We start from the raw sequence: 57,671 nt of genomic DNA, 5'->3' as shown, positions 1-57,671 counted from the left end.
TCTGTACCGCGAATCATTACTGTTTCACTCAAACCATCCCATTCCACATTTTCTCTGGGTATACCCAGCGCTCTTGAAATGTGTGCCACCGGAACCATTAATCGCCCGTTCTTGATGTAAGGTGCGGTATCCAGCGAGATCTGTTCGCTTCCCGCCATGTAATAACGCTGCCCAACCCGAAAAGATACTTGCTGGTCGTTCACTGGAATGGGTGCCGGCGTGTTGACAGTTTCCTGTACTTTTTCCTGCACTGCAACGCCTGGTATCGCAGTATTATCTGCTAAATTGATAAGTTGGTAGCTAAGCCGGCCACCACTCTGGTAAAGTGCCACGCCTTGTTGTCCGTTTCTGGCTACACCAATATAACGAACACCGTCACGCAGTTCCACCTCTGCACTGCTATTGCCATGGAATACAAAAACCTGTTTGCCCTGGTCTGCCAGTTTTTTAAACTGCTCTCCCAGCAGGTCAGCTTCCAGTTCATCACCGAACCCCTGGGGACCCCAAATGGGCTTCGGCAAGAACACCAGAATTTGTTCCGGCAAATTCCCCTTCAGGGTATTCATCAACCAGGGCCATTGCTGATAATTGGTTTTTCGCAGGCCATCCTGACTGTTATCCAGATAAATGACCATTTGCTGACCCGTCTGGTTGGCTGTGTGTCCGCCATTACCTCCAATAATACGATTGCCCGCCTGGCTCCGAAGTTCGCTGGTGACGTTCCCGGTCACATAGACAGACTGGTACCCATTTTGCAGTTGACGCAACAGTTGCTGTGAAACAGTGTTATCATCTCCGCCGCCATGCACCAGCCACTGGCCCTCTGCCTGTGCTGGAACTTTTCGCACTGGATCTGCCACCTGTCCACCTGCCTCCTCTGGAGTCAGTACCGGCAGTGTGAGTGGCGCCAAAAATTCGATACCGTCAAAGAGCAGGGTGCCCCGGGTTTTAAAGAAGGGGTCGGTTTCCACCACATAGATCCGCTCCAGCACCGCCGGAAAAGTCACTCCCTGAGGCAGGTTGCCTTCCAGTGTGTTCCAACCCATCCAGTCAATTCCCTGTTTAAAGTCAACAGTGTGGGTTTGCCCTGCAGCATCACGCACCTGTCCACGTATCCAGTGAGGCGCTGTTTCAGTGGCATTGACCCGCAGAGAAATGCGGCTGGTTTGCGCCGGAATCGAAATGCTCTGCCCAAAAACCACATAAGCTGCAGTGGTTTCAATGGCACCTGTAAGATCAAAATCAAGACGCAGGGCATTGGGGTTCACCGCACCGCCGCTCACCGTTGAAACGGAGCCTTTGACAGCAGCAGGATACCCCAGGAAAGCAGGCTGATACGTTTCCAGGGAAGCCGCCGCCTGACGTTGCATGCCAATGGACAAGGGAACTGCTGCCTGGTATCCATTGTAGCTTGCCCGTAATACAGTGGTCCCTTCCCGTTGTCCCGCCTGATAAACACCATTCGAAAGCGTGCCCAATCCCTGTTGATCAGTGATCTGCACACGACTCATGGACAGAGGTGCACGGAAACCATTGGGATCAATTCCTTCCACTGTCACCAACATGGAAGCTCCCGGATTTAATGTGTAACGGGGTACATGAATTTGCAGCCCTGCCACTTCCGACAGTGCCTGGATTGTTTGACTCACACTCTTTCCCTGAAAAGATGCTTCCAGAATCAAAGTGCCCGCAGCCTCTGCAATCAGCTGCTGATTTTCAACCCGTCCTTTGCCTTCCACCACTCGATAGGTGACCGCACCACTCTCAAGGGGATATGCCTGATAGTACGTGTCGTATCCCGACACTTGCAGGTTCATGGGCTGATTGACAAAGACGCTCTCCTGTCCGGCAGTGAACATCAGACCTGCCAATTCACCTTGGGGTGCTGTGGTATTTACTGCAAGTCCATTGATGATGCGTCGCTGATTACCGTCAGAAGGAGCATTGACAACCTTCACCGCCGATTCTCCCAGTTGACGAACTGCCATGGTGGTGGATCCCCCCCCATCCATGAGGATTGCCTGATCACTTCCCAGTTCAATCATCAATGCTGCCAGTTTCTGGCCATCAACACCGGTGTATGATCGATGGCGTCCATCAATGGTTACCATAATCAGTTCATTGCCAGCCCGGTTGATTCCCACTGCCGTTCGGGGATGATTTCCCGCAACCGGCTCTGAGAAGGCAACCGTCTGTCCGTTCCTGACCAGCACAGTACCGCCACCCACTGCCAGCTGGATATTCTGGAGATTCGGGGTTGTCTGATCATAAAAAGTGATCCGTTCTCCCTGGCGAATTCCCTGAAGCAACTGTTGTCCATTTTGTCCGGAGGCCAGCAGCACATAACCATTCTCAGGTATCGTTACCGACGGCAGCCCTCGACGAATTTCCGTTACCACGCCATCCGCAACCACCACTTCCACCAGATCCCGATACTCATCGCCCGCCCCCGGGGATTTTTCGCCCCAATTGCGATCCATCATGGTGATCATATGATAGTTCCAGGTGATTTTGTTGTATGCACTGATACTGAAAATTCCTCCGGCTTCAGTGGATACGTAGAGGTGATTATGCCAGTCGGTAAGGAAGGCCTGGCCTTCATTTGTGACAGCAAGGGTACTGTAGGGTTTCTCAAGTACAGGACTGCTGACAATACTGCCATCCCGCACCATGATTCCCATGGGTGAATCCGGGTTTGTCAGATAGAAAAAATCAGCATTTATCCCCGCCACCGGATTATCTGCCCGTTGAAGCATATTTGTTAGTGTTTCCCGCTGGCTGACACCACCGGCACTTTGAAGCAGGTCCAGTTTGGTGTATTGATCATTCAGATTCACCCGGATCACATTCACATGCTGCCACCCTTGCTCACCAAAACGCAGTATACGCTGGTAACTGGCTCCGCCTGCAATGTTTTCAGTGGTCTTCTCTTCAAAAATCCACGTCTGAGCTGCCACCGGTTCCACCAGTGCACCAATGGAAACCAGAGTGGCAAGCGCTACTCCAATCCATTTTTTCTTAAAGGAATAGTTGTTAATCATTAACGAATCCCTCCCATGAGCCTATGAATCTTTTTTCGATGTTAATTGAACTGATTGAATCATCTCATCCATCATAGACGAAAACAAGCACCGATTGGTTACAGATCCATGACATTTTCTGTATCATCAGCGAACAGGTCTTTTGCCTCATTCCATGGCGAAACCCGCCCAAGGCGGCTCCAGACTGCAGACAAAATACAATGAAGGTAAGGGATTTGGTAGGCGGCTCTCTGAAGGTTTATACTGAACTGTTGCCGACTTCTTTGAAACCTTCTCCCAGCACTTCGTGGATGGTGGTGACCATCATAAAGGCAGCGGGGTCAACTTCGTAAACCATTTTTTTCAACTTGGCTACTTCTGCCCGGTTGACGACGCACAGAAGCATGGTGCGGTGAGATCCTGTATACATTCCCTTGGCTTCCAAACCAGTGACACCCCGACTCAGTTCGCTGATGATGCGCTGACTGATCACCGCGGGTTTATCGGAGATGATGTAGAATGCCTTGGCGTAACTGAGGTCTTCCACAATAAAATCAGTCAGTTTTACCAAAATATACAAGGCAATAATGGAGTACAGGGCTGTTTCAACACGTCTCTCTACAAGTCCGGCCACACCGACAATCACGAGATCCAAGATCATCATCATTTTGGCGGTACTCAGTGAAGGAAAATAATGATTGAGTATTGCTCCTGCCAGGTCGGTTCCTCCCGTTGTGCCTCCCAGTCGAAACACCAGCCCCAAACCAACCCCCATGGCTACGCCTCCATAGACTGCCGCCAAAAGAATATCTGATGTCAACGTTACTGCAGATCCGAACCCCATTGAAAACAGGCGGAGAAACAAAGAGAGCATTAGAGTGGCATAAGCGGTTTTGGCTCCAAAGGCTTTGCCAAGAATCAAAATCCCCGTCAGGAAGAGTGGAATATTAATGACCAGATTTGTCAAGTCCATGGGTATTCCAGTCATCCGCTGAATAACCACCGCCAGACCAGTGACACCTCCCGGGGCAATGGTGTTGGGTTCCAGAAAAAAATGGAGCGCAAAGGCCATCAAAGCGCTTCCCAGTGCGATCCCCGCGTATTCCAGCAATACCGTTGTTTTTTTCATTGCTTCACCTGTCTTTCATTTCATCTTTTTGTATCCACAGTGCTTTCCATAGAAACACCGGCAACACAGACATGCGCCCCAGACGAGAAGGCTCTTGAAGTAAGCGGTATAACCATTCGATGCCGAGTTTCTGAAAGAAAACCGGGGCCCGCTTCACTTCTCCCGCATACACGTCCACACTGCCTCCTACCCCCATCATTAAACGGCTTGATACCCGGGATCGATTTTGATTGATCCAGATTTCCTGTCGGGGAAATCCCAGACAAACAAAAAGAACATCTGGTGAAGAATTTCGAATCATCTCCAGTACGCCTTTCTCTTCCGCATCCTGAAAGTATCCATGATGGCAGCCGGCCACCTTGATGCCAGGGTACTTTTGTTCAATGGTGTTCACCGCTTTTTCAGCACGTCCCGGTTGACCACCCAGCAGAAAAAACGAGAGCTGTTGCTGATGACAGCAGGCAAGCACTTTCTCCATGGTGTCAATTCCAGTGACACGTTCTTTCAGCCCCAGATTTTTCAGACGTGAAGCAATGATCAGGCCGATACCGTCGGGAATCACTAAATCAGCCGATTGCAGTGCCGCCATCAGTTCCGAATTTGTGGTTGCTGCCATCACCATCTCAGGGTTTGGCGTCATCAATGTACTGGTGGTTTTTTCTGAAAGCATTTCGGAGATTAATGATTCCATCTGTTGGTTGGTAACAGGATTGATGGGAACTCCCATAACCTTCACCGGCTTCATGACGGTTCCTCCTTTAAAAGGAAGTTTTGGATCAATGCAGCATTTTGTGCAGATTTTCGGCAGAGTTCATCCCGCTGTTTCATGAGATTTAACTTGTGTTGCTCCTGGTCTTTCAGAAATGCCAGAACTGTGTTGATTAGCTGGTCCTTATCGAGGGTTTCCACTTCTCCTGCGCAGGGCTGTTGTACCAGTTTCAAAAAACTGGTGATTTTTGCTTCATAAGAAAGCCCCACCATTGGCACACCTGCAATGGCCGCAAAAATAAGGGCGTGCAGACGCATTCCTATGATAAAGTCCATTTCTGAGATGGCCCGGATCATCGCTGAAGGTGTTTCATCCACTTTGATAACGGCTGCCTGTTGCGTCATTTGGTTCATAATTTCCTCTGAAACACGGGTATCTGCCGGGGGCTGCATGGGCAGAAAGCACACCTCATACCCGGAATGTGCCAGTAAATCTGCGCAAGCCGCCACCGCAGGCAGATAGATCGACTGATTTTTCCAGCTGCGAACAGATATTCCCACTTTTTTGGGTTCATGACTCTTATCGGATGCAACCCTGCCCTGAAGGAGAGGAAGTGTAAAGGCTGCATCTGCCGTGACGGTGATAGGGCGTTGAATCCCTAATGCCTGCATTAACTGACGTGATTCTTCATCCCTAACAGTGATTAGATCCACCTGATTAATCAGCTGTCTCACCAGCCATCGGTTCAGCGGTCTGGTGATGGGTCCGAATCCATTGCCATAAAACGCTACCTTTCGCCCAAATACCTTTGCTAAAAAAATAATTCCAAGATAATACATGAGACTGCGGCTGCTGGTCACATCCTGAAGTATGGAACCGCCGCCGCTCATCACCAGGTTCGCCTTTTTAATGGAACGAAACACTTCGACAAATCGATTTCGACTCACGGCCATAATGCCGTATCTATCTGCTGTTTCTGCCGCTTTGTAACTCAAAGCCGTCAACGTCACTTGGGGCATCTGTTGTCTGAACTGACCCACAATTGCCTCCAGAATGGCTTCATCGCCAATGTTATTAAAACCGTAATAACCGAAGATAAAGATGTTTTTCATGATATGATCCTTTCCCGAGACTCTCATTCCGTCTTCTCCATCAAACGCCATAATCGAACGCCCCACTGCTCCAGCAACCAAACAAATCCAATCATCAACGCCAGATAAATGACTGAGAAGCCAATGCCAGCTGCCAGAGAATAAGCTGTTCTGATAACGGAAATCAGCACCGGTGTGCGCAGGTGACTGAAGGTGTTCACAATGGAGGTCTGGCCAATCACCGCCGCAAGCCCTGCCAAAAATATCAGTGATTTGTAACGCAGGGAGGCCAGATAAGCTCCCAATAATAATGCGGGAAATGCAACGGTGAACTCTTTGGTGCGGGGTCTTACCAGCAAAGATTCTTCCAGAATATTACGGATAATCATTTCGATTTCCATGGGTTGAAGATTTCCTTCGTGTCCCGTGCGGGCAATATAAATATAGCCGGCCACCAACAGAAAACCCATGGCTGCCACATAAAACACTTTAATGTTTTCCATCAGAAGGGCCCTGATTTCCGTTGGACGAATACCCGGCTCTGACAACCGGTCTTCGCTGCGAAGGTATCCAAAATAGTGGAGAAATATAAGCCCATAAAATGCAATGGGGATCAACTGGCTGATTTTCACACCTCTAAAAATATCCATTTCCAGCAAATAACGCACATCCGAAAGCAAAGCCGCCACCAGCAAGGCACCTATGGAGGAAATCAAAGATACCTGCATCAGCAGCATCACACCTTCTTTCATGCTCTGAAGGTATGAGAAGCGCTTTTTTTGTTGGTGCCATTTCCACATCTGTCGACAACAGTGGTCCATTCCCAGTGATGGAAAAAAGATGGCTGCTGCCATGGCTGTCAGTTTTTCTCCCCATCCCGTTCGCCAGAATAACAGCACAATCAGCGGAACGATTCCCATCATGAACAGGATTACACCAACACGGTCTGACAGGGGAAACAGCTTTCGCAGTAATAAGACTGCGGCAGCAGCAACACCAAGTGCCATAAGGCTTTGCAATGCCAGTGATGGATGCGTTTGAGGAAAAGTAGAAGCTTTCCCCAAAGAAAGACCATGACGGGCAATACGAGTCTCAAAGCGCTGAAAAATCGCTGCATATTCCTCTGGATCCGTGACATAAACAGTAGTGCTTTCCTTAAAGGGCTTAAAGTAAATCATTCGGATGTTTCGTTCAGTCACTGCCCTGTACAATGTATTTTCAATTTCTTCAGCGCCGTCATAATGATAAAAACGATAGCGTTCCTGAACAAACGGCCACACATTAAAGACACGTACTGCTTGATATTCAAGGCTTTCAGTAAGAGTTTCTATACCCTCCTGTTCCAGATGTTCCCGTTGAAATGAGGTTTCCACCAATCCGGCACGAATGCCCTGTTGATTCATGAATGATGTCAGGAGTGACAGGCTCTCGTCCGCCGCTCCCGGCAACTGTTTTCCTCCAAAAAAAAGAATGTCCGGAATCATTCCATATGTGGTCAGATCATCCAGATAACCACGAAGGTAAGCTTCACCACCCCAGTCACCGTAACTGAAAGGACGGGGCATTACCTGAAGACCAGCCTGTTGTATGGTGCTGATTTTATCCTGATCAAATCCCAGTCCCAGGCGGGTCAGCTGAGATGAGTGCAGACGGCGCTCCCTGAAATAGTTCTGTCCTTCAAAATCAGTTAAATCAGCCGGAGGGTTATACACCGCATCTTCAATTGTGCCGTGAATGATTATCACTGATCCGTCATCTCCAGGCTGTAGCGAAAAACGATCTGCATCATACCGACTGTGTAGTCCGGCTGCTATTTGCTGGTAGAGCGGTTCTTCTTCTGTCATGATAATCACATCATAGTCACGGATGCCCACAGTCTCATGGTAGGCAGCCAATGCTGACGGTGTTGTTTTTTGCCAGTTCCATTCTTTCAGGATATCCTGCCCCACATCAACCCTCAGCGGCTTCAGTGCCTGCCTCAACAGGCCAAGACTTTCTTCCTCCAATACCGCATGGGTGGCCCCCAGCTGCCTGAAATAATCCAGCCACCAGGCGGTGCTGTACTCCGACTGCCGCGCCAGCTCATTCACTTCAAAATAATCCACATAAATATCCACCTGATTCAGCTGAGCTTCAGCTTTCACGCGACTCACCAACGACAAGCCGCCGGCAAGGATACTGACGATGATGCATACTATCAGAATTTTTTCGAATTTATTATGCATATGCAACCGCCTTTTCAAATGATTTCCTGCTGATTTTGCCCTGCAAAAAAGGCCTAAGAACAGCGGATCTTAAGCCTTAAAAATCAATTAACCCCAGACTGATCAGTAATGCCTGGTTAATCTGATCCATCATCTCATCATCAATTTGTCCAAGCCGTTGTTGAAGGCGCCGCTTGTCAAGGGTTCGAATTTGCTCCAGCAGAATGACTGAGTCTTTTGACAGACCATAATCAGGCGCTTTGACTTCAATGTGTGTGGGCAGCTTTGCCTTGTTGATCTGTGTGGTGATGGCGGCCACAATCACCGTTGGGCTGTACTTGTTTCCGATATCATTCTGAACGATGAGTACCGGTCTGACACCACCCTGTTCTGAACCAACGGCAGGACTCAGATCAGCATAATAGATCTCCCCACGCTTTACCATGATCCCTCTTTCCATTCGGGGCACAGCGATTCATACTCTTCCAGCAATGTGCGCTCAATGCATACACCGATTTCTGCCAGTGCCAGATTGATGGCGCCCATCTCTTCATAACCAATGCGCATGTTCTCATGCAATTGACACCGGTTTTTTTCGCAAAGAATCTGCTGGACCGCTTCCCGAATAAACTCATTGAGGTTCTTATTTTCAAGATGGCTGTATACATCCAGTTCCTGCAGCATATTTTCCGGCAAACGTATGGTCAGCTCTTTTTCGTGATTTTTCATCAGGCACCTCCGCAAGACATCTTCGTTGACGCTATTATACCCGAAGGGGTTTCAGCCTGTCAACCAACTGTCATTTCAAGGGATGGGTCCCATACCGCCACTGCCACACCCTGGCGGATATACACCCGGGGAACCCGCCGGCTGACCATGCAGGTAATTTCATAGTTGATGGTTCCCAGCTTTCTGGCAACATCATCCACCGTATCGCCTTTGTCTGACGTGGGTGCATACAATGTCACTTCATCACCCCGTTGGACATCAAGACCCGTCACATCAATCATGCATTGATCCATGCAAATGCGACCCACCACCGGCACTTTTTTTCCCTGTATCATCACTTCCGCTTTTCCGCCAAGTGATCTGGCAAAACCATCGGCATAGCCCACGGGAAGTGTGGCAATAACAGCCTGATCTGAAGGACGGTATGTCAATCCGTAACTGACCCCAGTGCCCGGCTCGATGGATTTTACATGAGCCACACGGGTTTTCAGTGCCATTAATCGTTTCAGTTTAATCCGGGAATGATCCACATCGGCTGAGGGATAAAGGCCGTAAATCATAATGCCGGCACGCACCATGTCCATGTGAGTTTCAGGCATGTCGATGATAGCTGCGCTGTTGGCAGTATGTTTCATTTTGATACTGCAACGACGATTTTCAAGCGCTTTCATCATCCATTGATATTTTGCTAGCTGGCTGAGGGTCTCACTTTTGTCGGCATCATCTGCTGCTGCATAATGGGTGAAAATTCCTTCAACCTCAATGCCTGGGTACTGACACAATTCGGCAATATCATTGGCAGCCTGCTCATTAACCTGAAACCCCAGGCGAGACATACCCGTATCAATCTTCAAGTGAAGACAAACCTTTTGGGATGCTGCCACTGCAGCCTGGGAGAAAGCTTTAGCCTGATCCAGGGTATAAATGGTTTGCTTCAGTCGATGTCTGATCACCAGCGCAGCTTTATCTTCCGGTGTATATCCCAGTATCAGAATGGGCATTTCACAACCGCTGTTTCGCAATTCCAGGGCTTCAGTCAGCGTTGCCACAGCTAAATGCGCTGCCCCTAACCGTTCAAGTTCCCGAGCCATCATCACTGCCCCATGGCCATAGCCATTGGCTTTGATGACGCCGCAAATGGGGGTTCCCATTGAAAGGTGCTGCCTGATTTGTTTCAGATTATGTGCCAGATGATCCAGATAGACTTCTGCCCACACAGGCCTGTGCAGCTGTTCCGGTTGCATCACACTCATCCTTTCATATCCATCTTTTGTCCCAGTGCTGTGGCAATGGCCGAACACCGGTCATGAGAAATGCTGACAAGGATCTGATCAATTCCTTTTTTATCTGCAATTTGACGTGCACCGCCAAAAAGGGTCACCCCGGGAGCACCCGCATCGTCATGACTGATTTCGATCTCATGCCAGGCGATTTTTCCAATTCCAGTACCCAGCACTTTACTGACAGCCTCTTTTGCTGCAAAGTAACCTGCGGCTGATGATGCTGGCAGCCCTTTATCTATGAGCCGCCTGATTTCAGAGGACGTGAGTATGCGCTCCAAAAATCGGGGACTTTTCTCCATGGCCCTTTGAATGCGGCTTATTTCAACAATGTCAACTCCCATGGCTATAATCATTTTTTCACCTGTTTCTGCTGGTCCGGTTGCGGTTGAAAAGCTATTTGACTGTCTAACTTTTCCATTTCTTTGGGCCCCACCAGATGATGTAAAAATGAATACCAGGTTTCCAGTCGCTCTGTCACCTGCTCTTTTTCTTCCCGCAGCTGATTCAATTTATCCCGCAGCTCCCGGATTTGTTGATCCAGTTTCTGATTCTGCGCATCACTCTCAAGCATCTGCCGGCAGACGGCACTCGCTGTTTCTTCCAGCAACTGTAAATTAACATCCTCAAGCCGGTCTGGCAGTGCTTCCAACCGTCCATAGGCACTTTCAAGTTCCTCAGATGTTTTACGCAGTGTATCTCGCTTTATGTCCATCTGCTGGATATTGGAGAAGTCATTCCCATTTTGGTTGAGGGTGTGAGAATGCTCTAAAATTTCCTGTGTCAACTGCTTTTTCATCGTTTTCAGCTGTCTTATTTTTTGCTGCAGCTGTTTCTGTTCCTGAAGACCGACTTCTGTCTCCTGCATCAATTGTGTCATTTTTCGATTACGTATGCCATCGGTCATTTTTTTCCATTGGGCATCTCTTGAAAGCAGTGGCAGTTGAGCCGCCCTGACCACTTCTGGATCAAAATGGATTTTGGGACACTTTTTGAAAAACATCGCCTCACTCATTTCTGCAAAAGATTAAGATTGGCTGGAATCACCGCTCACCAGTCTCATGCTGACAATTTTTCGACGTTTTTCCATGTAATCCTGCAGGTCTATTGACCCAATGACATGCTGACCAATGAGATAAAACGACTAAAAGACCAGCCTGGAAATAACCAATGCTCCCATGATGACACAGAGGATCAAGGCATAAATCAGTGTATCTCCAAAGATAATGGGCTTTTCATAACGGGTTACGCAAAACTCCGGAAATTTTTCACAAACAGTGGTGACCGGTGTATAAATAAACTTCTCCGCATTCATCCAGGCAGGCAATTTCAGGTGGAACAAATGAAATCGGTGACCCACCAGAAACATGGCAAAGCCCAGCCCATAAACCACCACCATGCCGGTGAGATCTTTCACCGTCCAGAAATTCATGTTCGTCAGGTAATTGCCTATAAATCCAGAGTCATAGGAAAAAGCCATTGCTGCCGGAATCAGTATTTGTTCTGGAAGCCAATTGGGAAACAGGCCTATAAAAACGATGAACACAGCCAATACCGCCATGGATACTGCCATACGCTTGGAGTCACGGGCTTTTTCACCAAATCCTTCAGGTTGTCGACGCAAAAAGATAAAATAGAAAAATTTGATAAAGGAGCAAACGGTGCCAGCACTCACCACCTTGAATGCCAACTCAGCATATTCAAAAGAAGGGTGCCCATACTTGAAGGCTTCATCAATGGCGTGGTGAAGCATGGTTTTACTGGCATAGCCATTGAACCCGGGCATACCGGTAATTCCCAGCACTGCTATGAAGCAGAGTAATGCGGTGACAGGCATTTTTCGCCACAATCCACCCATATTGTACATATTGGTTTCACCTGTCTGGTAGAATACTGCTCCTGCCACCATGAACAACAAGACTTTAAAAAGAGAATGATTCAACATATGATAAAGACTTCCCACAAAACCCATGGGACCAATATAGCCCAGGTATCCTGCTACGCCAATCCCCATAATCACATATCCCATCTGACTGACACTGTGATAGGCCAGCATTTTTTTAGTGCTTCCCTGTTGAAGTGCCATAAAAACACCAACAATCATGGTAAGAATGCCCATCCAGATGATCACAAAACCGATATGCTCGGAAACACGCCAAAGCATGGGGTAGAATTGGAGACCTCTACTGATATCCACCGAAAAAATCACTGAAACCACCTTAAGAATGCCATAGGCTCCCACTTTAATCAACACACCGGATGAGAGGGCGGCCACTGCAATGGGGGCTCCGTCATAAATTCGGGGAATCCAAAAATGAAAAGGTACCATTCCTGCCTTGATACCAAAACCAGCGACAAAAAAGAAACCAATCAGGTATTTGATCATGCCCAGCTCGCTGAACCGAACGGCTAAATTGGTCCACTGAAAAGTCCCTGTATAGGCTGATAAAAGTAAAATGCCGCTGAGGATCATCAGACCACCAATAATCCCCATATAAATGTAGACAAAACCGGCTTCCAGCTGCTCATCACCCCGATGGTACACCATGAGGGCATATGAGCTGAAGGTCATGATTTCAAAAAACAGGAAGAATGTCAGCAAGTCACCAGCCAGAAGCGTTCCGATGGTGGCGATATAAGTGACGGTGTAGAACAGATAATGAATGTCTTCGCGACTGTAGAATCCAATGACAAGAAAAAGAAGCCCCGACAGCATGAGCAGGGGAAAATTCAACAAATCAACCCGAAAAAAAACGCCATAGTCAAAAACGCCGCTGATGCGGTACACAATTGGTTCCAGTAAAATTTCAGGCAGCGTGAAGAGAAACATCGCAGTGGTTACTAGAATGAATCCTTTGGCAGCATTTCGTCGAACTGTACGATGGCCTTTTTCAATCAGGGGCAGGATCAACAGTTCTAAGGCTATAAATGCAACAAACAGGAATGGCAGTCCGATTTGGATAATCAGGCGGGCCAAGTTCATGGTCATGCTCCTTTCGAAAGGCGCCGGTCAAGCGGCTGCCAAAACTATCTAAAATAACCAGCCAGAAAAAAAAGACTGGTGACCAGTATCAGGGCGTAAATGTATACATCTGCGTTATTGGTTCTCATTTCATAATGCGCTGTAATCCCTCTGGATAATCGCAGGACATTTCGATAGATAGGCTTGTACAAAATCAACTCGAAGTCCATCCATTTTGGCATGTGCAGGTGAAAAAGATCAAACTGACGACCTGCAACAAAAATACCAATTCCCAACAAGTAGACAGGTATCATGCCCATCATGTCTTTGGTGTTGAAAAAATTCATTCCCACCAGGTATTTGTTGATGAAGTAAGCATCATAAGTGAATCCAGAAGCCGCCGGTATAATCAACTGATCCATAATGAATCCAGGTGCCATTCCGATCCCAATAATCAGAAGTGCCAGCCCCCCCATGGCCATTTGCATCATGCCATTCCCCTCTTTGGGCAATTGCTGATACTTTTCCGGGCATTTTCCCAGAAAAGCATATGAAAACAGTTTTATAAAGGAACAGACAGTACCGCCACTGACAATAGTAAAGATGATTTCAGCGTATCTAAAGGAAGGATGGCCATACTCATAGGCTTCTACAATGGCATGATGGAGAATGGATTTGCTGGCAAATCCATTAAAGCCGGGCATTCCCGTGATTCCCAATGCTGCAATAAGACACACCAGTGCCGTAAAGGGCATTTGCCGCCAGAGTCCTCCCAGCTTGTACATGTCCAGTTCATGGGTGCGCAGGTAAATGACACCCACCACCATAAACAGCAGCGCTTTAAAGAAGGCATGGTTAATGGTGTGATAAATACTGCCTGCAAATCCCATGGCTCCTATGTATCCCAGATAGGAAGCCACCCCGATACCCATGACAATATAACCCATCTGGCTGATACTGTGGTACGCCAACATTTTTTTCATGTTTCCCTGCTGCAACGCCATGAACACGCCCACCGCCATCGTAATAATCCCGATCCATATGATCACCACACCCATGTTTTTTGACAAGTCCCAAAGAGGATCTGATTTATCAGAAATCATTGCTGCCGCAGGCATGAAGAAACTGGTGCTCATTCTTAGCAGACCATACGCGCCAATTTTAATGAGCAGGCCAGACAACAAAGCACTTGCCGGAGTCGGTGCCACGGGATGCGCCTTTGGAAGCCAAATATGCAGCGGGAGCATGCCGGCCTTGATGCCGAATCCAATGATGAAAAACCCTGAAATAGCATACTGAAGCCATCCCAGTTCGCTCAATTCCGTTGCCAGAAATACGAAGTCCAGGTGATTGGTGTTGAAAAGCAGCAGAATCATGCCAATCAGCACTGACAAACCGCCGCCCACACCCATGTAAATATAGTTGTTTCCCGCCAGAATTGAGTCCGGCGACTGATTATGAGCCACCAATAAGTATGAACTAAAGGTCATCAGCTCAAAAAATAGGAACATGGTAAGAATATCTGCTGCCATCACTGTTCCCAGAACACCGCCGAAGGTGATGGACATGAAAAGATAAAATCTGTCACGGTGTTGCTCCATACCCATGTACTCGTGGGCATAAATACTCACCATGAGCCACAGGATCCCAGCCGTACTCACCATGATATAACTGAGCATATCCACTCTGAAATGCAGCCCGTAACCAAAAACGCCGGGAATGGTGTTGATGATACCACCCGCAGCCACCTGCGGGTACATGGCCAGTATGAGGACAAAAGTGCCAAAGGTGCTGAAAACCACCGTGAAATCACGAAAGCTCTCTGACCGTTTGCCAATGAACGCTTCCACAGGCCCTCCAAGCAAGGGCCCAAAAATTGTCAACAGAGGCAGGTACGGATATGCGGTAAGTGGTTCCAACAACTTCACCATGCCGGTGAGAAAACCTGGCAGATATGGATTAATTCCCTCTGCAGTTCGCCCCAGTACCATTACGATAAAGGCGGCCACCAGCAGGAGGGTAATGGCAAACATAATAATGCAACTGATGCAAAAATAGTTCATAATCCGATGATACCACTTATTCAGCGGTTTTCCGACATGTGACTGTCGGCCGGTTTCCTCTGACCCCATTTTCTTTCCTCCGTCTCACAAATCATTCTCTCATCACATCATTTCGTGACTGTACTTACATGAAAGTTTGCATCGCCTGCTGAATAATATTCATCACCAATTGAGGGAAAAACCCAAACAAAATGCACAAGCCGGCAATAATCACCATTGGGCCCGTCATTGTCAATGGTAAATCATCTTTTATCAGCACATTTTTATGATCTTCCCGTTCACGAAGAAATGCACTGATAATAATGGGAAGATAGTAAACGGCATTCAGGAAACTGCTGAGAAGGATTACCAGCAACACCAGGGGACGTCCCGCCTCCAGCACTGCAAAACTCAGGTACCATTTGCTCATGAATCCATTGATTCCAGGAATACCGATCATTCCCAGTGCGCCAATTGTAAAGACCGACATGGTAACAGGCATCTGGTAGCCGATTCCTTCCATCTCCCGCACATCTCTTCTGCCCGTTTGGTAAATCACGGCACCAGCGCTGAGAAACAGCGCGGATTTCATAAGGGCATGGGTCACCACATGAAAAAGCGCCACCGACAGGCCGCTTTCAGTGGCCAGTCCGATCCCCAGTACAATATAACCAATCTGTGCCACACTGGAATATGCTAATATGCGTTTAATGTCCTTTTGTCCGATGGCAAAAACCGATCCCATGATCATGCCCACCATGGCAAAGTATGTCATGAACAGCGGAATGTCCACCTGAGTGATAATGTCCATGCCAATGACCCGGAAGAGCATTTTGATAGCCCCGAAGAGGTATATTTTTACCACCAGCCCTGACAACAGGGCACTGGAAGGTGTTGGTGCGGTGGAATGAGCATCAGGCAGCCAGGTATGCAGGGGGAAAACTGCCGCTTTGATACCAAAACCTGTGAGGATAAAACCCAGGGCTACCAGAATATTGCGGGGGTAAATCTGCCAGGCTGCCTGAATCAAATCGTAGTTGAGCGTCATGTTGAGTGTTCCGGTAACCATATATAAAAAAGCGATTCCAAGCAAAATAGACACTGATCCAATGGTGCCCAGCATCAGATATTTAAGGCTGGCCATCAGGTTCTCTTTTTTTCGCTTGATGGAGACAATACCGCAGGAAGTCAGGGACAGGATTTCCATAAAGACATATAAATTAAACAGATCGTTGGTTAATATCATCCCCACCATTGAGAACAGCATTAAAAAAATCAGCACATAATAGCCGGAGACCAAATCCGGCTGGATTTCATGTTCCACATCACGGAAAGAATAGACAATGACCAAAGTGGACAGAATCATCACCAATACTGTCATGGCGGCAGAAAACTCATCCACTAAAAACTCGACTCCGATGGATGGGTGCCACTGTCCGAAGTGATAGGCATAGGCACCGTGTTGAAGCACACGAACCAAACTGGAAATGGAAAATAACGAGGCGATCGCCAGGGAATAAGATAAATAAATTTTAATTTCAAGATTGGTCAGCTTTTCTGCCAACGGAATGATTAGAGCTGTTCCCAACAGCAGCATCAGGAGGTAAACCGGCAGGTGCATGCTAATCATGTGCCTCTTCACTCCTTATCTGCATGATTTCGTCAAGCTCAATGGTGCCATAAGCATCATAAATTTTAATGATCATACTCAGTCCGTATACCGTGATACTGACTGCCACAACAATGCCTGTCAGAATCAGGGCAGAGGGCAGCGGATTTACATAAACTGCCGGCGTACCGTCTAAATTCAAAATGGGTGCCTGCCCTCCATGAATATAACCAATGGATACAAAAAGAAGAAAGACAGACGTCTCCATTATATTTATGCCAATAATCTTTTTAATCAGGTTGGGATGCGTCAATACTGTATAAAGCCCTATGACAAAAAGAAAAGAGGAACCAATATAGTTGATGTTTTGAACAATAAATTGGAAAGTCACGCGTCGTGTTCCTCCTCAATCATAGTATGAAAGAGTGTAATGATGGTACTGCCCACTTTAAGTCCGATGGCTACAGTAATCAGCGGAATAAACCCGCCACTGAGGATTTCACCAGGTTCTCCCATGAAAAATCCCGCTGCACGATTGGTCAGGAAAAGATGCCCTGTCCAGATTCCCATCAAACCAAGAATAATATACCAGAGTATCGCTCCGCTCTCCAGTCGTTTTGATAAATGGTGAGGCATTTTCAAATGTCCTCTGTGAGCACCAAACGCCAGTGTGTAGAGAATGATGCTGGCCCCAAGAATGGCCCCCCCTGGAAAACCGCCTCCTGGAGAAAGATGCCCATGAAAAATGACAAAGATACCATACAGTTGGATAAAGGGGATGATCATCCGGCTGATAAATTTGACAATTAAATCATCCATGATGTACCCCTCCTCCATCAGGTTTTTTATCTTTTCCAGAGAGCACCGTCAACACAGCTGCAATGGATGTAAAAAGAACAGTGGCTTCACCCAGGGTATCAATGGCACGGTAATCCGTAATAATATTCGCGATGACATTGGGTGCCTGGGTTTCGTCCAGGGACCGTTCAAGGTAATGATGGGCCACCTCATTGTAGGACGGATTGTCAGGGTTTCCCATGGGAGGCATTTGCATGAAACTGGAAATCATGATGGCCAGCATGCCACCCAACGCTAAAAAAATCAGTATTTGCTTCATTTTTCCATCCTCCTGGTTCGACTGATGACGGCAATGAACATAATGGTCGTCACGCCTGCCCCAATGGCTGCTTCTGTCATGGCAACATCCGGCGAGCGCAATAGCAGCCACAGAACTGCCATCACCAGACTGTATGCAGCAAAGATAATCACTGCGCTAAGTAAATCTTTCGTACGTTCAACGGCAATGGCACAGAGAATCAAAAAAATCACAAGGATTACATTCAGCAGTTCCATTCCGGCGTCACTCCTTCCCCATGACTTTAATTTCCGACGGTTTTTCCTGGGAGTGATAGGCTGCCTTGGCAATGATATGCGCCGCTGTAGGATTGGTGATCCAGATGAAAACAAGAATGACCAGCAACTTCAGGCTGATCATATGAAACCCCTGGTGCACGATAAGTGCCACCAGTACCAGCCCTGCTCCCAATGTATCGCATTTTGTGGTAGCATGCATTCGCGTAAATGCATCGGGCAGACGCAGCAGTCCCATCGTGCCCACCAGAAAAAAGAAGAGGCCGCCAGCAAGCAGTATGACAATCAGTCCATTCTGAATCATTTTAAATCCTCCCGGGTTACCTATTGATGCTGCAAAAAGTTGAGCGTCAGTCAGACCCTCAACTCATCGACTTTCTTAGTAAAGCTTCCCTTTTTCAATGTATTTGGACACACAAATAGTGGCAATGAATCCCATCATGGCATAGATCAGTGCCACATCCACAAAAATTTCCTGACCAGTGATAATGGATAACAATGCTATCAGCATCGCCACCTTGGTGGTAATCACATTGATGGCCACCACCCGGTCAACCGCTGTAGGGCCTGCATAGGCTCTGTAAAGACAGAAGAAAGTCAGCAGCGCCAACCCAATGGATGTGATAATGAAGGCAGTATTCATTTATTTTCCTCCTGTCTGACCACCCAGGTTTCAATAAAACTGTCTTTCATGGCTTCTGCTGCTTCGTCTGTCAGTGCATGGATGATAAAACCATCTTTATCTATATCAACCGTTAATGTGCCTGGCGTCAGCGTCACCGAGTTGCCAAAAATGACTTTGTTCATATCATTTTTAAGCATCATGGGTACCCTAATAAACTGAGGGCTAATAGGCAGCGCTGGATTAAGCACTATTTTTGCCACGTCGATATTGGCCTTGACAATTTCAACCAAAAGGATTCCTATGAAGTGAACCATGTTTAAAAAATGTTTTAAACGGTACAGTGGCATTTCATCTTCATGAAAGAGCAGATCTTTGGAATAGATCACCACCAATAGACTCACAACACCACCCAAAAAAATGGTTTGAGCTGAAAAGCCAGGAGAGAGAATCAGCCAGAAGCCGAATAAGAGCACGAAAGGAATACCATAATACTTCACTTTGCTTTCTGATGGGTCAGACACTGAAAACACCCCGATTATCTGTTGATTTTTTCATTTATCCCTACCACAACTTAGTATAACATATGAACTCACAGGTGACAAAATAGAAATAAAGGTTTCTCCAGTTTAATTGGAAAAACCTTTGTGTGTCATCATTTTTTTAAGTGTTTTTGTCGAATTCAGTATGATGGGGTATCATCGAACTCAGTTGCTCATCTGTTCAGTCAGTTGATGATCCCAGTTTAGTAATTGGCCTTTGGTGCGGCCAATCCCTTTCCAGTCAGTTTTTTCAGGCCAATCCAGGCAAAGCAGGCAATGGCTGCAATCACTCCCAGTCTTCCACCCACACCCACATAAGTGGTGCCTCCGGCAATGTACAGTGCACCCGTAAAAAGTCCCACCACTGCCATTTCTTTCAGGTTGGCCACATTTTTCTGAGCCACCATGCCGGCGTAACTGGCACAGGTAGCCACAACTGCCAACCCTGTGATCCCAATGATCCCTTCCACCTCAAGATAGCGAAAGAGTACTCCCGCCACCAGCGTCACCACTGCAGATCCAAATACACCACCTTTGCCCATAACGACAGAAATATAATAAGCTGCCATACCGGCAAGAACTGATACAAGTAAAATAATCACAGCTTCCATGGTACTCCTCCTAACTGAAAAGATTCATAATTGCTCGAGTGACATGCGCCGCCAATGCTGCTGTGGTTCCGCCCTTGCCGCCGATCCCGGCGTAGATTTCAGCGGTGAAGACAAGTACCAGCCCGACCACAACACCACCCACCAGGGAGGCGAAAAGAGACGGAAGAACTCCAAGGCCTGACATGCCAACAAAGGAAGCTGTATATGTAGCACCTGCCAAAGGTGCAGGCAGTAAAGCCGCAGCGACCACACCCACCATACCGTTGGCAATAATGGCACCGTAGCCCATCTGATGATTGATAAACCAGGTGATCATGACGCCTGCTACGGCACAGGCCAACGTTTGCATTTTTGCTTTGTCCATATTTTCTTCTCCCCCTAACCTTTCAGTTCGCCGAAATGATCTTTCAGCGCTACACCGGCCAATAATGCCAACGCCACTGCTATGACCGCATGAAGTATGTTCGCCTGACGTACCACGGCCGTTCCAAGAAAAGCAAAGCTGGTGACCGCAAATAAAACAAATCCGCCCATTTTTCTTGTCATGATGATCCTCCTTATTTCGATCTATCCCTTCTCCTATTGTACTGTTTTGTTAAATACTTGTCCAGATTAACCTGATAATTAATTTTGACATCTTTCATCGATGTGAATTGTTAATACAATATCAACCATTCACTTCACACAGTGTGTGTTTTCTCCATAAAAAATGGCCTGATGAAAGGCCACTTTATCCAGACAGTTATATGCTATGAAAGTGAAGGATGCTGACAAACCATTTCAGCTACTTTTTCTTTTCCTGTTCCAGATCACTGGCATAAGCACGAATAATGTCTCTTCTGGTGACAATTCCCACCAGTTTTTCGTTTTCTGTGACCGGCACCCGATTCACCTGTTTACGTGTCATGATGGTGGCAATCTCTTCCACTGTTTCATCCACATCCACAATCACCACGTCACGTGTCATGATATCCTCCACCCGGTATCCCACCATTTTGCGAATCTGTTCTTCCATTTTTTTGGTATTATCCAAAAATATATAACTGTCCAATATGGTGAAATAGCGGGGAATTTCCAGCTTTTTACTTCTGTAAATCAAATCACCCTCTGTCACAATACCAATCACACGACTATTCTCATCCACCACCGGCAGCCCACTGATATTTTTCTCCATCAACAGCTCAATGACATTGTTAACGGTATCCTGTGCTGTAACGGTCACCACATGGGTCGTCATGATATCCCTCGCCCGCAGATCTTCTGTCATCTTAAGCCCTCCTCCAATTTCGTTGCGCTTCTTTATTAGGATCATACCCTTTTCACCGGAAGATTACCGCACTTAAAGAAGCGTGGCAACTGTTCCATTATCTTTCAAAATCCTTGTAGAGCATACTGGGCTGAATACCGGTGTTATTCTGGTATTTGCCGTTGCGGTAGGGTTCATGGTCTCCCTCAATGGTATGATAATAAATCTGGCAGATTTCCACATCAGGATAAATGCGAATGGGATGTATGCAGAAAATTTCCAGGGTCCAGTACCCGCAAAAACCCACATCTCCAAAACCGGCAGTGACATGAATGAACAATCCCAGTCGGCCAATGGATGAGCGGCCTTCCAGCATGGGGACCAGATTGAAAGTTTTGGTATGTTCCTGAATTCGGCCCAGATAAAGCCGCCCGGGTTCCAGCAGGAGGCCCTCCTTTGGGATGATCAGCGAGGTGGTGAGATTGGGCGTCTTCATATCTAATACGGGACTGTCATAGGTTAACAGCTCATTGTGGAGCTTCAGGTTATAGCTGTTGGGATTCAGCTGTATTTCATTAAAGGGTTCAATGAAAATATCCGTTCCCATTCGTGCATGTATTTCTTTTCCCGACAAGATCATGGGACCACCTCTTTCATGATGATTTCTGAATTCTTCTGCGATTTCATTGTATCAAAGAACCCTTTGTCTCACAACCCGGAGCTTATTCCCGGTTATAAAAACAACCCTGTTGCCATACAGGGTTGGAGGTTGAAGACAAAGGGCTTTGGCCAAGCTTCAAATATTTGATCCTGGCAGAGTGATGTGTCTCGCCGCTGTTTTTCGGGGTTCGCTGAAAGGAAGACGGCGGGTCATTTTTTCAATGGTGGGGACAAAAGCATTCATAATGAGGATGGAAAACGCCACCCCTTCTGTTGGCGCCAATCCAATTCGAAAGATAACAATCAATACACCGATGGCAACTCCAAAGACCACCTTGCCATTTTCGGTAATGGGACTGGTCACCCAGTCTGTCGCCATGAAAAATGCACCCAGCATCAACCCGCCCGTCACCAAGTGTAAGAACGGGTTCTGGCCGGTGATGGCTGCCAAAACAAAAACCGTACACAAAATCGAAACAGGAATGCGCCAGTTAATGTGACCTCGATACAGGAGATAACCGCCGCCAATAAGCAGCGCCAGGGGTGACACTTCTCCCATGGCACCGCCGGGGAATCCCAGAAACAGACTTCCCATCGCCGGCATTTTTAATCCCTGGTGGAGCATGGCCAGTGGCGTGGCATGGGTCATCACATCCACCGGACCAAAATTGACGTTCCAACGCATGAACTCAGTGCCGATGTCCACAAACCAGGGGCCCAGCAGAATCATGGCTACACGTCCAAAAAGCGCGGGGTTAAAGCGGTTCCACCCCAAACCACCCATCAGTTCCTTTACGATTCCAACAGCAATGAAGGTGGCCAGTGCCCCCTTCCACCAGGCAGTGGTGGCTGAATAACACAAGGCAACAAACAAACCTGTCAGCAAAGCGCTGCCATCTTTCAGACGGTGAGGCTGATGCTTGAAGCGCCGGAATGCGATTTCGGTCAATGCTGCCGTTCCCATACATATAAGTATAAGAAAGAGGGCGTAGGCTTTGAAGAAATAGACGGCCACCAGTGTGACAGGCACCAGGGCAATCATGGTGTCTCTCATGGCTTTGCCCACACTTTCGCCAGATTTCAAATGCGGTGCCGGTGTTATGACAAGTCGTTGCTGTTCCATGTACATCCTCCTTTCTATCCGGTTTTTTTCTGCTGTTTCTTTTTTAGCGCCGGTTGCACCCGGCGAATCATATCGGCAATGGGTCGCCGGCCAGGGCATAAGTAAGCGCAAATGCCGCAGTCCATGCAGTCCATCGCATTCCATTCCAGCAGTTCATCCATCATTTCCGCTTCGGCATAAATGCTCAGCTGGTTGGGATACAGCAGCATGGGACAATGTTCAACACATTTGCCGCAGCGAACACAGTCGGTGAAAACTTCTTCTTCATATGTCATGTCTGCAGGTAGTACCAACACACCTGTTGTGCTTTTGACAATGGAGGATGACAAAGTTTCCTGGGCCACTCCGGTCATGGGTCCTCCTAAAATTATTTTGTAACCATCTGCCTTGAAAACACCACATTGCTGCAAAATAAAATCGACAGGTGTCCCAATGCGCACCGTGAAATTGCCAGGCTGTGGAATATCTGGTCCACTGACAGTCACCACCCGTTCAATGACTGGCTTGCCCAGTGCCACGGCTTCATACCCGGCAATGGTGGTACCCACATTGCGCACCACGCACCCCAAATCAGCAGAACGGGCACCCCGGGGAACATCTCTGCCTGTCACTGCTTTAATGAGATGTGACTTGTAGCCCTGGGGATACTTGACTTCCAGCGGCACAATTTCAAAATCGTTCCTTCCGGCTGTTTTTCCCTTCAACAACTCAATGGCATCCGGCTTATTGGTTTCGATGCCGATGCAGCAATGACTGGCCCCAATACAACGCATCATGATAACTGCTCCGGCAATTAAATCATCTGCACGCTCCAGCATCAGACGGTGATCACAGGTGAGAAAGGGTTCACATTCGGCTCCGTTGATTAACAGGATGTCCACGGGAGACCGGGGGCTGATATTGATATGAGTGGGAAAGGCAGCTCCCCCCATTCCCACCAGACCTGCTTCGCGAATGATCCGGCGTAGTTCCTCAGGTGTCTTTTCACTGGAATTTATTTGATCGGCAGTTACAAATGACTGCTTTTCCCCTTCTCTTCGAATTTTAACAGCCAGCCGCTCGCCGCCTGCATAACAGGGGAACCTATCGACAGCTTCCACTACGCCGCTGATGCTGGCATGTACGGGTGCACAGAAAAAACCATCGCTGTCACCAATTTTATCTCCCACCCTGACCCGATCTCCCGGCTTTACCAGCGATTCATTGGATTCTCCCAAATGCTGGAGCAGTGGTATCACCACATGCTCGGGAATGGCCATCGGCTGTATGGGCAGATGTGCAGTGTACTCCTTGTAATGGGGGATGTGCGCACCCCCCTGAAAGGTTTTGGCTTTCACAAAGTCACCTCCTTTGATTCATTAGCCTGCAGACTCATCTGCACCCGACTTCCGGTGTTCTTGTTGAATGATTCGTTGCTTTAATTGAGTGCTTTTTTGATAATTTGACCACAATCCCAGGCCCATGGCCAAAACCACAAAGATACGCAGCGGTCTGAACAATAGACTCCAGAGTCGTGCCTGCAGTGATACCACAGGATTTTCCGGTAAATAGTAATGAGTGGGGACATCTTCCAGTATGAAAAGCATGCCTGTTCCCGACAGTTCATCCAGTCCGTAAAGGGATGCTTTGGCATTTCCCTGGTCCTGGAGGCTCATCACTTTCCGGCTGCCCCGATTAATGAGCTCGCCACGATCGCCAAAAGTAATGGCCCCTGTGGGACAGGCGTTGGCACAGGCCGGCTGGTATCCATTGGCCAGACGATCATAGCAGAAGGTGCATTTCGTGGGCAGATCTGTCTTTCGATCAAAGCTGATCACCTTAAAGGGACAGTTGGCAGCGCAATAGTTGCATCCGATGCATTTGTTAAAATCAATGTCGACGGTTCCAGCATCAGTATGATGGATAGCTCCCACCGGACAGACAATTTCGCAGGCAGCTTCGGTACAATGCATACACCGCTGATTGCCAAAAAACCATTTTACCCCCTGCTCTGTTTCTTCTTCCTGAAAAGTGATGCGCATCCAGGTGACCGGAGACACCCGTGGTGGGTTTTCATAGGTGCCTGTGAAGGTTGTTTCATCCGCAGGCAGCTGATTCCATTGTTTGCAGGCCACCTGGCAAGCACGGCAGGCCATGCATTTGGAAGTGTCAATGAGAATTGATTTTTTCATCCCTTACACCACCTTTCTGATTTGGCACAGGAATGCCTTATACTCAGGGATGGTGGTGTTTGCATCGCCGATGGAAGGTGCCACATCATTGGTAACAGGTCCTTTTGAAAGTCCTGCATATCCCCAGTGCCATAAAATCCCCACCATTTCAATGGTTTTGCCACCTGCCTGAAAGGATTTCACCCGCGGTGTCACACATACAGGGGCCTTAAACTCACCACGCTGGCTGGAAACCACCACTTGGTCACCGCTGACGAGACCGTGGTCCGCCGCCAGAGTTGGACTGATTTCGACAAAGAGCTCCGGCATGGTTTCCACCAGCCAAGGCATATTCCGGGTCATCATACCTGTCTGATAATGCTCACTCAGCCGATAGGTGGTGGCCACCAGGGGGAAGGCTCCCGATGCATAGTCTGCCCGGTCGTCAGGGTACCAGACCGTAGAACAGGGATTAAACTGAACAGATGATACCCGGTTGGCCAACGGACTTTCCCAGGGTTCATAGTGCTCGGGGAAAGGCCCTTCCACCATGCCATTACTGAAAAGCCGTGCCCTGCCTTCGCCTGTCATGATGAAAGCGTTGCGGGCAGACTCTTCCGGCAACAGAGCTGCATTGAAGTCCGGCACATCATACCGGTTCCATCCACTGCCGTTCCATTGAAATAACGGCAGATCAGGATTCCAGGAGTTGCCGGCAGGGTCTGCGGAACAGCGATTATAGAGAATACGCCGGTTAATGGGCCATGCATAGGCCCATTCCGGATGGTTTCCCACACCTTCCGTCTCCCTGATACGCCTTTGGCAGGCAGGTTCTTCTTCGTTGGCATAATAGCCGGCATAAATCCAGCATCCGGCGGCTGTTGAGCCGTCATCCTGCAGTTGGGCAAAGCTGGTGAGCAGTTCCCCCGTGCGTGTGTCATACCCGTTGATTTCCATGGCCACCCGTGCCGAAGAAGCATCTTCGCCATAATCCCAGTTCATCTTGAGAATTGGATCAGGAAAGACGCCACCATCCACCTGATAGGCATCCCGAACGGCCCGGAACAGGCGGTCAACAATCCAAAGGTCAGAATGACAGTCACCCGGCGGGGTAGCGGCGGCATACCGCCATTGAATCCATCGGCCGCTGTTGCTGATGCTCCCATCCCGTTCCATGTGCAGTGCCGCCGGCAGCAGAAAGACTTCAGTGTCAATTTCTTCAGGGTTAACGCCGGGCTCTTTCCAGAATGTGGCTGTTTCATTCTCAAAAATATCCACCGATACCAGCCAGTCCAGCTTGGTTGAATTTTTCCGTTTGCGTGCAGCTGTGGGGCCGCCCACCGCCGGGTTGTCTGCCCAGCAGACCATTCCTTTGATCTCACCGTCTCCCATGTATTTGGAAGTGGCAATGTGAGACCGCTCCTTATCAATCTTGGGAAGATAATCATAAGCATAATCATTATCAGGGGTGGCGTATTCTCCCCAGAAAGCTTTCAGCAGACTGCTCATGAATTTGGGCCGGTTTGCCCAGTATCCGCCAGGAGATGTGGCATGATAAGCCGCCAGCGTGGGATGGAGGCTTTCGCTGGGTACCGGCATATACCCGGGAATGATATGGTACAGCATGGCCATATCGGTGGAACCCTGCACATTTGATTGCCCCCGCTGGGCATTGACACCACCGCCTGGTCGTCCCATATTTCCCAAAATAGCCTGAAGAATAGCAATGGCTCTTACATTCTCTGCCCCGTGGGTAAACTGGGTGATGCCCATGGCATACATAATATTGCCAGCTTTCTCAGGTTTACCGGTGCTGCAGAACAATGCGGCACATGTCTGCAGTGTTTCCAGCGGACAGCCGATGATCTCACTGACTGTTTGCAAATCATAACGGCGAAAATGCTGTTTCATCAGCTGATAGACACAGTAGGGATCTTCCAGGGTTTCATCTGACAGCACCTGTCCGGCTTCATCTGTCTGGTATGACCAGGTGGTCTTGTCGTACACCACTTTTTCTCCACCAATGCCGTCATCCATTAACCGGGCCCCCGAGAACATTCCGTCTTCAAAATGATAGGCTTCATTTACCAAATATGCGGCATTGGTATAGTTGATGAGGTATTCATGATGCACCAGGTCATTTTCAAGGGCATACTGGATCATCCCGTTGAGAAAAGCCAGGTTGGTTCCCGGGCGAATGGGAACGTAGAGGTCTGACATGGCCGCGGTTCGAGTGAACCGGGGATCTACGCAAATCAGCTTTCCACCCCGGTCTTTGGACTTCTGAATCCATTTCATGGATACCGGGTGATTTTCTGCCGTGTTAAGACCAATGTTCATCATCACATCTGAATGCTGGTAATCGATCCAATGATTCGTCATGGCTCCCCTGCCAAATGTGGCGCCGAGACCGGCGACGGTGGAGGAGTGTCAGAGGCGGGCACAGTGATCGATGTTCACCAGACCCAAGCCACGGGTCATTTTATGAAAAAGATAGTTTTCTTCATTATTGCACATAGCACTCCCCAGCCAGGCAATGGCCGGCGTTCGATTGACAGGAACACCCTGACTGTTTTGGATCATGAAAGTATCATCCCTGGTTTTTTTGATGCGGGCGGCAATGGTTCTCAGTGCCCAGTCCCAATCCACAGTTTCCCAATCTGCACCACCCGGCCGTCGATAGAGTACCTGGGTTACCCGGTTGGGATTCGGGATCGGTTTCCCCTTTTCATCGTACACATAGGCCATGTTAAACAGAGAACTCCCCTTACTGCAGAGAGCGCCCTCGTTAATGGGGTGATCTGGATCACCTTCTGTGTTCACCACCTGACCTTCCCTCACATGACAAATAATGCCACACCCCACCGAACAGAACGGACATATGGTGGTGACTTCATGGGCGTAATGCAGCCGAAACCGGCGATAAGTCCCATGAGCCACCCCGCGAAATCCAATTCCATAAAGCGTCGTTGCCGCAGCTGCTGTCCCGCTGACTTTTAGAAACTGTCTCCTGGTTACCTCCATACGTTGTCTTCACCTCCTGTTTGATATTCACCTGTGTTGATTCACTCCATTACCATCCGTTGATGCCATTCCATTGCAGACCCTGGGTGATAGCCTTCGGCAGCTGCCAGATCGTCACATATAAGTGTGGCCAGATGCATCACCCATAAAGACGGATCTTTAAGTGCCAGTGATCTGGTGTCAAAAACCTTTAGATACGCCTGACAACTATGGCAGATGTGCATTCGGCATACTTCCATTTTCTCCACCGTGAAATATCCCAGTTTCTGCGGGTGGCGTTCTCCACAGTAAGGGCATTCAAGTCTGGTAAACGGCCAGCGTTCACCGCACAACCAGCATTCCATCTGCCGATACCCTTCAGTTTCCACCAGGGCTGCGAAATGTGGCGGCAACCCACAAGCCGGGCAAACGCCTGACTGTGTCGCACCGGCAGGCGTTTCAGGTTTAGCAGCAGGGATTGATCGATAAAGATGTGCCAAAGAAATGGAGACCATGAGTGTGACAAAATCAGGCTGTATCGGTTTGCATAGCTGAATGGCCTGTTGTTGCATTTGTTGCACCCATTGTGGAATCTTGGTTGCTGTTCCGGGCTCTTCCAAGTGAAAGTGATCCATTGCTTCGGCAAACTCGTCAAGCGCCAATGCTGTCGCCTCATTTTGCGAAAATACCGGCAAAATGACCCTCTTGAAATAATCAGGAAACCGTCTGGCAATGACCCGTGTTTTTGAACTGTTTTTCTGCACCAGTGGTTCACTTAGTTCCCATTGAAGAGCCTGACAATGAAGCTCTTTTAACCGTTCACTAACTGGTTTAAAATCAACATATCTTTGCTGACAATCATCCCAGGTTTCCTGAAAAGTTGTTGTCCAAAATGGATGCATTCGCCCCCTCCTTATCCCATAGGTGCTGTTCCAGCGATCTGTTGAAAGCCGTTAGATTGTTTGTTAAATATCTAACCATTTCGCAAAAGACGCGGCAAACTTGGCGATTTTCGATAATGTCTGACTTTACTTTATTTTACAAATATTGTCCCAATTCGTCAAGGCTATTTGTCTTGCATCTTCGGGGTGTTTGTTTTCCATTTCTATCAGTGATCTGATTTTTCATATGACATGACTGTTTTTTCACCACCCTTTCTCCAAAATAAAAGCCCTTTAGGCGAACCTGATGCGGTTCTCCTAAAGAGCTTTCGGCTGGCACGACTCTAAACATTGTGGTTTTAACGTTTCATCCGCTGTTTTCCCCGTTTTTTACTCCGAACTTTGTCTTTTTCATACTGGTGAGGATTTACCTGCCGAAACATTCCATCAACAGGAACGTCCCGTCTGATGCCATCCACCCGGTAATGACACCAGGGCTTCCGCTGGTTTCCCCACCGAACGGTATACTCAGGAATCCAGTTGGTTTCATGCTGATGCCATTTTTTCACATGAAGAAACCAGGCGATTCTTTCCGCTGCCAATTGTCCCTGATATCGTTGGGCTTTAATGGTTTCAATTCTTCCTGTTTTGGAATGAAACCACAGATGAAGGAAACAGGCATCGCATGGCTCTTCTTCCAGAAAAGGAGGCAGTTCCAGAATGACCGACCCCGCATCAGCCTCTTTCCACTTCAAGCGTTCATCATCCAGGTCCACCAGGCCCAGCACCAAGCTCTCTGCCCAAAAACTGATCCACTGACTTTCGGTCACTTTCTTTCCGCTTTCATTCATCGGGATCACTCCGTTAGCCTGAAGTGCACCGATACTATCAAGAAAAAAATCAATGCCTTTGATGATGGTTTTTCCGTGCCAGAAAAAAGTCAAGTGTCTGAGAAATGCCTTTCCCGATTGACACCAGGTTTCATATCGTAGCGGCATCCACAACCCGGAGATCCGGTAGCGGGCTCTCCCCCATACCACTGCTGTCGTTATTGCAGGTTGCCCTTCAGGATAAACCGATACCAAGTGATCCTGAACCGGTACAGGCAAGTGGGCACGCTTCGTGCCGACGGACCCTCCTCCGAAATTTTCGATTTGTTCGGTATTGATGATGTCAGGCAAATTGGGGGCAAGGGATTTGACTGGTCGCTTTAACCCTGACCAGAAAATCACCAGCAAAAATGTGATGAACCCTACAAATGTATATCCAACGATGGTGAGGCTGTTCATGCTGTCTGATCAATCCTTTACGTTTATTAACCTGTTATGGTTGGTTTGTGAATCTAGCTGTCGCAGGTGGATCATTCTCATGATAGACCTTGATGAAAATCGTAGTAAGAGCGTAATGCCCGGAAAAAATCCTCTGTTTTCTCTTCGGAACCAATGATTTCCAGCAATGTACCCCGAAAAGCCAGCAGTTCTGCTTCGTTTTTGGTTAAATCGTCAAGGCTAATGTTCAGTGTGGTTTCCACCCAACTGATTCGGGCGATGACTTCTCTGATTTCATGTTCAGTACAGATTCCCTGCTGACGAAGATATTGTTCAAATCCTTCGAAATTCATAAGAAGACCTCCTTTCAACTGTGCTGGATAACGCCTCAATATTCAGGTTAATTTACTATTACCCCTTCTTTTGATGATTTACCCGCTTCTTCAATCAATGCAGCCAAAAAAGCATCCACCTCTTTTGTCGTCGTCTGGAAGGAGGTCATGAGACGCACTTCATTAACGGATTCATCCCAGACATAGAAATGAAAACGCTCCTGCATGGGAACTATCCATTCCTTTGGAAAGCAGGCAAAAATAGCATTGCAGTGCACCTGCCGGGTCACCTTGATTTCGCTGATACGGCACAGCCCTTCATGCAAGCGGCGGGTCATTGCATTGGCATGGCGGGCATTTTCAAGCCACAAATCATCCGTCAGCATGGCGATAAACTGAGCAGCCATAAAACGCATTTTTGAGTGTAGCTGCATGCCCTGTTTGCGCACATAGGGAAATGCCCTGGCCGCCTCTTGATCCAGAAACACCACCGCTTCACCAAACATCATACCATTTTTTGCCGCTCCGAAGGAGACGAGGTCAACGCCACACGCAGTGGTGAAGTGTTCCACCGGCAAGTTGAGTGCAGCTGATGCGTTGGCGATTCTGGCACCATCCATGTGAAGTTTCATTCCTCTGCCATGGGCAAAATCAGCTAAATGCCGAATTTCATCAGGTGTATAGAGCACGCCATATTCAGTGGGCTGTGTAATGGAGATCAGCCCGGGCTGTGAGCGGTGCTCGTCTCCAATTCCCACAAGGTAGGGCTCCATCGCTTCTGATGTTATTTTCCCGTCATCAGAGGGCAGTGCCACCACTTTGCATCCGGCATAATGCTCCAACGAACCGCATTCGTCCACATGAATATGGGCAGCAGCAGCGCAATAAACGGTTTGGTAGGAGCGAATCAGGTGAGAAATGCCGGTGACATTGGCACCAGTCCCGTTGTACACCAGAAAAACAGAAGCATCTCCCCCGAATAAGCGGTTAATGATCGCCACTGCTTCCCTGGTATAAACGTCATCCCCGTAGGAGTGTACATACCCCTCATTGGCTGCCGCCATGGCCGCCATGACTGTCGGATGTACACCCGCACAATTGTCGCTTGCAAAGCTGAATGCATCTGATTTCATGTCATCACTTCTTTCCGTTGTATTTTTCTTCATCTTCATTTATCAAGCCGATTCGTCTTGATGAGGGATTTGTACGGCTTGCTCCAAGTATAAATGATAGAGCAGCGTTTCTTTCACTTTTTTTCCCGAGAGAGCAGTCAATGCCTGACGATACAGGGCCAGTTGGGGTTGATATCCCGCCGCCCAGCGGTCTAACATCTCTGGAAGGACATGATCAGTCTTATAGTCAACCAGCACCCATTGACCTTCTTCTTCGAAGCAACAATCAATGATACCCTGTATCAGCACACCTTCTCTGTCTGGTGCACGAAGCACAAAGGGAAGTTCGCGGAATATTTTTGTCGCCTTCAACATCCGTCCACCGAGTTCACTATCCAACAACCCCATAATCACCTGCGGGTCCACGACAGCTGCTTCTTCCTGCGAAATCATCTCGGTCTTCATCATGGTATCAATCTGACGCTGGATGTCTTCCGGCCCACGGGCTGTCTGAAAGTCCATATGCTGCAAAACGTAGTGAATTGCCGTTCCCCGATCTGCTGCAGACAACTGCTGATGACTCTCCATAAATCTGGGAAGGGGCATTAGAGGCACTGTCTGAGGTCTTTCCATTTCAACAGCTTCCTGCTGTTTGGTACTTTCAGTAACGCTGATTTTTCCCGGTGTCTGGCTGTCGGTCTCAAAGGGATACTGCCATGTAAACCGAGTTTCAAAAATGTGCCGGTGCGTATAACACATGGCCGGCGACTCTGCCAGCAGTTCTTTTTTAAACTGCTGTTGTTGTGCATCCCTGTCCAGGTGAATCTGAAGCAAGTCTGAGCGATTCCAGCAATGAAACGACCAGTTTGCATCACTTGAAATCATAGCCTTTTTTGCAGGAGGTTCTGCCAGTTTATGCAGGACCTTTGCCTCCGGCAGCCTGACCCAGACCGGTCCCAACCAGTCCAAAAGATGCTGCGCCTTCATGAATTTTCCCTGGCTAACAGGTCCTGTCCAGCGTGTAATGGCTGTTGATAAATCAGATATGGTACCTGTCATGATCAATTGATGTTGCGCCCGGGTCATGGCAACGTACAAAACCCGCATTTCCTCTGATAAACTCTCCAGCCGGCTTTTTTCCAGAATCGCAATCCGGGCAAGGGTATTTCGCTTAATTCGAAGATCTGGATTCACATAGAGAGGCCCGATGCCCAGGGAGCGATGCATCAGCAGAGGAGATTGCAGATCCCTGCGGTTAAAACGCTTCCCCAAGCCCGCCAAAATGACAACCGGAAACTCCAATCCTTTACTTTTGTGAATGGACATCATTCGCACAACATCGTCATTTTCTGTCAAGGTTCTGGCAGGTCCAATATCATTGCGTTGACGAAAAGCAAGCTTTTCCACATAGGTTAAAAAACCGTACAGACTGCTTTCATTCGCTGCTGCATATTCTTCTGCACGTTTGAGAAGAATGCGTACATTGGCCTGCCGTTGCTGGCCGCCAGGCATCGCGGCACAAAGAGCGTCAAATCCCTCCTGAGAAAACAACCACCAGAGAAAATCGGTCAGTGTCAATTGCCGCAGTTGTTTTCGCCATGATTGCAACTGATGCAAAAACCCGCGCACCTTTTCACCCAGCGGGGTTTCATCTTCTCCTGCAGCCTCGAAACACTCATAAAAACCAGTATGCCGGCTGCTCAGACGAATGGTGGTCAAATCTTCCGTTGAAAAGTGTCCGAAAGGTGAACGCAGCACGCTGAGTAGCGGCATATCCTGCCGGCGATTATCAATGATTCGCAGCAGGTTCAAAAAAAGCTGAATTTCAAGAGAGTCGAAAAAACCGGTGCCCAGATCGGCATAGACGGGAATGCCTTCCCGGGAAAACACTTCCATAAAATGGGGCGCCTGGTTCCCGGGAGCTCTGAGTAAGATGGTGATGTCCCGGTATCTCACATGACGCGGATGATCCTCTTTGGGATCTTCAATCGTCTCCTTCATCAGCTGTCGGATTTGCCGCACCAGCAGATGCGCTTCCGCCTCCTGATCTGTCCATTCCTCCAGCAGCTCCTGTACCTCATCTTCATGGGTGGCTGCACCGGCTTCATCAATATGTGTGTCCATTGCGTTTTTTCTTTCCAGCAGATGTACCTGCACCGGAAGTTGTTTCATGTTGATGAGGTCCTGATTGCCAGGTTCCAGAGAGGCGGCATCATCATAAGTAATTTCTCCAAGTGTTTCGGACATAATGTGGCGAAACACGGTATTCACAGCCTGAAGAATGGCCGGACGGCTGCGGAAGTTGCGTTTCAGATCAATGCGTTGGTTGAGACTGCCAGATTCCGGTGTAAACTGACGATATTTATCCATAAATAATTCCGGCTCAGCCAAACGGAAACGGTAAATACTTTGTTTCACATCGCCCACCATAAACAAGTTGTCCGGCCCTTTAATCTGCGCTATGAGGGCTTCCTGAACCCGGTTGCTGTCTTGATACTCATCGATGAATATGGCTTTGAAGTGGTTGCGGTAGAATGAACTGGCAGCGTCTATCTCCAAAATATCCAGAGCGCGATGCTCCAGATCGTTGAAGTCAAGCACCTGGCGTTCTTCTTTTTTATGTCGATATCCTTCATCAAAGCGACTGACAAGACGTGTCAAATATGCCATGGCTTCCGCCACCTGCTGATGATCCTGAGAAAAGTCTTCCAGGGAGCGAAAATACCACTTTTCCTGAAGATCCTTCACTTCTTTTTTGACTTGATCCCGCAGGGATTTGGCCGCCTCTTTCAAGGCATCATCTCCATCCCGGCAGGGTGGAAGCCGCTGAAACTCCAAGCTGTGAATCTCCTGAAAGAGAGTTTTCTGCTGATGATTTCCATCCTCAATCAGACGTCTGATATCTGCCAGTTCCGGCAGCAATCGCTTTAAATAGGGTTCGGGCCCATCTGGACGGTTGGCAATGGCAATCGCCTCTTCCAGAAGCGATGCAGCCTCATTGAGTTTCACCATTGTCTGAGTTGTCAACTGGGTTACCCAGGCAGAATCTGCCAGTTCCTGAGGAGAAAGCCGAAAGGCTGCCGCCTGATCCTGCAGCCATTCGTCCGGTTTGGGCTGGCTCCGGGAAAAGGCATGTAAGCTCAAGATCATGGTTTCCAGTGCCTGGTCGTTACGGTTATGACAGTACATTTCCACCAGTTTTAAAAAATGGGGATCTGCTTCCTCATAGGTTGTTTCCAGCAGTTCATCCAATGCTTCCTGTTGCAATAGATTTGTTTCAGACTGATCAGCCGTTCTAAATGCCGGTTCAAGATCAATCAGGTAATAATGTTGCTGGATTACCCGAATGCAAAAGGCATGAAAAGTCATGATGAAAGCCTGATTTACAAGAGCCAGCTGCCTGCGGATAAAAGCTTCTTTCTGTGGGTGGGTATCCAGACTTTTCATGAGAGCCATTGCCGCCCGTTCCCGCATTTCTGCCGCTGCCGCCCGGGTGAAAGTGACCACCAGTAACCGGTCGATATCCACACCATCATCCAAAACCAGTTGGATGATCCGCTGAATTAAAACAGCAGTCTTTCCTGATCCGGCCGCCGCTGAAACCAACAGGTTGGAACCGCGGGTTTCAATGGCCGCCTTCTGTTCACTGGTCCACCGATTCATGGGTTTCCTCCTTTTCCGGCATCAGGCACTCCCTCATTTTCTGCAGGGCTTCGCTGTCTTTCATTGCCATGAATTTGCGAGGCTGGTTATCCTCAAATTGTTCATCATATTGACAAATGCTCTGATATTCACAGTAATGGCAGGCTTTCCAGTTCTTTAAACGGGCGGGTGATGCTTGAATCTCGCCCTGAAGAATGGCTGTGGCCGTTTCACCAATCTGTCGGCATACATACCGTTGAAGCATCCCTAAATCGTCTTCAGAAATGGTGCTGCTGCTTTTTTTCAACTCCCCTGCTTTTGTGATGCCCGCGGGTATTAACATAGAATCCTGTTCCATGCTGTGATCCATTTCCCGAATAATTTCCAGATTCTCAAGAACCAGCCCGTTCATTTTCAATTGCTTACGTATTTCTTCCCGGGCAGCCGCTTCGTCATCAGCATTCATGTTAACCAGCGGATCATCCAAATAAAAATAGAACATTCCCGCCGGTTTTGACGGTTCATTTTCTGTTCCTTCATGCTGTTTCAGCGCTGCCATCAGATATACCAGCAACTGCAGTTGCAGTCCATACATCAGTTCCGTCAATGAAAATGTCTGCTTCCCTGATTTGTAGTCAATGACCCGATAATAGGTGGCTTCCTCTGTTACAAGGTGATCAAGCCTGTCAATACGTCCCTCCAGGGAGATTCGGGTGCCATCTCCCGTTGATATTTGAAAAGATGTCAGGGCACCGTCTCCTTCGACGCCTCCAAAACGAATTTCGTAGGCAAAAGGTTGAAAGCCTGTTTGACGCAGGTGGTGGAGCATGGTGTCAACCGCCCGTCGACTTACCCGTTTCAAACGGTGTCCCTGGTATTGGAACCGGGCACTGCTGTTGAAAACACCGTACTGAAAATCATCCACCAGCTGGTCTGCCATAGTTTCTGTCAATTGTCTGACAGTATTTTCTTCCAGTGATCGGGGATCAAGACCGGCTTTTTGCAAATGCCTGCCGAAGGTGTCCATCATTTCGTGAAGCAGTGTTCCCATATCTGGCGCCAGAATTTCCCGCTGTTTTCTGGGGGATGGTTTTAATCCATATCTGACAAAGTGAGCGAAAGGACATCGATTAAACAGTTCCAGGCGGCTGACTGTTCCCCTGTATTCATTTCCAAAAAGTGCCTGGGCCTGGTTTTGTTTAAGGGCCGGCGGCTGGTTTCGATAAAAGAGTGCCTCCGCCAGTTGATCTGCTGCTGCTTGCCAGTCAGGGTGCTGGCGAAACCAGTAGAACAAATCTTTCCAGAAAGATGGCACCACTTTTTCATCTGCCAGCTCCCGCATTTTTCCTGCCAGTGCCAGGTAGCTGTACCGACTGCTCCATAAACGACCCAAATCAGACGCCGCCGTCGCCGTCAGATTGCTGTTTAGCGGAACCTTTGGAAACATTTTTCGCAGCCGATCCACAAGGATAGAGGGTCTTTTTGCTTCGCCTTCAACACCTGCCAGGCTATAACTAACCCATAGCAAGTCGCTGGGCCGGGCCAGAGCCAAATGAATGGTCAGTATCTCGTGTGCCTGCCGTACTTCACTTTCAACTCCCAGAGGGCATCCTTGCTGCTGCAACACCGCTTTCTCAGTTTCCAGGAGTACGCCGGTGTTTCCGGGTACCGCCGGTAATACGCCATCATTGACACCCATGAGAAACAGTACGCGTATACCCGCCTGCCGGGAGCGTTCGGGCGTTCCCACCATCACCTGATCATTTTTAGGGGGAATAAGGCCTATTTCAATATTTTCAAGGCCTGCCTGCCATAATTGCCGGTATTCACGCAGGGAAATAGTTGTTTCACCCATGAGCTCCACCAACTGATCCATCAATTGGATCATCCGATTCCAAAGCTGGGTGATGAGGGCTGCTGTTTCAGGATCTTGATTTTCCTGCAGTTCAGCAGCTTCTGCTTCGATTTGCCGGGGTACGTCAAGGACCTTCAGCCACTGAAAAACTCCTCTGGTCATGTTTTTGACATCAGAGCCGTTCTTTAATGCTTCTTCCAGATTGATCAGCGGTTCTATCACCTGCTGACGCAATTGGTTCAGGCGGTCTCCTCCTGGTTCTTCTTCCCATCGTTCCACTGGATATTTCCACCTGCTGCCCCGAAGTCCCTGAGCCAGCGCTGCATTTTCAAGTGCTTCGAGATCATTCTGGGAAATATCTGCATAGCCGGTTTTCATGTATGTAAACACGCTTTGCAGGGTATATCCTTTGGAAATCACATCCAATGCTGCTGGAATCAGCCGAATAAGGGGATGTTCCAGTTGTTTGCGCCTTACATCCAGGAAAAAGGGGATTTCCTGAAGTTCAAAACCTCGCTTGATACTTCCCTGGCGATTATCAAGATCGGCACAGAGAACTGCTATTTCTCGATATCGGTAGTTTTCCTCCTGCACCAGTTGACGAATACGAGCCGCCACTTCATCCACTTCAGAATCATCACTGGTGGCAGCAAAGAAATGCACCTGCCGGGTTTCATCCATCCAAGGCTTCACCGGCAGCTGTTGGAACGTGTTTTGGACATGGGTAAGGGCAGTAAGTTTCTCTGTTTTTTCCAGCAATACATCCACATCCACCACCTGTACCGGCATTTCCTGTTTTACACGTTGAAGAAATTCATTGATCTGATGCATCAGCGGTTCTCCACTTTGCCCAATCCATTCTGTATTGCCGTATACCGTTAGATAGACATTTTTGGCTTTTCTGGACAGTTGCTGTATCACTGTGAGCATTCGGGGAGTGAAACTGAAAAAACCATCAATCCAAAAATGTGACTTGCCTACAGTTTCCGATGATTCCATTTGCTGTATCAGCGCTGCAAACTGGTCTTCTCTGTCAAGATACTTTCCCATTAGAGCCTCTTCAAAATAATGGTAGACCATGGCCAAGTCATGCAGTTTATCTGCCAGCAAGGGTTGATTCTCCACTTTTTTTGCGATGCCTGATAACATTTCAGGGGTAATTTCATATTGCTTGCATTCGGTCAGACTTTCCACCATTTTATCCACCAGGCCCCGTTCCCGAACCAGGCCCCGATAAAGGGTTAGCTGGGGTTCCAGATCCATCAGACATTTTCGCAGCAGCATATGCTTACCAAGATCATCAATCACCACCCGGGTGCGCCCTCCAGTTTCCTGAAATACCCGATAGGCCAGGCGGTTAAAACTGATCACTTCGGGATTCATCAGGCCCTGACTCCCGGTGATTTCCAAGTAGGCCCGCTCTGCCTGTACTGTAAATTGCTCAGGGACAATGATGCGATGCATCTCATCGTCATCAACCATCTGCTGAATCTGTCGATACATCCAGTGCGCTTTTTCTTCCACCTGTTGTCCCACTAATAGGTGCAGCATGGGCATCTTCCTCCTGATTCGCTTCATGACAAACGGAAATGGTGCTTCCTCATTAATAGTATACCAGAGTGATGTCCTCGAATACAGCAGTCAGGGACACTTGCACAAAACGTTTACTCTATGACAGCAGGTGGTTGCCAGATCTGCATCATTTTTTGTCGCAAGTTAAAAACACAACAGGTCGGCACACCTTGTCCTCAATGATTGTCCCGACGTTTCTCTTCCAACGAAAGAAGCCGTTCACCGGAGTGATGTCTCTCCAGTGAACGGCTCAGGGTACCTCATGATTGTAAGACTGCTGCTAAGCTGCTTCTGTCTTCATTTTTTTGACGCGTGCTTTCTGAAGTAAATAGACTCCCACGATAACCACAAGCCCGATGAGATCAGTATAGATGCCGGGATTCATCAGCGTAATGGCGGCAATGAACATAACCGCAGTTTCATAAAATTTGTTTTTCGTCACAAAGTAATTCGCCACGGCACATGCCAAACAAAAAGTACCCATAATAGCCGGAATGATCACCGGTAATGATTCGAGAAATCCATAAAAAATAACAGTTGAGCCCTGCACTTCTTTCACCAGAATAAGGTGAGAGTCTAACGCAAAAAGATAAGGGACAATGAAAGCTGCCAGTGCCAGTTTTACCGCCTGAAAACCGGTTTTCATAGCATTGGCACCCGCTATTCCCGCACCGGCATACGCTGCGAGGGCAACTGGTGGTGTAATATCAGCAATTACTCCAAAGTACAGGACGAAGAGATGCGCTGACAGCAGATTCACATCCAAACGAATCAGCGCAGGTACAGCCATGGTTGCCAATACAATATATTTAGCTGTTGTAGGCAATCCCATTCCCAGTATGATGGAAGCGATCATGGTGAAAAACAAAGTGGGAAGTAACATTCCCTGAGCCAGAGTTACAATCAGTTCTGCCACCCGAAGCCCCAGACCAGTAAGTGTCACCACGCCCACAATGATTCCGGCACAGGCGCAGGCACAGGCAACACTCACAGCACCTTTGGCCCCCTGCTCCAGGGCGTCCACAAAGTCACGCCAGGTGAAATCTGCCTTTTTCTTAAAAATGAAGATGGTTATTAAACTCACCAGCGTGGCCAGTGCAACCGCTGTCATAATGGAATAGATGGCTGCAAAAAGAGGTGTGCGTCCACTGATCAGGAGGTAGACAATGACAAACAAGGGAATGAACAAATATCCCCGGGTAAGCAGCAACTTCTTCATGTTCGGCAATCGGTCTTTGGGGATCCCTTCCAAACCAAGTTTTGATGCTTCCAAGTGAACAATGGCGCCAACTGCGAAATAATAGAGCAGTGCAGGAATGATCGCTGCAATAACAATATTCACATAGGCAATACCCGTGAACTCGGCCATGATAAAGGCAGCAGCACCCATGACAGGTGGCATGATCTGACCACCTGTGGACGAAGCCGCTTCCACGGCGCCGGCAAAATGCGGTTTGTACCCGACTTTTTTCATCAGAGGAATGGTAAAAGCCCCTGTCGTCACTGTATTGGCCACCGAACTCCCAGAGATTGAACCCATAAAGCCACTGGCAACAACAGCCGACATCGCCGGACCGCTTTTAAGGTGACCTGTCAGACCAAAAGCCATGTCGATGAAAAATTTCCCAACGCCTGTTTTGTCCAAGAAAGCACCAAAAAGGATGAACATAAAAACGAATGTGGCGGAAACACCGATGGGAATTCCAAGAATCCCTTCTGTAGTCATGTACATCTGACTGATGATTCGCCGCCAGCTATAACCTCTGTGAGCCAGTAATCCTGGCATCATTGGTCCAAATTTGGCATATAAGATAAAAATAATGGCAACAATGGGAAGCTCCGGTCCCACAACCCTCCGTGTAATTTCAAGCACCACCAGAATCGCCATGAATCCCAGTATGTAATCCTGGGTTTCCATGATACCGCCCCGAATGGCAATCGCTTGGAAATTAACAAAAAGATAGCCAAACACAATCACCGCCACCAGTGCCAACAGATAATCATAGTAAGGAATACGGTTGCCGTGCTTTTCCTTGCTTTTTTTGCTCATGGGGTAAAGCATGAATCCGATGACAAAGGCGAAAATGACATGCAGCGAACGCTGGCGCATGGACAAAAGAGTGCCAAAAAATGCGGTATACATGTGGAATAAGGACATGGCCACCGCAAGTGCTGCGACGGCTTTCCCCACCATCCCGGTCAGTTTTCTCATGGCACCGGCTTCTTTGTCAAACTTTTCCATAGCTTCATTAACATCTACGGTTTCATCTTCTATAAAATCAGCGATTCCTGAAGCCTCTTTTTCCGGTAGTTGATTTTGCAGATCCCCGGTTTGATCCACCTGATCTATTTCATCCTGTTGCTTCCGTTCATCAGCCATTCGCTTCCCTCCCTGATCCGATATAACCACCATGGATCCCTTTTCATCGACAACCTGACAGGCGTTCGTTCCAAAGAAATGGATAAAAGGGGAATTACCTGTTCTTCGTACCTCAACGTGACTGCTGCACCAGTTTCCTCCGGTGCCGTGCGATAAACAACAAAAGAAAAGGGTTCATTGATGTTGTAGATCCGAAACCCTTTGTCTGTCACTTCAAAATCATGATTTCCCTGCTCCGGATGCCCTGCTCCATAGGTTGTAAATCGAGTCTCTGTTAACAGCAGCCGCAGGTCAGGCAATACCCGGTATTGTTCATAAACAGGAGTTTTCATCACCGAGTGAATGTACTCCACCGTAAAAGTTCCATTCGGCGACATGGAAATTCGCTTCAACGATTGATTCGTTTCATTATGGGCCATCTGAAGATAGTATATAGGTGTGTTGGCGAACCCGACTGCAACCAGCAGGATAAAAATTATAAGTGCTTTCTTCTGTCTGATCATCGGTCACCTTTCTTCTGTTGATAGGACGTATAAAAGAAGAGGAAGGCATTGGAGTTTTTCCAATACCTTCACTCCTGGCACGTCTAACTGCTTAGTTGGCTCCCACCTCATCATAGTAACGGGTTGCACCTGGATGAACCTCAATGGGCATGCCGTAAAGCGCGGTATCCAGTGTGATATCGTTGCCGCGGGCATGGGTATCAATAATTTCCTGGCGATTCTCAAACATGGCGCGGGTCATGTTGTAAACCAACCCCTCCGGCAGATCTGCCGGTACCACCAGCATTGCCTGGACTGCTGTGGTCACAATGTCATCATCGTTTCCGGGATAGGTGCCCCCAGGAATGGAAACTTCCACGTAGAAGGGGTACTCTGAGGATAATTCGGCAATTTTGCCGGCATCGATGGGAACAATGACAATATCAGCAGTGGTAGCCACTTCGGTAATGGCTGCAGTGGGAATACCAGCGGTTACAAAGGCAGCATGAATCTGCTTGTTTTTCAGCTGATCAGCTGCTTCTGCAAAGGACAGAAAATCTGCTTTGCCCAGATCATCATAAGTTAACCCATGGGCTGCCAGAATGTGCTTGGCATTGGCTTCAGTCCCGGACCCGGGTGCACCAATGGCCACATCTTTGCCAGCCAAATCTTCAACCGACTCAATGCCCGCATCAGCCAGGGCAACAATTTGAATCAGTTCGGGATATATAACCGCCATGCCCCGAAGATTGTCAATGGGAGCCGGACGATCAGCAAACATTTCTGTACCTGTATAGGCATAGTAGGTGATATCGTTCTGGATGAAGGCGATCTCCGATTCGCCCTGGCCCACCAAATCGACATTGGCCACTGATGCACCGGTGGATTCAGCATTAGCAGTAACTCCAGGAACATAACTGTTGAAGATGCTGGCCAACGCCCCTCCCAATGGGAAGTAAACGCCCCCTGTACCGCCTGTGGCGATGGAAACGAACATATCACTATAATCTTGCGTCAGTTCATCTGTCTCTGCTGGTTCTTCTGCTGGTTCTTCTGCGGGCGTTTCCGCCGGAGCTTCTGCCGGTTCCTCTGCTGGCGCCGGTGCCGGTGAACCGCAACCGGCCAGTAAGGCCAGCATCATCATTACAGCTAACATCAACGCTAATTTTTTTTGCATGTTTTCCCCTGACAACGGATTATCAGGGTTTACACCTCCCTTTGTTTTTCCAAATGGCATTGATTTGTTTCTGATTATTTATAACAATGCATTTTGGCCCTTCTCTAAACCACCTCCCCACCGTCACTTTTTTCAAACCTTTCATGATAGTCATGTGTATCGACCTTTAAATCCACCCTCACGCTTCCATTTCCTGCGTTTAGGTGGCGTGGGTCCTCCGGAGGATTTTCTTTTTGAAATCAATGAATTTTGTTATAATAGGGTCATCCAGTGAATGACATTCATATTATATCATACCCGGACATAAAATCAAATCCACGAAAGAAATGATTGTGAATATTCCATCAGATTCCGTCCGACAGACGACTGTTTTTTGAGAGGAGCAACCTTGTGTCACAACAACTTATCACTCATCCACCCTTGCATCTGAAATCATCCTTCACCTTTTTATCTCAATTAATCCGGCAGGATCCCGGGGCACGGGGATTTGCACCCACTGCCCCAGTTGATGATTTTTCACAGGCGACTGTCAGCCTGTTTTCTGCCCGAAAAATTTTGGTACTGACCGGGTTTTGCGTTATCGACGCCATGGCTGGTGAAACCGATGGCTTAACAGGCGCTTTAGTAATGGCCTCTTCCCTTTCGTCGCTGAATAAGTCTGTTGGTATTGTGACAGATAAGTACTCGGCTTCTTTGCTGAGGGCTGGCCTTCAGGCCGGCTTTCCTCAGATTGCTGCTGAAATAGTAATCCATGTCATCCCCACCCAGCAATCTGAAGCAGATGAGGCTCTCGAAAAACTCTTCACCACTTACCACCCTGATTATGTGATTGCCATCGAACGACCCGGCAAAGCGTCTGATGGTCACAGTTATTCTATGCGGGGCGAACCGCTGAATCATGTCATTCCACAGTTTGATTCCCTTTTTGAAATCTGTCGTCGTCAGGCATGCTCCACCCTTGCCATCGGAGATGGCGGTAATGAACTGGGAATGGGACGCCTGAACACCTATATTCATCAGCATGTTCCCCTTGGAGATAAAATCGCGTGTGTCACGCCAGCAGACTATCTTATTCCAACCGGGGTATCCAACTGGGCTGCTTATGGTCTGGCAGCAGCTCTCTCACTCATCACCGGCAACATGTTGTGCCCTTCGGCTGAAACGGAGATTATCACGCTGAAGGCCATGGTAGCCGCCGGCGCTGTTGATGGATGCACCAAGAAGCAGACCGTCACCGTTGATGGTCTTTCACTTGAAAGCTATATGACTCCCATTCGCCAGATAATCGATTTTGTATCACATCACCAAGCCGAGCTCAACGGAAAGGAGCTCTTCCATGATTGATTTGAATGCTGATTTAGGTGAGAGCTTTGGCATCTATACAATGGGAAATGATGCCTGTATGATGCCCCACATCACGTCTGCCAACATTGCCTGTGGGTTTCATGCCGGTGACCCACTGGTGATGCAGCAAACAGTTGAACTGGCATTAAAATATGGAGTTGCCGTTGGTGCCCATCCTGGCTACCCGGACCTTCAGGGCTTTGGAAGACGGCAGATGCGCTTTTCATCAGAAGAGATCATGGCCATGATTCTTTATCAGGCAGGTGCCCTGAAAGCATTTCTCCAAGCCTGCGGTGGAAAATTGCAGCACCTCAAACCCCATGGCGCACTATATAACGAAGCGGCTGTGGATGAACCATTGGCAATGGCTGTTGCCAAAGCCACCGCCCTGCTGGGAACTGATGTGATTCTTGTTGGACCTCCAAACTCTGCATTGTCAAGAGCGGCTGATCGCTGCCAGACACCCTATGCCAGAGAGATCTTTGCCGACAGGGCTTACGAGGATGACGGCCGCCTGGTGGAACGTCGAAAAGAGGGAGCGCTCATCCACGATGTGGGTCTGTGCATCCAACGCATGCTGAGCATGATCAACGGGCAGCCCATTGAATCAATCAACGGGCATGCTTTGCATTTAAGCGGCGAGACCATTTGCCTGCATGGCGACCACCCACAGGCCATTGCCTTTGCTGCAGCATTAAAAAAGGCGATACAGGAATCACAGACACCCCTTGTACCGCTTGAAAAGCTGTTGTTCAAGCAACAACAGCCACCCGTTCTTTAAACCGGTTTCACAGTTTTCGCTTTAACTGAAAAACCGACAGTTTCAGTGCAACATCTTCGGCAATATCAGAAATGGCAGCCACCTGCTGAATAAAATAGCGCAAATGCATTTTATGGCTAAGTCGTGCAATCTCCTCCGACTGAAACACCATGCGGGCAATGGCTTCTTCCTTTTTGTCGGCTTCGCTCTCGTAAAAATTGACTTTTGTCACGAAGTCTTCCACCACACCTGTGTTTCCAAAAAAGTTTCGAACACCCATCAGCAGCTCATCTGCTGCCTGGCTGGAGAGCTCTGTCAGTTCAAGAAAAGGCCGAATCGTAAAATCGGGAAACACCGGTCTTTCAATCGACAAGTGCTCCAGGGTATGCTTCGCCGTATCCACCAGATTATCCAGCGAGTCAGCCAGCTCAAGAATATCGCCGCTGGCATCAGGAATGAGATTGTAGGCGTAGAGCTTATACTTCACCTGACGGAGCCGGTCATCTGCTTCCTGTTCAAGGGCATTCATTTCCTGTAACCGTTCTTCAAATGCTTTTTCATTACCGTCAAGATAATCCCGCACCCCCTGGCGATAGACCAGTCCACCTTTGACCACAGCTGTGAGATAAGCGTTCATCTCATCTTCCAGTTCGCGGTTGCGGTTGGGAAACATCTTCTTCATGTGATCCCTCCTTTAAAGTAGTCTGTCCCCATGTTCCAGAGTTTGTCAGTGAAAGGGTCTTCTCTTGCAGCCTGGTCTTCAGTAAAAGACAAAATGCTTTCAATATCTCCTGACAGTTTATCTGCCTGATGAAGGATCTGAGCCTCCACTGTTTTTGGCAGCACCGGCGATCCCCATTCATAAGCGCCATGATGTCCAAGAATTCCATTGAGAATGATCAATGCGTCTGTTTCATCAAAATTGGAGATAGCATCCATCATCTTCTTCGTGTGATGGGCTCCGATAAAAATATGTCCCAGCATGCGTCCTTCAACGGTCATGTTTTCTGATGGCACCGGTTCATACTCAATGATCTTAGCCCAGTCATGCAAAAATGTCATCGCCAGAAGCCGGTCCAGTTGACGCTGGGTCAGCTTTTTTGTGCCTGCTACCATTTTTACGTATTTTAGCACTTCAAGTGTATGCTGCAAAATGCCGTACATGAAGTTGTGATGGACCGTTTTGGCAGCCGGATAAGTGCAATATTTTTCATAAAAGGGCTCTTCAAACACCATCCGTTGAATCAGTTCGCGAATGTGGACCGCCTCAATATACTCATAATAATCCTGCAGCCAGCCCTGCATTTTTTCAGGGTTCCAACGGCTGCTTCTCACCAGTTGATCCACAGTGATTCCTGTCTGAGCTGTTGGTTCCCACTTTTTCAGCGTCAGTTGTAGCTGCTCCCGATACTCACCCACCAATATGGCACAGTCAATAATCATCGGCAGTTCCAGCTCGCTATTTTTCGGTTGATAGTCCCAAAACCGCAGGGTTGTTTTTTGTGTTTGATCCTGCACACGGAAATCTGCATACGACTTTCCACTACGTGCCGATTTGATTTCAATGGATGTCAGGAGCAGGGTGAGTCTCAGCTCCTGATTTAAATGTTCCCGGGTAATCTGGTTGAGTTTAAGGGTCAAGATTCCTCCCACCTTTCTCTTTCCACATTGTATCATAATCCGCTTCAAATGGCTTCTCAGGCCCCTGCTCATTTATCTTCATTTGCTCGTCTTTATTTCGCTTAATATAAAGGTACAGTTAAGCTCTAGGCTTTCTGGGATCAACCCATTTTAACTCCGCCCCAATGTGATTCACACATACATCTCTCTGTATCGTGTTGTGATCATTCCAATGTGATTGCATTTCATACTTGAAAAAGTTTTATTGCCCTGTTATTTTCTTCAACTGGAGGGTATAATGTTATTGGTCTGTGTGCCAGCATCCTTATGAAGCACACAGGCTGCCATCACATATTGAGAGGAGAAATAACAATGAATCCAATGACTGCATCAAATCTAAAATCTGCTTTTGGCGGCGAAAGCATGGCGCACATGCGCTACATTTCCTGGGGTGAAGCTGCAAAGAAAGAAGGTTTTCCAAATGTCTGGAACCTTTTCAATGCTGTTTCATACGCTGAACAGGTGCATGCTGCCAACCATTTCAGAGAGCTGAAGAAAGAAGCTGGAGAGGCTTCTGTCACTGCCGGCGCCGGATTCGGCATGACAACTACTGCCGAAAACCTTCAGGGTGCCATTGATGGAGAAAACTATGAGGTTGACCAGATGTACCCTGCCTTTATTCAAGTTGCCAATATGCAGGAAGAAAAAAGCAGTATTCGTTCTTTTCAGTTTGCCCTGGAAGCTGAAAAAACGCATGCCGCCTTATTCACAGAAGCCAAAGGCCGGGTTGAGCAGGGAAAAGACTTTGATGAAAGCCGTGTGCATGTCTGTGACATCTGTGGTTACACCCTCACCGGTGAAACCGTTGAAGATGACTGTCCGATTTGTAAAGCCAAACCCGAAATGTTTCGCTGTTTTGACACCAACGCTGAGTAGTGCACTTTATGCCTGATGACCATAATCAGGAAACATCATATGATTTCCTGTGACTCTAAGGCACATATGTTAGCGACACCCGCTTCACCAAAAGGGGTGTCGTTTTTATTTTCTTTCATAGTCTCTCATAGTCTCTGATTATCGCTGCATCGCCCCGTTTCGTTATTTGGTGATATCGGCAATGGCTTCCCCCATTTTGACAAGCGTCTCATATCCTGCTTCTGTATTATTCAGGAGATCCTCATCAATTTTGATCCTCCCTTTTTCAAATAGCAGGATCACCGTTGAACCTCCAAACTGAAAATATCCCTTTTCCAGTCCTTTCGAAACAGGCATGCCGGCTGAATAAGTCTGACAAACACTGCCCACCAGCGTTGCTCCCACTTCGATGAAAGCCATGTTCCCCGCCTGGAGGGTCTTCATCATTGTCACATCCCTTCGGTTGCGGCAGTAGATTCCGGGCCGTGCCCTTAAAGCCACCGGATTAACTGAATCATAGCGTCCTTTAATGGTTCTGGCCGGCCCAGGAATACCATCACAAGGAAAGTGAAAACGGTGGTAATCCACAGGACTCAGTCGAATCACAATAGCTGATCCACTTTTAAACATTTCCGCCTCTTGCTCATTCTGAAGCAAATCTGTAATGGTAAAAGACTGGCCTTTGATCTGCAACATTTGAAGGTTGTGAATCATCTGATATCCCAACATGCGTCCGTCTGCAGGGGAAACCAGGCGGTGTTGAGAAGAATGGACAGGCCGTGCTTCCGGTTTAAGCTGTCTCGTGAAAAAGTCATTGAAGGAGTGATAAGCCTCAGGCATCTCTCTGTCAGCTTCCGACAGGTCAATGTTCATCTCCCGGATAAATGCGGCCACTCTTTTGCGACTAAAACGTCTGTCCTGCACCATTCCTGCCAGTGCTGAAAACCATTTGCGGTTCAAAAGCATCGCCATGAGGCGATTCCCAGCCTTGTTCTCATAGCTCCATTTGACAAAAGTCTCACCTGCTATTTTTTCAGTTCTGATTTCATCAGTATGACGTTCACGATAATCCAGCTGCATGTCAGTCAAATCCTTTCTGAATACTGTCACTTCATTATACCTTGCACGTATAGGAAAGACAATCATCTCGATTTAATCTTCCTCAAATGAGATGCCCGGCATCGACAATTGTCAATTTAACCAGTCTTCTGGATAAAGACTTTCGTCATCTTTAACAAGACATCTCAACAATTTGCAACAGCTTTATCACAAGCTTAAATGCATCGAATTTTCTTGCTTTTTACCTCCGGGTGAAGTATAATTCATCTGAAAGTAGTGAAACGTTTGTACAGTTGAAATCAGTCAACGCATTTCTCAAAAGTGTCATTAACGAGTTTCCTTTTTTTCCACAGCCGGCGGATGTCGGTCGAGATAGAATTGAAAGGAGGGGATGCGGGGAAGTATTTGATTATGTTTCTCAAACGAAAAGTCAAAATGAGATTAAAGACAAAGGGAGGATATTCATTTGAAAAAAAGCCTATTGATTCTTTTAGCCCTGCTGATGGTCATCAGCCTCGCTGCCTGTGGCAGCCCTGCACCAGCCCCTGAACCGGCACCTGCCGACAGTGGTTCAGCCGAAGCACCTGCCGAAGCACCTGCTGAGGCTTCTTACAAAATCGGGATTATGACCGGTACCGTATCTCAAGGCGAAGAAGAATTCCGCGCCGCTGAAAACATGAAAGCCATGTACGGCGACATGATCGTTCTTTCCACTTATCCTGACCGTTTTATGCAGGAGCAGGAAACCACCATCACCAACATGATGGCCATGGCTGCTGATCCTGACGTAAAAGCTATTGTCATGGTACAGGCAGTTCCTGGCGCAGCAGCTGCTGTTGGCCGTGTTCGTGAATTACGTGACGACATTCTCATCGTTTTGGGCGTTCCTGGGGAAGATCCTGATGTTATCGCTGATTACGGCGACGTGATCATCCAGACCAATGACCTTGCTCGTGGTGCCCAGATCGCTCAACAGGCACAGGCCATGGGAGCTGAAACACTGGTTCACTACTCTTTCCCCCGCCACATGTCTTATGAAATGCTGGCAGCACGACGCGACCTGATGAAAGCCGAAGCAGAAAAGCTTGGTCTGCGCTTTGTTGAAGAAGATGCTCCAGACCCAACCGGCGATGCCGGCGTCCCGGGAACCCAGCAGTTCATCATGGAAGACCTGCCGCGTAAAGTGGCTGAGTATGGCACCAGTACCGCTTTCTTTGGTACCAACTGCTCCATGATGGAACCCATGATTCGTCAAACTGTTGAAACAGGTGCTATTTACCCTGTACAATGCTGCCCATCACCATACCATGCCTTGCCGGCAGCTTTAGGTATTTCTGTTCCAGAAGACAAAGCTGGTGACTTGGATTACATTTTGGGTCAGATTGAAGAAAAATGTGACGAGGCAGAAATGAGCGGCCGTGTCGCTACCTGGTCTGTTCCTGTTAATATGATGTATGTTGAAGCCGGCGTCAAATATGCCATCGAGTACCTTGAAGGCAGAACCGATGGCAAGGCAGACGCAGCTGTTCTGACCTCCATTATGAGTGAAGTTGCCGACGGTGAGATTGTTCTTGAAAACTACGGCGACTACGAACACTACTACCTGTATCTGGGAGCTCCCATCATTTTCTAAGAAACCTCATACGCAGAATAACTATTCAGATTAATAGTCACTTTATACAGTGTGCAAGGCTCCCAGCCTTGCACACTGTTGTGTCAAATAACACTCTTAACGAAGGAGGGAACAGCACTCTTGAACGCAGACAAGAACACCGAACAATTCGTTCTGCAGATGCAAGACATTGGCAAAGTCTATTATGGCACCCGTGTGCTGGGTGGCGTTAATCTGCAGCTGAAGCCGGGTGAAATTCATGCCGTTCTCGGTGAAAATGGTGCCGGAAAATCAACACTGATGAATATCCTTTTTGGGATGTCGGTGATCCACAACACCGGGGGATTTGAAGGGCAGGTGCTAATTAATGACAATCCTGTTGAGATCAAATCGCCGGTGGAAGCCATGCACCATGGCATTGGTATGGTACATCAGGAATTCATGCTTATTCCCGGATACACCATTACCGAGAATATCAAATTAAACAGAGAAATCACGAATCCTAGCTTTCTCAGCCGTGTTGCCGGAAAAAAACTGGAAACCCTTGATATGGAAGCCATGAATAAAGATGCACGTGCCGCCCTTGATAAGCTGGGCATGAACATTGAAGAATGGGTTCGGGTTGCAGGGCTTCCCGTGGGCTTTATGCAGTTTGTTGAAATCGCCCGTGAACTGGATAAGGAGAATCTGAAAGTATTGGTTTTCGATGAACCGACTGCTGTTTTAACCGAAAATGAAGCCCAGAAACTGCTGGCTTCCATGAAAAAGATCGCTTCCGAAGGAATTGCCATTCTTTTCATCACCCATCGACTGGATGAAGTCAAGCAAGTGGCTGACCGCATCACTGTTTTGCGTGATGGTCAGCATGTCATCACAAAAAACATTGAGGATACCGATGTCTTTGAGATGGCTAATCTGATGGTGGGTCGTGAAATTGATCTGTCTTCCAGAGATTTTGAAGCAAATGCTGACCGCAAGGTGTTAATGTCCATTAAAGACTTTTATGTGGATATGCCTGGAGAAGTGGTTAAGGGAATTGATCTGGATATATATGACGGAGAAATTCTTGGTATCGGCGGTCTTGCCGGACAGGGAAAAATCGGCCTTGCAAACGGTATCATGGGACTTCACAAAGCTGAAGGTGACGTGCAGCTGGATGATGCACCAGTGAAGCTGAATGATCCCTTTGCTTCGCTTCGCCGTGGTCTCGCCTTTGTCTCTGAGGATCGTCGCGGTATTGGTCTACTGCTGGATACTTCCATCGAAATGAATATCGCCATAACTGCCATGCAGATTCAACGGCAGTTTGTGAAGCAGTACGGCCCCCTCTCACAGAAAGAAACAGCTCGCATCAGGGAACATGCCCTCAAAATGATCCAGGAACTGGACATCCGCTGCACCGGTCCAGAGCAAATTACCCGTCGCCTCAGTGGTGGTAATCAACAAAAGGTATGTATCGCCCGTGCATTGACGTTAAACCCCAAAGTGCTGTTTGTTTCCGAACCTACCCGGGGCATCGATGTGGGTGCCAAAAAGCTGGTGCTGGATACACTGGTTCAGCTGAACAAGGAGTATGGCATGACCATCATCATGACCTCCAGTGAGCTGGCAGAATTACGTATGATTTCCCACCGCATTGCCATTGTCAATGAAGGCAAGCTGGAAGGAATTCTGGCGCCTGACGACAGTGATGTGGATTTTGGTCTGATGATGGCAGGCGAATATCACAAAACTAAAGGCCGGGAGGTGATTGCAGATGGACCAAGTTAAAGCAAAAGTCAAGCAGTTTGGCCTTCCCCGTATTATCATTGTTGCTTTTCTGTTACTGCTATGCGTCCTGGCCATTATGCTGAATATTCCCATTACTGATTTGATTTCTGATGCCCTTGTGAGAACAGGAATGAACGGTATTCTCGTTTTATCAATGGTTCCAGGCATACTTGCAGGTATCGGTCTGAATTTTGGGATTCCCATTGGTATCGTCTGCGGACTCATTGGCGGTCTTCTGGCCATCCAGTTCAATCTGTATGGTTTTACCGCTTTTTTTGTTGCTGTTCTGATCAGCATCCCCCTTTCTCTGGTAGCCGGCTATCTTTACGGCTTGCTGCTGAACCGGGTCAAGGGTTCTGAAATGACCATCGCCACTTATGTGGGCTTTTCCATCGTTTCTCTTATGAGCATCGGCTGGCTGGTACTGCCTTTCACCAGTGAAGAAATGCGCTGGCCCATTGGAAGCGGACTGCGAACCACCATTACACTGCAAGGGCGCTATGAACGGATCTTAAATCATTGGGGCTCTTTTAACCTGATGGGAGTCACCATTCCCACAGGACTGCTGTTGTTCTTTGGTGTCTTTTGTTTTCTGGTGTGGCTGTTTCTGAGAAGTCGTACCGGCATCGCAATGATTGCTGCCGGCGATAATCCTCGTTTTGCTACAGCTTCCGGCATAAGTGTGAACCGGATGCGCGTCATCGGTACCATGTTGTCAACAGCGCTCAGTGCTGTCGGTATCGTGGTTTACAGCCAAAGCTTTGGATTCATTCAGCTTTACCAGGCTCCCATGTTCATGAGTTTTGCTGCTGTTGCTGCCGTTCTCATCGGCGGTGCCACCGTCAAAAAAGCCACAATCACCAATGTCATCATTGGCGCTTTCCTGTTCCAGTCATTATTGGTCGTTTCATTACCGGTGGCCAACAAAATATTGGAAGATGTGAGTAGCCTGGCAGAAATTGCACGCATTGTTATCAGTAACGGCATCATCCTGTATGCATTAACTCAGATTGGAGGTGGCGAATAATGGAAGATAATTTGAAAATCACCCCTCCAAAAGAAAGCTGGTTGCAACAGGTTAAACGGATACTGGTCAGCAATATGGTGACCGTCTTCTTTATTGTGTTGTGTGCCATCGGGTTTTATTACTCAGGTTTGACTGTTGGCTTCCTGCTCAATGACATTATCACACGCATGGTTCGTAACAGCTTTCTGGTACTGGCACTGTTACTGCCTGTTATGGCAGGTATGGGGTTGAACTTTGCCATTGTCTTAGGTGCCATGTGTGCCCAGGCAGCGGTGATTTATGTGACTCACTGGGGAATCCCCGGAATCCCCGGAATTATTGTTGCTGTGCTATTGACAACCCCCTTGGCTATTTTGCTGGGCTATCTGACTGGCAAACTATTCAACAGAACCAAGGGACAGGAGATGATTACTGGCCTGATCCTGGGCTTCTTCTCCAACGGGATCTACCAGCTGATCTTTCTGATACTGCTGGGGTCAGTGATTCCCTTCGCCAATGAAACCTTGGTACTGAGTTCAGGTGTGGGCCTTAGAACCACCGTTGATTTGGCTGGTGGCCTGCGCTATGCCATAGACGATGTCTGGAAGCTCCCCTTCACCATCGCTGCCATTCTCTTCGGGGCTGGCGTCATTGCTCATGGTGTCTATCGTTACATGAAGGGAATCCCCGCCATGGGTCAGACTCCTCGTAAAACGCGATATTTAATATCAGCCTCAACGGGTGCAGCTCTCATTGTCTGGAGCCTTTACGTGCGCGGAACCACATCTATTATCAACATGATCACTGTTCCCATGCTGACGGCCATTTTGATTGGTCTCATGTGCGTATTCACCACCTGGTTTGCCCGCACTAAGTTGGGGCAGGATTTTCGCACTGTCGGACAGGATCAGCACATCGCATCTGTTTCGGGAATCCATTCAGATAAAACCCGCTTGATTGCCATGATTTTGTCCACTACGTTTGCTTCCTGGGGACATCTGATTTTCCTTCAAAATCTGGGGACATTCAGCACCTATGGCAGTCACGAGCAAATTGGATTCTACTCTGTTGCCGCCCTACTCATCGGGGGTGCGTCAGTTACCAATGCTAAAATCAGCCACGCGTTGCTGGGCACTTTCCTTTTTCACACCTTGTTTATCGTATCGCCCCTGGCAGGCAGGAACATATTTGGTGATGCGCAACTGGGCGAGTATTTCCGTGTCTTTGTAGCCTATGGTGTTATTGGTGTTTCACTGGTGATGCACGCCTGGAAGAAACAAATTGAAGGACGTCGTCGTTTAAGCCAATAATCACATCTCATTATCATCTTTCTTAAATAACACCGGGTTTTTTTGAAGCCCGGTGTTATTGCTTTTTTCAAAATAATCTATTTTGACGTCTTTAACCAGGCACTTACTATCTCAATAAAAAAAACCTCCTGCGCGGAGGCTTAAAATGTTTCGAATCGTTGGCTAATATCTCAGGTATTTCACCAAATCCACCATTCCACGGCTCAAAACAGCCTGCAAATGGCGTCTTTCTTCGTTGAGTATTTTTTTCATTTCAGCAGGTGCCAGATCCGGGAACAGTGTCTGTAACTCATAAATGTACATGATGCCGTCACGTTCCACTTTTTCAGCTATTTCAAGAGCTTCATCCTTTGTGTACTTCCCTTTGATTTTTTCCATCGCCACATCAACATCTGCGAACATATCATTTTCCATTAGCGACTCCAGATATGCCAAATCTTCTTCTGATACTTCAGCCACTCCTGCGGCAGGCAGGCGGTTTAATAACTCTGTGTAGATTTTTTCGTGCCTCTTTTCGTCTTCTGCCAATAACTGAAACAGATTGGCTCCCTTTCCCACTTCCATCTGAGCAGCCAGATTGGTATACAGCTCAGCCACTTTTGCTTCATTCCGAACCAGTACCTGAAGTAATTTACCTGCATTAAACTCAACTGCCATACATTATCACCCTTTCCGAATTATGTAGATTACCACTACAGTACCATTACCCGGAAATATGCACTTCTAACAATGCGGTCATAAAAAATCATTCATCGAGATGAGCTGTGCACCCCAACAATCCAACCTGTATGCCTTTTGCATTAAAGCGAATTTCGGAGAGACTGGTCTGTCTAATCTTTGCCACTTCCCACAAATGATTGATGGAGCAGTTCAGATAATGCGTCAACAACACACGAATGGTGATGGCGTGACTGACAACCAATATTTTTGTATTCGTATGTTTGTTTGCCAGTGCTTCCAGCGCATTTACTGCCCGTTGCCTTACATCAGCAAAGTCTTCACCACCATCTGTTCCCTGAAAAGCTTCCGGTTGTCGAAAAAACGCTTCATACCCCGTTGGATCGATGGTTCTGATTTCTTCATAGTGTTTCCCTTCCCAGCTTCCCAAACTTATTTCGCTCACATCTGGCAGCGGGATCACCGGCAACTGATGCCAAGAGGCGACTAAACCAGCAGTTTCCATGGCTCTTTGCCTGGGGCTGGCGTAAATCGCTGACAGTTTCGTTACCTTAAGACGCTCGCCGGCTTTCAATGCTTCTTGTTTTCCAAGGTCTGTCAGAGGAGAATCACCACTTCCCTGAAAACGCTCTGCCACGTTCCACTCTGTCTGTCCGTGGCGCATGAGAAATATGGTTGTCATATTAACACTCCTTGTTGATTGAATTAGTTGAATAGCTTACATTGCAACCTGCAGGGTTGTCAGTGTTGAATATTTGATAACTAATCACACCGATTGTGCCGGCGGTTGCTTTTTGAGTTGGTGCATTTTTCGGGTTTGTGCCAACGAGAATATCAACAAACCAGTCCAAATCAGTGCAAAGCTAATGGCGTGAGTGGTTGAAAACGGCTCTTTGAATAGAAAGATTCCCAAAAGCAATGAAATGGATGGTGACAGATACTGAGAGAATCCAAGAATTGACATTGTAACCAATTTGGCTGCCTGGGCAAACCAAAGCAAGGGCAATGCTGTCAACACGCCTGACAAGATAAGGAGTGCCACTGTTACCCATGAAACCGTCTGGAGAGTGGCCATAAAGGTCTTAAAGTTGACCGCCAAGTAAATCAGTGCAATAGGTGTGAGAATGAGAGTTTCAAGTCCGAGGGCCACCAGCGAATCCACCTGTACCATTTTTTTGCAAAGTCCATATAGCGAAAAACTGGTGGCCAGAAAGAGAGAAATCCAAGGCACTTGCCCATACTGCCAAGTGATGAACAGCACCCCTGCAAATGCTAGGATAATCGCGGCTCCTTCCATTAGATTCAGTTTTTCCTTAAGAATTAACATACCCATTAATATAACTATCAACGGATTAATGTAGTATCCCATACTCGCTTCAATCACATGGTTGGCATTAACTGCCCAAATATAGACAAACCAGTTGCCCGAAATGACCACTGCAGAAAGAAAAACCCGAAAGAGTTGTTTTTTATCCCGAATCACTGACTTAACAGTTTCCATCTGCTTCCTTTTTTTTAACAAGAAGAACACAAAAATAGCCGACCAGATAATTCGGTTTGCCAGAATGATTCCTGCAGAAAATGACTGCAGTGTTTTCCAGTAGAGTGGCAGGAATCCCCACAGCATAAATGCAGCCAGTGCATAATAGATGCCCTTGACAGCACCCGTGGTTGAAGATGTTGATGATTCCGTTGTCATAGTGTCGCTTCCTTTCGACCAGCTTTTGTGCATTTCTCGTTAAACTCATGATTCATCTTGGGACTCAATCAATTGTTATTATTATACTCTTGATCTGCCCGATGATCAAATGAACTCAGACATAGCTCATTGATTCGCGTTGTATTTATTGCTAATTTTTAATGTTTAAAATATTTTATCTTTTTTGGTTGTTTCTCTTGACGTCATCATTTTACCCTGCTATAATTTGTTTTAATATTATGAAACGCAATGACGGAGACTTCTTAATGCAGAGAGGGTTACAGAGAGTCGGTGGTGCTGCAAACCGATACCCCAGCTGATAGATCTCACTCCTGAGCAGTTCCAGTGAACATGATTTAGCTGGAACCGGTGGCACCGATATCGCCGGGTTTGCTCCCGAAAGCGGCCTGATTCTTCAGGCAAAAAAGGTGGTACCGCGGATATATGTCCGTCCTTTATTTTAAGGGCGGATTTTGTTGTTTATATATCCCTATTCCAACAATTGTATTATATTCTTGCAGCAGTCATGCGATAAGTGGAGGTGATACGTACGTAATTATCTGTTTATTTGAACTATTCATCATTTTTTTGATCGTTTTATTAAAAGGAGGATTCCAATGACCAGAATGAACCCCAGCACCCCTCACAATAATCCCACTCAAGAAAGCAACACGTCCAATCTTCAACGAAAGCAAATGAATCAATCAACCGCTGTGCAGCAATATGCCATTAACCGAGGCGTTTGTACCATGAACTTCTTTGGTGCCGGATCAGCCAAAAATGACTGGTAGTTCCTTATGCCAAGTCATGATGCCAATTACTGAAGCGACAGGGATCAGCCTTTACCCTGTCGTTTTCTGTCTACTCACTGGCCAGTCAAAAAGCATGGATTTGAAAATGGCAAAAAACTCCCTGATGGCATATTGTCGATAGAGGGCAGCTGGTGAATGCGCTTCCATTCCGTATACTTGCAATCCATAACGTCTTGCCAGCATCATGCTTCGCAACAAATGATAATCGCTGGTAATAATGAGTACTGCATTCCCCGAATGATTTTCCTGCATGTTCATCATTTCAACAGCGTAAGTAATATT

General features: G+C 47.7%; 53 protein-coding genes, 1 pseudogene and 1 other annotated feature (2 of these 55 cut by a window edge). Of the genes and pseudogenes, 8 read left to right on the top strand and 46 right to left on the bottom strand.

Going from position 1 to position 57,671, the window contains the following annotated elements:
• The 39 genes and pseudogenes from AAIG11_RS01525 to AAIG11_RS01340 form a co-directional block, all read right to left on the bottom strand.
• Window positions 1–3,041 carry the 5' portion of a phosphodiester glycosidase family protein gene (locus AAIG11_RS01525; protein ID WP_343184517.1) on the bottom strand. Its footprint begins 181 nt before the window's first position, so the window shows 3,041 of its 3,222 coding nt (coding positions 1–3,041); the start codon lies at window positions 3,039–3,041; its stop codon lies off the left edge, out of view.
• A gap of 238 nt (window positions 3,042–3,279) precedes the next feature.
• A complete protein-coding gene (locus AAIG11_RS01520) occupies window positions 3,280–4,149 on the bottom strand; it encodes a YitT family protein (RefSeq protein ID WP_343184516.1) in 870 nt (289 codons plus the stop codon).
• A gap of 4 nt (window positions 4,150–4,153) precedes the next feature.
• Window positions 4,154–4,894: a WecB/TagA/CpsF family glycosyltransferase gene (locus AAIG11_RS01515; RefSeq protein ID WP_343184515.1), complete on the bottom strand. Its 741-nt coding sequence runs from the start codon at window positions 4,892–4,894 to the stop codon at window positions 4,154–4,156.
• Window positions 4,891–5,970: a polysaccharide pyruvyl transferase CsaB gene (gene csaB, locus AAIG11_RS01510; protein ID WP_343184514.1), complete on the bottom strand. Its 1,080-nt coding sequence runs from the start codon at window positions 5,968–5,970 to the stop codon at window positions 4,891–4,893. The genes AAIG11_RS01515 and csaB overlap by 4 nt, the downstream gene beginning before the upstream one ends.
• Window positions 5,971–5,993: 23 nt before the next feature.
• Window positions 5,994–8,174, bottom strand: a complete 2,181-nt coding sequence (locus AAIG11_RS01505) for a DUF5693 family protein (protein ID WP_343184513.1) — start codon at window positions 8,172–8,174, stop codon at window positions 5,994–5,996.
• A gap of 76 nt (window positions 8,175–8,250) precedes the next feature.
• A complete protein-coding gene (locus tag AAIG11_RS01500) occupies window positions 8,251–8,598 on the bottom strand; it encodes a type II toxin-antitoxin system PemK/MazF family toxin (protein ID WP_484477149.1) in 348 nt (115 codons plus the stop codon).
• Window positions 8,592–8,882 carry a CopG family transcriptional regulator gene (locus AAIG11_RS01495; protein ID WP_343184512.1) on the bottom strand — a complete coding sequence of 97 codons (291 nt, stop codon included), beginning with the start codon at window positions 8,880–8,882 and terminating at the stop codon, window positions 8,592–8,594. The genes AAIG11_RS01500 and AAIG11_RS01495 overlap by 7 nt, the downstream gene beginning before the upstream one ends.
• 59 nt (window positions 8,883–8,941) lie before the next feature.
• Window positions 8,942–10,126, bottom strand: coding sequence for an alanine racemase (alr, locus tag AAIG11_RS01490; protein ID WP_343184511.1), 1,185 nt, complete (start codon window positions 10,124–10,126; stop codon window positions 8,942–8,944).
• A gap of 5 nt (window positions 10,127–10,131) precedes the next feature.
• Complete coding sequence (gene acpS, locus AAIG11_RS01485; protein WP_343184510.1) at window positions 10,132–10,518, bottom strand: holo-ACP synthase; 387 nt, start codon at window positions 10,516–10,518, stop codon at window positions 10,132–10,134.
• A complete protein-coding gene (locus AAIG11_RS01480; RefSeq protein WP_343184509.1) occupies window positions 10,515–11,177 on the bottom strand; it encodes a hypothetical protein in 663 nt (220 codons plus the stop codon). The genes acpS and AAIG11_RS01480 overlap by 4 nt, the downstream gene beginning before the upstream one ends.
• 129 nt (window positions 11,178–11,306) lie before the next feature.
• A complete protein-coding gene (locus AAIG11_RS01475) occupies window positions 11,307–13,145 on the bottom strand; it encodes a complex I subunit 5 family protein (RefSeq protein ID WP_343184508.1) in 1,839 nt (612 codons plus the stop codon).
• Between the two features lie 44 nt (window positions 13,146–13,189).
• Window positions 13,190–15,256, bottom strand: coding sequence for a complex I subunit 5 family protein (locus AAIG11_RS01470; RefSeq protein WP_343184507.1), 2,067 nt, complete (start codon window positions 15,254–15,256; stop codon window positions 13,190–13,192).
• A 55-nt stretch (window positions 15,257–15,311) separates the two neighbouring features.
• Window positions 15,312–16,796, bottom strand: a complete 1,485-nt coding sequence (locus tag AAIG11_RS01465; protein WP_343184506.1) for a complex I subunit 5 family protein — start codon at window positions 16,794–16,796, stop codon at window positions 15,312–15,314.
• Window positions 16,789–17,166, bottom strand: a complete 378-nt coding sequence (locus tag AAIG11_RS01460; protein WP_343184505.1) for a cation:proton antiporter subunit C — start codon at window positions 17,164–17,166, stop codon at window positions 16,789–16,791. Before AAIG11_RS01460 ends, AAIG11_RS01465 begins: the two co-directional genes overlap by 8 nt.
• Window positions 17,163–17,594 carry an MnhB domain-containing protein gene (locus AAIG11_RS01455; protein WP_343184504.1) on the bottom strand — a complete coding sequence of 144 codons (432 nt, stop codon included), beginning with the start codon at window positions 17,592–17,594 and terminating at the stop codon, window positions 17,163–17,165. The genes AAIG11_RS01460 and AAIG11_RS01455 overlap by 4 nt, the downstream gene beginning before the upstream one ends.
• Window positions 17,587–17,892, bottom strand: a complete 306-nt coding sequence (gene mbhE / locus AAIG11_RS01450; protein WP_343184503.1) for a hydrogen gas-evolving membrane-bound hydrogenase subunit E — start codon at window positions 17,890–17,892, stop codon at window positions 17,587–17,589. The genes AAIG11_RS01455 and mbhE overlap by 8 nt, the downstream gene beginning before the upstream one ends.
• Window positions 17,889–18,128, bottom strand: coding sequence for a hydrogenase subunit MbhD domain-containing protein (locus AAIG11_RS01445; RefSeq protein ID WP_283408171.1), 240 nt, complete (start codon window positions 18,126–18,128; stop codon window positions 17,889–17,891). Before AAIG11_RS01445 ends, mbhE begins: the two co-directional genes overlap by 4 nt.
• A gap of 7 nt (window positions 18,129–18,135) precedes the next feature.
• Window positions 18,136–18,450, bottom strand: coding sequence for a monovalent cation/H(+) antiporter subunit G (gene mnhG / locus AAIG11_RS01440; protein ID WP_343184502.1), 315 nt, complete (start codon window positions 18,448–18,450; stop codon window positions 18,136–18,138).
• A 75-nt stretch (window positions 18,451–18,525) separates the two neighbouring features.
• On the bottom strand, window positions 18,526–18,789 hold the full coding sequence (locus tag AAIG11_RS01435; protein WP_343184501.1) for an MrpF/PhaF family protein: 264 nt from the start codon (window positions 18,787–18,789) through the stop codon (window positions 18,526–18,528).
• Window positions 18,786–19,292, bottom strand: a complete 507-nt coding sequence (locus AAIG11_RS01430; protein WP_343184500.1) for a Na+/H+ antiporter subunit E — start codon at window positions 19,290–19,292, stop codon at window positions 18,786–18,788. Before AAIG11_RS01430 ends, AAIG11_RS01435 begins: the two co-directional genes overlap by 4 nt.
• A gap of 221 nt (window positions 19,293–19,513) precedes the next feature.
• The gene (locus AAIG11_RS01425) at window positions 19,514–19,921 is read right to left on the bottom strand and encodes a hypothetical protein (protein WP_343184499.1); all 408 of its coding nucleotides are present in this window, start codon (window positions 19,919–19,921) and stop codon (window positions 19,514–19,516) included.
• Between the two features lie 10 nt (window positions 19,922–19,931).
• Window positions 19,932–20,285: a hypothetical protein gene (locus AAIG11_RS01420; protein WP_343184498.1), complete on the bottom strand. Its 354-nt coding sequence runs from the start codon at window positions 20,283–20,285 to the stop codon at window positions 19,932–19,934.
• 14 nt (window positions 20,286–20,299) lie between these two features.
• Window positions 20,300–20,467: a hypothetical protein gene (locus AAIG11_RS01415; RefSeq protein WP_343184497.1), complete on the bottom strand. Its 168-nt coding sequence runs from the start codon at window positions 20,465–20,467 to the stop codon at window positions 20,300–20,302.
• Window positions 20,468–20,705: 238 nt separating this feature from the next.
• Window positions 20,706–21,188: a CBS domain-containing protein gene (locus tag AAIG11_RS01410; protein WP_343184496.1), complete on the bottom strand. Its 483-nt coding sequence runs from the start codon at window positions 21,186–21,188 to the stop codon at window positions 20,706–20,708.
• 97 nt (window positions 21,189–21,285) lie between these two features.
• Complete coding sequence (gene dcd / locus AAIG11_RS01405) at window positions 21,286–21,807, bottom strand: dCTP deaminase (RefSeq protein WP_343184495.1); 522 nt, start codon at window positions 21,805–21,807, stop codon at window positions 21,286–21,288.
• A gap of 156 nt (window positions 21,808–21,963) precedes the next feature.
• The gene (locus AAIG11_RS01400) at window positions 21,964–22,950 is read right to left on the bottom strand and encodes an RnfABCDGE type electron transport complex subunit D (RefSeq protein ID WP_343184494.1); all 987 of its coding nucleotides are present in this window, start codon (window positions 22,948–22,950) and stop codon (window positions 21,964–21,966) included.
• A gap of 14 nt (window positions 22,951–22,964) precedes the next feature.
• The gene (gene rsxC, locus AAIG11_RS01395; protein WP_343184493.1) at window positions 22,965–24,287 is read right to left on the bottom strand and encodes an electron transport complex subunit RsxC; all 1,323 of its coding nucleotides are present in this window, start codon (window positions 24,285–24,287) and stop codon (window positions 22,965–22,967) included.
• A gap of 21 nt (window positions 24,288–24,308) precedes the next feature.
• The gene (locus tag AAIG11_RS01390; protein WP_343184492.1) at window positions 24,309–25,121 is read right to left on the bottom strand and encodes a 4Fe-4S dicluster domain-containing protein; all 813 of its coding nucleotides are present in this window, start codon (window positions 25,119–25,121) and stop codon (window positions 24,309–24,311) included.
• Window positions 25,122–25,124: 3 nt separating this feature from the next.
• Window positions 25,125–27,518: pseudogene (gene fdnG / locus AAIG11_RS01385) on the bottom strand (formate dehydrogenase-N subunit alpha); the annotation flags it as partial.
• Window positions 27,519–27,530: 12 nt separating this feature from the next.
• A complete protein-coding gene (locus AAIG11_RS18270; RefSeq protein ID WP_484477148.1) occupies window positions 27,531–28,124 on the bottom strand; it encodes a twin-arginine translocation signal domain-containing protein in 594 nt (197 codons plus the stop codon).
• A 41-nt stretch (window positions 28,125–28,165) separates the two neighbouring features.
• Window positions 28,166–29,005 carry a formate dehydrogenase accessory protein FdhE domain-containing protein gene (locus tag AAIG11_RS01380; RefSeq protein WP_343184490.1) on the bottom strand — a complete coding sequence of 280 codons (840 nt, stop codon included), beginning with the start codon at window positions 29,003–29,005 and terminating at the stop codon, window positions 28,166–28,168.
• A 338-nt stretch (window positions 29,006–29,343) separates the two neighbouring features.
• Window positions 29,344–30,273: a DUF6544 family protein gene (locus tag AAIG11_RS01375; protein ID WP_343184489.1), complete on the bottom strand. Its 930-nt coding sequence runs from the start codon at window positions 30,271–30,273 to the stop codon at window positions 29,344–29,346.
• Between the two features lie 77 nt (window positions 30,274–30,350).
• A complete protein-coding gene (locus AAIG11_RS01370; RefSeq protein ID WP_343184488.1) occupies window positions 30,351–30,605 on the bottom strand; it encodes a hypothetical protein in 255 nt (84 codons plus the stop codon).
• Between the two features lie 47 nt (window positions 30,606–30,652).
• A complete protein-coding gene (locus AAIG11_RS01365) occupies window positions 30,653–31,717 on the bottom strand; it encodes a threonine aldolase family protein (RefSeq protein ID WP_343184487.1) in 1,065 nt (354 codons plus the stop codon).
• Window positions 31,718–31,759: 42 nt separating this feature from the next.
• A complete protein-coding gene (addA, locus tag AAIG11_RS01360; protein ID WP_343184486.1) occupies window positions 31,760–35,359 on the bottom strand; it encodes a helicase-exonuclease AddAB subunit AddA in 3,600 nt (1,199 codons plus the stop codon).
• Complete coding sequence (gene addB / locus AAIG11_RS01355; RefSeq protein WP_343184485.1) at window positions 35,340–38,744, bottom strand: helicase-exonuclease AddAB subunit AddB; 3,405 nt, start codon at window positions 38,742–38,744, stop codon at window positions 35,340–35,342. The genes addA and addB overlap by 20 nt, the downstream gene beginning before the upstream one ends.
• A gap of 301 nt (window positions 38,745–39,045) precedes the next feature.
• Window positions 39,046–41,145 carry a TRAP transporter permease gene (locus tag AAIG11_RS01350; RefSeq protein WP_343184484.1) on the bottom strand — a complete coding sequence of 700 codons (2,100 nt, stop codon included), beginning with the start codon at window positions 41,143–41,145 and terminating at the stop codon, window positions 39,046–39,048.
• A complete protein-coding gene (locus tag AAIG11_RS01345; RefSeq protein WP_343184483.1) occupies window positions 41,112–41,648 on the bottom strand; it encodes a DUF1850 domain-containing protein in 537 nt (178 codons plus the stop codon). Before AAIG11_RS01345 ends, AAIG11_RS01350 begins: the two co-directional genes overlap by 34 nt.
• Window positions 41,649–41,739: 91 nt before the next feature.
• Window positions 41,740–42,804, bottom strand: coding sequence for a TAXI family TRAP transporter solute-binding subunit (locus AAIG11_RS01340; RefSeq protein ID WP_343184482.1), 1,065 nt, complete (start codon window positions 42,802–42,804; stop codon window positions 41,740–41,742).
• A 390-nt stretch (window positions 42,805–43,194) separates the two neighbouring features.
• Between AAIG11_RS01340 and AAIG11_RS01335 the strand changes: the two genes are divergently transcribed.
• The gene (locus tag AAIG11_RS01335; RefSeq protein WP_343184481.1) at window positions 43,195–44,148 is read left to right on the top strand and encodes a DUF4392 domain-containing protein; all 954 of its coding nucleotides are present in this window, start codon (window positions 43,195–43,197) and stop codon (window positions 44,146–44,148) included.
• Window positions 44,141–44,929, top strand: a complete 789-nt coding sequence (locus AAIG11_RS01330) for a LamB/YcsF family protein (RefSeq protein WP_343184480.1) — start codon at window positions 44,141–44,143, stop codon at window positions 44,927–44,929. Before AAIG11_RS01335 ends, AAIG11_RS01330 begins: the two co-directional genes overlap by 8 nt.
• A gap of 7 nt (window positions 44,930–44,936) precedes the next feature.
• Here the strand turns inward: AAIG11_RS01330 and AAIG11_RS01325 are convergent, their stop codons facing one another.
• Window positions 44,937–45,590 (bottom strand): DUF47 domain-containing protein, encoded by a 654-nt coding sequence (locus AAIG11_RS01325; RefSeq protein WP_343184479.1) that lies wholly within the window; start codon window positions 45,588–45,590, stop codon window positions 44,937–44,939.
• Complete coding sequence (locus AAIG11_RS01320; RefSeq protein ID WP_343184478.1) at window positions 45,587–46,549, bottom strand: HD domain-containing protein; 963 nt, start codon at window positions 46,547–46,549, stop codon at window positions 45,587–45,589. The genes AAIG11_RS01325 and AAIG11_RS01320 overlap by 4 nt, the downstream gene beginning before the upstream one ends.
• A gap of 351 nt (window positions 46,550–46,900) precedes the next feature.
• Between AAIG11_RS01320 and AAIG11_RS01315 the strand changes: the two genes are divergently transcribed.
• The gene (locus AAIG11_RS01315) at window positions 46,901–47,464 is read left to right on the top strand and encodes a rubrerythrin family protein (protein WP_343184477.1); all 564 of its coding nucleotides are present in this window, start codon (window positions 46,901–46,903) and stop codon (window positions 47,462–47,464) included.
• A 162-nt stretch (window positions 47,465–47,626) separates the two neighbouring features.
• On the opposite strand, the gene AAIG11_RS01310 is transcribed toward AAIG11_RS01315, so the two are convergent.
• On the bottom strand, window positions 47,627–48,553 hold the full coding sequence (locus AAIG11_RS01310; RefSeq protein ID WP_343184476.1) for a phosphatidylserine decarboxylase: 927 nt from the start codon (window positions 48,551–48,553) through the stop codon (window positions 47,627–47,629).
• A 415-nt stretch (window positions 48,554–48,968) separates the two neighbouring features.
• Between AAIG11_RS01310 and AAIG11_RS01305 the strand changes: the two genes are divergently transcribed.
• The 4 genes from AAIG11_RS01305 (at window position 48,969) to AAIG11_RS01290 (ending at window position 54,200) form a co-directional block, all read left to right on the top strand.
• Window positions 48,969–50,135 (top strand): DUF3798 domain-containing protein, encoded by a 1,167-nt coding sequence (locus AAIG11_RS01305; RefSeq protein WP_343184475.1) that lies wholly within the window; start codon window positions 48,969–48,971, stop codon window positions 50,133–50,135.
• A gap of 120 nt (window positions 50,136–50,255) precedes the next feature.
• Complete coding sequence (locus AAIG11_RS01300) at window positions 50,256–51,884, top strand: sugar ABC transporter ATP-binding protein (protein ID WP_343184474.1); 1,629 nt, start codon at window positions 50,256–50,258, stop codon at window positions 51,882–51,884.
• A complete protein-coding gene (locus AAIG11_RS01295; RefSeq protein ID WP_343184473.1) occupies window positions 51,871–52,911 on the top strand; it encodes an ABC transporter permease subunit in 1,041 nt (346 codons plus the stop codon). Before AAIG11_RS01300 ends, AAIG11_RS01295 begins: the two co-directional genes overlap by 14 nt.
• Window positions 52,911–54,200 (top strand): ABC transporter permease subunit, encoded by a 1,290-nt coding sequence (locus AAIG11_RS01290; protein WP_343184472.1) that lies wholly within the window; start codon window positions 52,911–52,913, stop codon window positions 54,198–54,200. The genes AAIG11_RS01295 and AAIG11_RS01290 overlap by 1 nt, the downstream gene beginning before the upstream one ends.
• A 162-nt stretch (window positions 54,201–54,362) precedes the next feature.
• Here the strand turns inward: AAIG11_RS01290 and AAIG11_RS01285 are convergent, their stop codons facing one another.
• From AAIG11_RS01285 to rarD, 3 genes are all read right to left on the bottom strand, one after another.
• Window positions 54,363–54,857, bottom strand: coding sequence for a ferritin family protein (locus tag AAIG11_RS01285; RefSeq protein WP_283408139.1), 495 nt, complete (start codon window positions 54,855–54,857; stop codon window positions 54,363–54,365).
• A gap of 88 nt (window positions 54,858–54,945) precedes the next feature.
• Window positions 54,946–55,560 carry a histidine phosphatase family protein gene (locus tag AAIG11_RS01280; RefSeq protein WP_343184471.1) on the bottom strand — a complete coding sequence of 205 codons (615 nt, stop codon included), beginning with the start codon at window positions 55,558–55,560 and terminating at the stop codon, window positions 54,946–54,948.
• An 84-nt stretch (window positions 55,561–55,644) separates the two neighbouring features.
• The gene (gene rarD / locus AAIG11_RS01275) at window positions 55,645–56,577 is read right to left on the bottom strand and encodes an EamA family transporter RarD (protein ID WP_343184470.1); all 933 of its coding nucleotides are present in this window, start codon (window positions 56,575–56,577) and stop codon (window positions 55,645–55,647) included.
• Between the two features lie 240 nt (window positions 56,578–56,817).
• Window positions 56,818–57,036 (top strand) — a binding site (T-box leader).
• Window positions 57,037–57,194: 158 nt separating this feature from the next.
• Here rarD and AAIG11_RS01270 point away from each other — a divergent pair.
• Window positions 57,195–57,368, top strand: a complete 174-nt coding sequence (locus AAIG11_RS01270; protein WP_343184469.1) for a hypothetical protein — start codon at window positions 57,195–57,197, stop codon at window positions 57,366–57,368.
• Between the two features lie 51 nt (window positions 57,369–57,419).
• Here AAIG11_RS01270 and AAIG11_RS01265 read toward each other — a convergent pair whose 3' ends face one another.
• A protein-coding gene (locus tag AAIG11_RS01265; protein ID WP_343184468.1) for a YdcF family protein crosses the window boundary here: on the bottom strand, window positions 57,420–57,671 show its 3' end. Its footprint extends 534 nt past the window's final position; the window shows 252 of its 786 coding nt (coding positions 535–786); its start codon lies off the right edge, out of view; the stop codon is at window positions 57,420–57,422.

The sequence above is a fragment of the Anoxynatronum sibiricum genome (assembly GCF_039414295.1).
In the GTDB taxonomy this organism is placed as follows: domain Bacteria; phylum Bacillota; class Clostridia; order Peptostreptococcales; family Tindalliaceae; genus Anoxynatronum; species Anoxynatronum sibiricum.
The sequence above is the reverse complement of the archived record's forward strand: the minus strand, read 5'-3'. Positions and strand labels throughout refer to the sequence as shown.

What these genes read in the sequence shown, in the direction of transcription:
- AAIG11_RS01520 (WP_343184516.1), bottom strand. Translation starts at nt 4,149, where the DNA reads ATGAAAAAAACAACGGTATTGCTGGAATACGCGGGGATCGCACTGGGA.
- AAIG11_RS01515 (WP_343184515.1), bottom strand. Translation starts at nt 4,894, where the DNA reads ATGAAGCCGGTGAAGGTTATGGGAGTTCCCATCAATCCTGTTACCAAC.
- csaB (WP_343184514.1), bottom strand. Translation starts at nt 5,970, where the DNA reads ATGAAAAACATCTTTATCTTCGGTTATTACGGTTTTAATAACATTGGC.
- AAIG11_RS01505 (WP_343184513.1), bottom strand. Translation starts at nt 8,174, where the DNA reads ATGCATAATAAATTCGAAAAAATTCTGATAGTATGCATCATCGTCAGT.
- AAIG11_RS01500 (WP_484477149.1), bottom strand. Translation starts at nt 8,598, where the DNA reads ATGGTAAAGCGTGGGGAGATCTATTATGCTGATCTGAGTCCTGCCGTT.
- AAIG11_RS01495 (WP_343184512.1), bottom strand. Translation starts at nt 8,882, where the DNA reads ATGAAAAATCACGAAAAAGAGCTGACCATACGTTTGCCGGAAAATATG.
- alr (WP_343184511.1), bottom strand. Translation starts at nt 10,126, where the DNA reads ATGCAACCGGAACAGCTGCACAGGCCTGTGTGGGCAGAAGTCTATCTG.
- acpS (WP_343184510.1), bottom strand. Translation starts at nt 10,518, where the DNA reads ATGATTATAGCCATGGGAGTTGACATTGTTGAAATAAGCCGCATTCAA.
- AAIG11_RS01480 (WP_343184509.1), bottom strand. Translation starts at nt 11,177, where the DNA reads ATGAGTGAGGCGATGTTTTTCAAAAAGTGTCCCAAAATCCATTTTGAT.
- AAIG11_RS01475 (WP_343184508.1), bottom strand. Translation starts at nt 13,145, where the DNA reads ATGAACTTGGCCCGCCTGATTATCCAAATCGGACTGCCATTCCTGTTT.
- AAIG11_RS01470 (WP_343184507.1), bottom strand. Translation starts at nt 15,256, where the DNA reads ATGGGGTCAGAGGAAACCGGCCGACAGTCACATGTCGGAAAACCGCTG.
- AAIG11_RS01465 (WP_343184506.1), bottom strand. Translation starts at nt 16,796, where the DNA reads ATGATTAGCATGCACCTGCCGGTTTACCTCCTGATGCTGCTGTTGGGA.
- AAIG11_RS01455 (WP_343184504.1), bottom strand. Translation starts at nt 17,594, where the DNA reads ATGGATGATTTAATTGTCAAATTTATCAGCCGGATGATCATCCCCTTT.
- mbhE (WP_343184503.1), bottom strand. Translation starts at nt 17,892, where the DNA reads ATGAAGCAAATACTGATTTTTTTAGCGTTGGGTGGCATGCTGGCCATC.
- AAIG11_RS01445 (WP_283408171.1), bottom strand. Translation starts at nt 18,128, where the DNA reads ATGGAACTGCTGAATGTAATCCTTGTGATTTTTTTGATTCTCTGTGCC.
- mnhG (WP_343184502.1), bottom strand. Translation starts at nt 18,450, where the DNA reads ATGATTCAGAATGGACTGATTGTCATACTGCTTGCTGGCGGCCTCTTC.
- AAIG11_RS01435 (WP_343184501.1), bottom strand. Translation starts at nt 18,789, where the DNA reads ATGAATACTGCCTTCATTATCACATCCATTGGGTTGGCGCTGCTGACT.
- AAIG11_RS01425 (WP_343184499.1), bottom strand. Translation starts at nt 19,921, where the DNA reads ATGGAAGCTGTGATTATTTTACTTGTATCAGTTCTTGCCGGTATGGCA.
- AAIG11_RS01420 (WP_343184498.1), bottom strand. Translation starts at nt 20,285, where the DNA reads ATGGACAAAGCAAAAATGCAAACGTTGGCCTGTGCCGTAGCAGGCGTC.
- AAIG11_RS01415 (WP_343184497.1), bottom strand. Translation starts at nt 20,467, where the DNA reads ATGACAAGAAAAATGGGCGGATTTGTTTTATTTGCGGTCACCAGCTTT.
- AAIG11_RS01410 (WP_343184496.1), bottom strand. Translation starts at nt 21,188, where the DNA reads ATGACAGAAGATCTGCGGGCGAGGGATATCATGACGACCCATGTGGTG.
- dcd (WP_343184495.1), bottom strand. Translation starts at nt 21,807, where the DNA reads ATGATCTTGTCGGGAAAAGAAATACATGCACGAATGGGAACGGATATT.
- AAIG11_RS01400 (WP_343184494.1), bottom strand. Translation starts at nt 22,950, where the DNA reads ATGGAACAGCAACGACTTGTCATAACACCGGCACCGCATTTGAAATCT.
- AAIG11_RS01390 (WP_343184492.1), bottom strand. Translation starts at nt 25,121, where the DNA reads ATGAAAAAATCAATTCTCATTGACACTTCCAAATGCATGGCCTGCCGT.
- AAIG11_RS18270 (WP_484477148.1), bottom strand. Translation starts at nt 28,124, where the DNA reads ATGGAGGTAACCAGGAGACAGTTTCTAAAAGTCAGCGGGACAGCAGCT.
- AAIG11_RS01380 (WP_343184490.1), bottom strand. Translation starts at nt 29,005, where the DNA reads ATGCATCCATTTTGGACAACAACTTTTCAGGAAACCTGGGATGATTGT.
- AAIG11_RS01375 (WP_343184489.1), bottom strand. Translation starts at nt 30,273, where the DNA reads ATGAACAGCCTCACCATCGTTGGATATACATTTGTAGGGTTCATCACA.
- AAIG11_RS01370 (WP_343184488.1), bottom strand. Translation starts at nt 30,605, where the DNA reads ATGAATTTCGAAGGATTTGAACAATATCTTCGTCAGCAGGGAATCTGT.
- AAIG11_RS01365 (WP_343184487.1), bottom strand. Translation starts at nt 31,717, where the DNA reads ATGAAATCAGATGCATTCAGCTTTGCAAGCGACAATTGTGCGGGTGTA.
- addA (WP_343184486.1), bottom strand. Translation starts at nt 35,359, where the DNA reads ATGAATCGGTGGACCAGTGAACAGAAGGCGGCCATTGAAACCCGCGGT.
- addB (WP_343184485.1), bottom strand. Translation starts at nt 38,744, where the DNA reads ATGCTGCACCTATTAGTGGGACAACAGGTGGAAGAAAAAGCGCACTGG.
- AAIG11_RS01350 (WP_343184484.1), bottom strand. Translation starts at nt 41,145, where the DNA reads ATGGCTGATGAACGGAAGCAACAGGATGAAATAGATCAGGTGGATCAA.
- AAIG11_RS01345 (WP_343184483.1), bottom strand. Translation starts at nt 41,648, where the DNA reads ATGATCAGACAGAAGAAAGCACTTATAATTTTTATCCTGCTGGTTGCA.
- AAIG11_RS01340 (WP_343184482.1), bottom strand. Translation starts at nt 42,804, where the DNA reads ATGCAAAAAAAATTAGCGTTGATGTTAGCTGTAATGATGATGCTGGCC.
- AAIG11_RS01330 (WP_343184480.1), top strand. Translation starts at nt 44,141, where the DNA reads ATGATTGATTTGAATGCTGATTTAGGTGAGAGCTTTGGCATCTATACA.
- AAIG11_RS01325 (WP_343184479.1), bottom strand. Translation starts at nt 45,590, where the DNA reads ATGAAGAAGATGTTTCCCAACCGCAACCGCGAACTGGAAGATGAGATG.
- AAIG11_RS01315 (WP_343184477.1), top strand. Translation starts at nt 46,901, where the DNA reads ATGAATCCAATGACTGCATCAAATCTAAAATCTGCTTTTGGCGGCGAA.
- AAIG11_RS01295 (WP_343184473.1), top strand. Translation starts at nt 51,871, where the DNA reads ATGGACCAAGTTAAAGCAAAAGTCAAGCAGTTTGGCCTTCCCCGTATT.
- AAIG11_RS01290 (WP_343184472.1), top strand. Translation starts at nt 52,911, where the DNA reads ATGGAAGATAATTTGAAAATCACCCCTCCAAAAGAAAGCTGGTTGCAA.
- AAIG11_RS01285 (WP_283408139.1), bottom strand. Translation starts at nt 54,857, where the DNA reads ATGGCAGTTGAGTTTAATGCAGGTAAATTACTTCAGGTACTGGTTCGG.
- AAIG11_RS01280 (WP_343184471.1), bottom strand. Translation starts at nt 55,560, where the DNA reads ATGACAACCATATTTCTCATGCGCCACGGACAGACAGAGTGGAACGTG.
- rarD (WP_343184470.1), bottom strand. Translation starts at nt 56,577, where the DNA reads ATGACAACGGAATCATCAACATCTTCAACCACGGGTGCTGTCAAGGGC.
- AAIG11_RS01270 (WP_343184469.1), top strand. Translation starts at nt 57,195, where the DNA reads ATGACCAGAATGAACCCCAGCACCCCTCACAATAATCCCACTCAAGAA.